The organism is Staphylococcus sp. URHA0057, assembly GCF_000620265.1.
GTDB lineage: Bacteria > Bacillota > Bacilli > Staphylococcales > Staphylococcaceae > Staphylococcus > Staphylococcus pasteuri.
The window spans coordinates 1-57,671 of sequence record NZ_JHVS01000001.1; the positions used below are offsets into that span (position 1 = coordinate 1).

At 31.4% G+C, this 57,671-nt stretch carries 58 protein-coding genes, 2 pseudogenes and 1 riboswitch (1 of these 61 running past the window's edge); of the genes and pseudogenes, 49 read left to right on the forward strand and 11 right to left on the reverse strand.

Annotated elements, in window-relative coordinates:
• Positions 1-437: IS3 family transposase (locus tag N524_RS0100005; protein WP_029055292.1), on the forward strand; the 437-nt coding region annotated here is incomplete at its 5' end.
• Positions 438-585: 148 nt separating this feature from the next.
• On the opposite strand, the gene N524_RS0100010 is transcribed toward N524_RS0100005, so the two are convergent.
• Complete coding sequence (locus N524_RS0100010; protein ID WP_017636957.1) at positions 586-972, reverse strand: rhodanese-like domain-containing protein; 387 nt, start codon at positions 970-972, stop codon at positions 586-588.
• 160 nt (positions 973-1,132) lie between these two features.
• Between N524_RS0100010 and N524_RS0100015 the strand changes: the two genes are divergently transcribed.
• Complete coding sequence (locus tag N524_RS0100015; RefSeq protein WP_029055293.1) at positions 1,133-1,963, forward strand: lipoate--protein ligase family protein; 831 nt, start codon at positions 1,133-1,135, stop codon at positions 1,961-1,963.
• A gap of 69 nt (positions 1,964-2,032) precedes the next feature.
• Here the strand turns inward: N524_RS0100015 and N524_RS0100020 are convergent, their stop codons facing one another.
• Positions 2,033-2,245, reverse strand: coding sequence for an SA1362 family protein (locus N524_RS0100020; RefSeq protein ID WP_029055294.1), 213 nt, complete (start codon positions 2,243-2,245; stop codon positions 2,033-2,035).
• A gap of 16 nt (positions 2,246-2,261) precedes the next feature.
• Complete coding sequence (locus N524_RS0100025) at positions 2,262-2,840, reverse strand: hypothetical protein (protein ID WP_029055295.1); 579 nt, start codon at positions 2,838-2,840, stop codon at positions 2,262-2,264.
• Positions 2,841-2,947: 107 nt separating this feature from the next.
• Here N524_RS0100025 and N524_RS0100030 point away from each other — a divergent pair, with 107 nt between their 5' ends.
• The 21 genes and pseudogenes from N524_RS0100030 (at position 2,948) to N524_RS0100130 (ending at position 23,303) form a co-directional block, all read left to right on the forward strand.
• Positions 2,948-4,009, forward strand: coding sequence for a M24 family metallopeptidase (locus N524_RS0100030; RefSeq protein ID WP_017637911.1), 1,062 nt, complete (start codon positions 2,948-2,950; stop codon positions 4,007-4,009).
• 25 nt (positions 4,010-4,034) lie between these two features.
• Positions 4,035-4,592: an elongation factor P gene (gene efp / locus N524_RS0100035; RefSeq protein WP_017637912.1), complete on the forward strand. Its 558-nt coding sequence runs from the start codon at positions 4,035-4,037 to the stop codon at positions 4,590-4,592.
• Positions 4,593-4,747: 155 nt separating this feature from the next.
• On the forward strand, positions 4,748-5,770 hold the full coding sequence (gene argC / locus N524_RS0100040) for an N-acetyl-gamma-glutamyl-phosphate reductase (RefSeq protein WP_029055296.1): 1,023 nt from the start codon (positions 4,748-4,750) through the stop codon (positions 5,768-5,770).
• 14 nt (positions 5,771-5,784) lie between these two features.
• A complete protein-coding gene (gene argJ, locus N524_RS0100045) occupies positions 5,785-6,978 on the forward strand; it encodes a bifunctional glutamate N-acetyltransferase/amino-acid acetyltransferase ArgJ (RefSeq protein WP_029055297.1) in 1,194 nt (397 codons plus the stop codon).
• A 10-nt stretch (positions 6,979-6,988) separates the two neighbouring features.
• Positions 6,989-7,729: an acetylglutamate kinase gene (argB, locus tag N524_RS0100050; protein ID WP_029055298.1), complete on the forward strand. Its 741-nt coding sequence runs from the start codon at positions 6,989-6,991 to the stop codon at positions 7,727-7,729.
• Positions 7,729-8,868 (forward strand): annotated as a pseudogene (locus tag N524_RS12670) (acetylornithine transaminase). The gene argB and the pseudogene N524_RS12670 overlap by 1 nt, the downstream one beginning before the upstream one ends.
• A 230-nt stretch (positions 8,869-9,098) precedes the next feature.
• On the forward strand, positions 9,099-9,572 hold the full coding sequence (gene accB / locus N524_RS0100060) for an acetyl-CoA carboxylase biotin carboxyl carrier protein (protein ID WP_017637917.1): 474 nt from the start codon (positions 9,099-9,101) through the stop codon (positions 9,570-9,572).
• Positions 9,572-10,930 (forward strand): acetyl-CoA carboxylase biotin carboxylase subunit, encoded by a 1,359-nt coding sequence (gene accC / locus N524_RS0100065; RefSeq protein WP_017637918.1) that lies wholly within the window; start codon positions 9,572-9,574, stop codon positions 10,928-10,930. The genes accB and accC overlap by 1 nt, the downstream gene beginning before the upstream one ends.
• A gap of 12 nt (positions 10,931-10,942) precedes the next feature.
• Positions 10,943-11,305 carry an Asp23/Gls24 family envelope stress response protein gene (locus N524_RS0100070; RefSeq protein ID WP_017637919.1) on the forward strand — a complete coding sequence of 121 codons (363 nt, stop codon included), beginning with the start codon at positions 10,943-10,945 and terminating at the stop codon, positions 11,303-11,305.
• 101 nt (positions 11,306-11,406) lie between these two features.
• Positions 11,407-11,793, forward strand: coding sequence for a transcription antitermination factor NusB (gene nusB, locus N524_RS0100075; protein WP_017637920.1), 387 nt, complete (start codon positions 11,407-11,409; stop codon positions 11,791-11,793).
• An 18-nt stretch (positions 11,794-11,811) separates the two neighbouring features.
• Positions 11,812-13,149, forward strand: a complete 1,338-nt coding sequence (gene xseA / locus N524_RS0100080; protein ID WP_029055299.1) for an exodeoxyribonuclease VII large subunit — start codon at positions 11,812-11,814, stop codon at positions 13,147-13,149.
• Positions 13,142-13,372 (forward strand): exodeoxyribonuclease VII small subunit, encoded by a 231-nt coding sequence (locus N524_RS0100085; protein WP_017637922.1) that lies wholly within the window; start codon positions 13,142-13,144, stop codon positions 13,370-13,372. Before xseA ends, N524_RS0100085 begins: the two co-directional genes overlap by 8 nt.
• Positions 13,350-14,231, forward strand: a complete 882-nt coding sequence (locus N524_RS0100090) for a polyprenyl synthetase family protein (protein WP_029055300.1) — start codon at positions 13,350-13,352, stop codon at positions 14,229-14,231. Before N524_RS0100085 ends, N524_RS0100090 begins: the two co-directional genes overlap by 23 nt.
• Before the next feature lie 300 nt (positions 14,232-14,531).
• Positions 14,532-14,984 carry a transcriptional regulator AhrC/ArgR gene (ahrC, locus tag N524_RS0100095; protein ID WP_017637924.1) on the forward strand — a complete coding sequence of 151 codons (453 nt, stop codon included), beginning with the start codon at positions 14,532-14,534 and terminating at the stop codon, positions 14,982-14,984.
• A 15-nt stretch (positions 14,985-14,999) separates the two neighbouring features.
• Positions 15,000-16,679 carry a DNA repair protein RecN gene (gene recN, locus N524_RS0100100; protein WP_029055301.1) on the forward strand — a complete coding sequence of 560 codons (1,680 nt, stop codon included), beginning with the start codon at positions 15,000-15,002 and terminating at the stop codon, positions 16,677-16,679.
• A gap of 214 nt (positions 16,680-16,893) precedes the next feature.
• Positions 16,894-18,321, forward strand: coding sequence for a dihydrolipoyl dehydrogenase (lpdA, locus tag N524_RS0100105; protein ID WP_029055302.1), 1,428 nt, complete (start codon positions 16,894-16,896; stop codon positions 18,319-18,321).
• Between the two features lie 16 nt (positions 18,322-18,337).
• A complete protein-coding gene (locus tag N524_RS0100110; RefSeq protein ID WP_017637927.1) occupies positions 18,338-19,339 on the forward strand; it encodes a thiamine pyrophosphate-dependent dehydrogenase E1 component subunit alpha in 1,002 nt (333 codons plus the stop codon).
• Entirely contained in the window at positions 19,332-20,315 is a 984-nt protein-coding gene (locus tag N524_RS0100115; RefSeq protein ID WP_029055303.1) for an alpha-ketoacid dehydrogenase subunit beta, read from the forward strand. The genes N524_RS0100110 and N524_RS0100115 overlap by 8 nt, the downstream gene beginning before the upstream one ends.
• Positions 20,316-20,327: 12 nt before the next feature.
• Positions 20,328-21,620, forward strand: coding sequence for a dihydrolipoamide acetyltransferase family protein (locus tag N524_RS0100120; protein ID WP_029055304.1), 1,293 nt, complete (start codon positions 20,328-20,330; stop codon positions 21,618-21,620).
• Positions 21,621-21,861: 241 nt separating this feature from the next.
• Positions 21,862-22,299 (forward strand): bacilliredoxin BrxB, encoded by a 438-nt coding sequence (gene brxB / locus N524_RS0100125; protein WP_029055305.1) that lies wholly within the window; start codon positions 21,862-21,864, stop codon positions 22,297-22,299.
• Between the two features lie 14 nt (positions 22,300-22,313).
• A complete protein-coding gene (locus N524_RS0100130; RefSeq protein ID WP_029055306.1) occupies positions 22,314-23,303 on the forward strand; it encodes an aromatic acid exporter family protein in 990 nt (329 codons plus the stop codon).
• Between the two features lie 82 nt (positions 23,304-23,385).
• Here N524_RS0100130 and N524_RS13625 read toward each other — a convergent pair.
• Positions 23,386-23,496, reverse strand: a pseudogene (locus N524_RS13625) (hypothetical protein); the annotation flags it as partial.
• A gap of 155 nt (positions 23,497-23,651) precedes the next feature.
• Here N524_RS13625 and N524_RS0100140 point away from each other — a divergent pair.
• The 3 genes from N524_RS0100140 (at position 23,652) to N524_RS0100150 (ending at position 28,095) form a co-directional block, all read left to right on the forward strand.
• Positions 23,652-24,773, forward strand: coding sequence for a M20/M25/M40 family metallo-hydrolase (locus tag N524_RS0100140; protein ID WP_017637933.1), 1,122 nt, complete (start codon positions 23,652-23,654; stop codon positions 24,771-24,773).
• 78 nt (positions 24,774-24,851) lie between these two features.
• Positions 24,852-26,261, forward strand: coding sequence for an NADP-dependent phosphogluconate dehydrogenase (gndA, locus tag N524_RS0100145; protein WP_017637934.1), 1,410 nt, complete (start codon positions 24,852-24,854; stop codon positions 26,259-26,261).
• Positions 26,262-26,448: 187 nt separating this feature from the next.
• Positions 26,449-28,095 (forward strand): glycoside hydrolase family 13 protein, encoded by a 1,647-nt coding sequence (locus N524_RS0100150; protein ID WP_029055307.1) that lies wholly within the window; start codon positions 26,449-26,451, stop codon positions 28,093-28,095.
• 73 nt (positions 28,096-28,168) lie between these two features.
• Here N524_RS0100150 and N524_RS0100155 read toward each other — a convergent pair whose 3' ends face one another.
• Positions 28,169-29,038, reverse strand: coding sequence for an AraC family transcriptional regulator (locus tag N524_RS0100155; RefSeq protein ID WP_029055308.1), 870 nt, complete (start codon positions 29,036-29,038; stop codon positions 28,169-28,171).
• 231 nt (positions 29,039-29,269) lie between these two features.
• A complete protein-coding gene (zwf, locus tag N524_RS0100160; protein WP_017637937.1) occupies positions 29,270-30,754 on the reverse strand; it encodes a glucose-6-phosphate dehydrogenase in 1,485 nt (494 codons plus the stop codon).
• A gap of 298 nt (positions 30,755-31,052) precedes the next feature.
• On the opposite strand from zwf, the gene rnz reads away from it, so the two are divergent.
• Positions 31,053-31,973, forward strand: coding sequence for a ribonuclease Z (rnz, locus tag N524_RS0100165; RefSeq protein WP_029055309.1), 921 nt, complete (start codon positions 31,053-31,055; stop codon positions 31,971-31,973).
• Between the two features lie 50 nt (positions 31,974-32,023).
• Here the strand turns inward: rnz and proC are convergent, their stop codons facing one another.
• Positions 32,024-32,836 carry a pyrroline-5-carboxylate reductase gene (proC, locus tag N524_RS0100170; protein WP_029055310.1) on the reverse strand — a complete coding sequence of 271 codons (813 nt, stop codon included), beginning with the start codon at positions 32,834-32,836 and terminating at the stop codon, positions 32,024-32,026.
• Positions 32,837-32,941: 105 nt separating this feature from the next.
• On the opposite strand from proC, the gene N524_RS0100175 reads away from it, so the two are divergent.
• Positions 32,942-33,703: an SDR family NAD(P)-dependent oxidoreductase gene (locus tag N524_RS0100175; protein WP_029055311.1), complete on the forward strand. Its 762-nt coding sequence runs from the start codon at positions 32,942-32,944 to the stop codon at positions 33,701-33,703.
• An 84-nt stretch (positions 33,704-33,787) separates the two neighbouring features.
• On the opposite strand, the gene N524_RS0100180 is transcribed toward N524_RS0100175, so the two are convergent.
• Positions 33,788-34,696 carry an aldo/keto reductase gene (locus N524_RS0100180; protein ID WP_017637941.1) on the reverse strand — a complete coding sequence of 303 codons (909 nt, stop codon included), beginning with the start codon at positions 34,694-34,696 and terminating at the stop codon, positions 33,788-33,790.
• Positions 34,697-34,778: 82 nt separating this feature from the next.
• On the opposite strand from N524_RS0100180, the gene N524_RS0100185 reads away from it, so the two are divergent.
• The 3 genes from N524_RS0100185 to xerD all read left to right on the forward strand — a co-directional run bounded on the left by N524_RS0100185 (position 34,779) and on the right by xerD (position 36,909).
• On the forward strand, positions 34,779-35,321 hold the full coding sequence (locus N524_RS0100185; RefSeq protein WP_017637942.1) for an NUDIX domain-containing protein: 543 nt from the start codon (positions 34,779-34,781) through the stop codon (positions 35,319-35,321).
• Between the two features lie 104 nt (positions 35,322-35,425).
• A complete protein-coding gene (fur, locus tag N524_RS0100190) occupies positions 35,426-35,884 on the forward strand; it encodes a ferric iron uptake transcriptional regulator (RefSeq protein ID WP_017637943.1) in 459 nt (152 codons plus the stop codon).
• 137 nt (positions 35,885-36,021) lie between these two features.
• Entirely contained in the window at positions 36,022-36,909 is an 888-nt protein-coding gene (xerD, locus tag N524_RS0100195; protein WP_029055312.1) for a site-specific tyrosine recombinase XerD, read from the forward strand.
• Positions 36,910-36,956: 47 nt separating this feature from the next.
• On the opposite strand, the gene N524_RS0100200 is transcribed toward xerD, so the two are convergent.
• Complete coding sequence (locus tag N524_RS0100200; RefSeq protein ID WP_029055313.1) at positions 36,957-37,493, reverse strand: DUF309 domain-containing protein; 537 nt, start codon at positions 37,491-37,493, stop codon at positions 36,957-36,959.
• A 92-nt stretch (positions 37,494-37,585) separates the two neighbouring features.
• Here N524_RS0100200 and N524_RS0100205 point away from each other — a divergent pair, with 92 nt between their 5' ends.
• The 6 genes from N524_RS0100205 to N524_RS0100230 all read left to right on the forward strand — a co-directional run bounded on the left by N524_RS0100205 (position 37,586) and on the right by N524_RS0100230 (position 43,179).
• Positions 37,586-38,317 (forward strand): segregation and condensation protein A, encoded by a 732-nt coding sequence (locus tag N524_RS0100205; RefSeq protein WP_017637946.1) that lies wholly within the window; start codon positions 37,586-37,588, stop codon positions 38,315-38,317.
• Positions 38,310-38,852, forward strand: coding sequence for an SMC-Scp complex subunit ScpB (gene scpB / locus N524_RS0100210; protein WP_029055314.1), 543 nt, complete (start codon positions 38,310-38,312; stop codon positions 38,850-38,852). The genes N524_RS0100205 and scpB overlap by 8 nt, the downstream gene beginning before the upstream one ends.
• Positions 38,845-39,585 carry a pseudouridine synthase gene (locus N524_RS0100215; protein ID WP_017637948.1) on the forward strand — a complete coding sequence of 247 codons (741 nt, stop codon included), beginning with the start codon at positions 38,845-38,847 and terminating at the stop codon, positions 39,583-39,585. Before scpB ends, N524_RS0100215 begins: the two co-directional genes overlap by 8 nt.
• Positions 39,586-39,709: 124 nt before the next feature.
• Positions 39,710-40,435, forward strand: coding sequence for a response regulator (locus tag N524_RS0100220; protein WP_029055315.1), 726 nt, complete (start codon positions 39,710-39,712; stop codon positions 40,433-40,435).
• A complete protein-coding gene (locus N524_RS0100225; protein WP_029055316.1) occupies positions 40,419-42,179 on the forward strand; it encodes an ATP-binding protein in 1,761 nt (586 codons plus the stop codon). The genes N524_RS0100220 and N524_RS0100225 overlap by 17 nt, the downstream gene beginning before the upstream one ends.
• 239 nt (positions 42,180-42,418) lie before the next feature.
• Positions 42,419-42,569, forward strand: a riboswitch (FMN riboswitch).
• 61 nt (positions 42,570-42,630) lie between these two features.
• A complete protein-coding gene (locus N524_RS0100230; RefSeq protein ID WP_029055317.1) occupies positions 42,631-43,179 on the forward strand; it encodes an ECF transporter S component in 549 nt (182 codons plus the stop codon).
• Positions 43,180-43,397: 218 nt separating this feature from the next.
• Here the strand turns inward: N524_RS0100230 and N524_RS0100235 are convergent, their stop codons facing one another.
• The gene (locus N524_RS0100235) at positions 43,398-43,646 is read right to left on the reverse strand and encodes a ferredoxin (RefSeq protein ID WP_017637952.1); all 249 of its coding nucleotides are present in this window, start codon (positions 43,644-43,646) and stop codon (positions 43,398-43,400) included.
• Positions 43,647-43,757: 111 nt separating this feature from the next.
• On the opposite strand from N524_RS0100235, the gene N524_RS0100240 reads away from it, so the two are divergent.
• The 4 genes from N524_RS0100240 (at position 43,758) to ypdA (ending at position 49,164) form a co-directional block, all read left to right on the forward strand.
• A complete protein-coding gene (locus N524_RS0100240; protein WP_029055318.1) occupies positions 43,758-44,726 on the forward strand; it encodes a helix-turn-helix domain-containing protein in 969 nt (322 codons plus the stop codon).
• Positions 44,707-46,086 (forward strand): RecQ family ATP-dependent DNA helicase, encoded by a 1,380-nt coding sequence (locus N524_RS0100245; RefSeq protein WP_029055319.1) that lies wholly within the window; start codon positions 44,707-44,709, stop codon positions 46,084-46,086. The genes N524_RS0100240 and N524_RS0100245 overlap by 20 nt, the downstream gene beginning before the upstream one ends.
• A 147-nt stretch (positions 46,087-46,233) precedes the next feature.
• Positions 46,234-47,985: an elastin-binding protein EbpS gene (ebpS, locus tag N524_RS0100250; RefSeq protein ID WP_225880640.1), complete on the forward strand. Its 1,752-nt coding sequence runs from the start codon at positions 46,234-46,236 to the stop codon at positions 47,983-47,985.
• Between the two features lie 192 nt (positions 47,986-48,177).
• Positions 48,178-49,164 carry a bacillithiol disulfide reductase YpdA gene (gene ypdA / locus N524_RS0100255; RefSeq protein WP_029055321.1) on the forward strand — a complete coding sequence of 329 codons (987 nt, stop codon included), beginning with the start codon at positions 48,178-48,180 and terminating at the stop codon, positions 49,162-49,164.
• Positions 49,165-49,218: 54 nt separating this feature from the next.
• Here the strand turns inward: ypdA and N524_RS0100260 are convergent, their stop codons facing one another.
• Positions 49,219-50,193 carry an asparaginase gene (locus N524_RS0100260; protein ID WP_029055322.1) on the reverse strand — a complete coding sequence of 325 codons (975 nt, stop codon included), beginning with the start codon at positions 50,191-50,193 and terminating at the stop codon, positions 49,219-49,221.
• 76 nt (positions 50,194-50,269) lie between these two features.
• On the opposite strand from N524_RS0100260, the gene cmk reads away from it, so the two are divergent.
• The 8 genes from cmk to N524_RS0100300 all read left to right on the forward strand — a co-directional run.
• Positions 50,270-50,929, forward strand: coding sequence for a (d)CMP kinase (cmk, locus tag N524_RS0100265; RefSeq protein WP_029055323.1), 660 nt, complete (start codon positions 50,270-50,272; stop codon positions 50,927-50,929).
• Positions 50,930-51,198: 269 nt separating this feature from the next.
• Positions 51,199-52,377: a 30S ribosomal protein S1 gene (rpsA, locus tag N524_RS0100270; RefSeq protein WP_029055324.1), complete on the forward strand. Its 1,179-nt coding sequence runs from the start codon at positions 51,199-51,201 to the stop codon at positions 52,375-52,377.
• 173 nt (positions 52,378-52,550) lie between these two features.
• Positions 52,551-53,861 carry a ribosome biogenesis GTPase Der gene (der, locus tag N524_RS0100275; RefSeq protein ID WP_029055325.1) on the forward strand — a complete coding sequence of 437 codons (1,311 nt, stop codon included), beginning with the start codon at positions 52,551-52,553 and terminating at the stop codon, positions 53,859-53,861.
• Positions 53,862-53,880: 19 nt separating this feature from the next.
• Entirely contained in the window at positions 53,881-54,879 is a 999-nt protein-coding gene (locus N524_RS0100280) for an NAD(P)H-dependent glycerol-3-phosphate dehydrogenase (protein ID WP_017637961.1), read from the forward strand.
• Between the two features lie 169 nt (positions 54,880-55,048).
• Complete coding sequence (locus N524_RS0100285; RefSeq protein ID WP_001043863.1) at positions 55,049-55,321, forward strand: HU family DNA-binding protein; 273 nt, start codon at positions 55,049-55,051, stop codon at positions 55,319-55,321.
• A gap of 253 nt (positions 55,322-55,574) precedes the next feature.
• A complete protein-coding gene (locus N524_RS0100290; RefSeq protein WP_029055326.1) occupies positions 55,575-56,147 on the forward strand; it encodes a heptaprenyl pyrophosphate synthase subunit A in 573 nt (190 codons plus the stop codon).
• Between the two features lie 2 nt (positions 56,148-56,149).
• Positions 56,150-56,857, forward strand: coding sequence for a demethylmenaquinone methyltransferase (locus tag N524_RS0100295; protein WP_017637963.1), 708 nt, complete (start codon positions 56,150-56,152; stop codon positions 56,855-56,857).
• Positions 56,858-56,877: 20 nt separating this feature from the next.
• Positions 56,878-57,671 carry the 5' portion of a polyprenyl synthetase family protein gene (locus tag N524_RS0100300; RefSeq protein ID WP_037536644.1) on the forward strand. The gene runs 166 nt beyond the window's last position, so only the first 794 of its 960 coding nucleotides appear in the window; it begins with the start codon at positions 56,878-56,880; the stop codon falls past the right edge of the window.

Consider the following 57,671-nt stretch of genomic DNA (forward strand, 5'->3'; position numbering starts at 1 on the left):
ATTTGTCACCTTTTATGGATTTATATAGCTTGGAAATCTTAAGTTATCGTATATCAAAGCGTCCTACTATAGATATTGTGATTGAACCTTTAAATGAATTACTAACTATGAGACCTCAACTTTTTTATCGAATGACAATTCATTCAGATCAAGGATGGCATTATCAAAATAGAAACTATATTGAGTCATTAAAAGAACATGATGTATTTCAAAGTATGTCTAGAAAAGGAAATTGCCTAGATAATGCCTCAATGGAAAACTTCTTTGGGTTATTAAAACAAGAAATGTATTATGGGCAATCATTTGAAACATTCCAAGAATTAGAACAATCTATTCATAAATATATCAGTTTTTATAACAATACAAGAATTAAAGCAAAATTAAAAGGCTTGTCTCCTAAGCAATATAGGAAACAAACCTTTAAAATAGTATACTAAACCAGAGTACAACTTTTGGGGTTCAGTACATTCCAGTACACTAACGGGCTCTTTTTACATAAAAAAGAGTAAAGATAATGCGACTTTATATAAGACACATTATCTTTACTCCGAAATCATTTAATATTTTCATAAAAATATCAAATGACTATTTTTTGGACTTAATTTTACCAGTCCATTTTTTATAGCCGCCTTTAAGCATATAAATATCATTATAGCCATTTTTTCTTAACATACGAGCAGCACGATAGCTTGCTATACCGTTCGCATCACAAAGATATATAGGTTGATCTTTTCTTAAACCTTGGAATCTTTGTTTAAACATAGTAATTGGAATATTTCGAGCACCGTTAATGTGACCATAATCATAATCAACTTTTTCTCTCACATCAACTACTTGTGCTTTACGTAAACCTTTATGAAATTCATTTTGGTCTAATTCTTTAACAGCTCGTTTATTAAGAATTTGTTGAACGACCATATAACCAATTATTATTATTAAAATAATAATTGCAATATACAAAGAGATACTCATGTTGCATCCTCCCTAATTTACCGATATTATAATTATAAGACTGTTAGAACAAATTATCAAAATATTTTTATACATTTACAGATGTTTTAATAATTTATTCGTAATTATAGGGCTATAATCAAATTTGTTACTAAAGCAATTATTAATGGGGGATTTAATCATGACAGAAACATGGAATTTTATTAACACTGGTAGTAAAGATCCATATTACAATATGGCAATGGATGAAGCACTACTTAATTTCGTTTCTAGGGGGGAAATTGATCCGGTCATACGGTTTTATACATGGAATCCTGCGACACTATCAATAGGTTACTTCCAACGATTAAAAAAAGAAATAGATATTGAAAAGGTAAAAGAAAAAGGCTATGGACTAGTGAGACGACAAACTGGAGGAAGAGGTGTGTTACACGACAAAGAACTAACTTACAGTGTTATTGTTCCTGAATCACATCCTAAAATGCCTACAACTGTAACTGAAGCCTATAGAGTTATTTCTCAAGGATTATTAGAAGGATTTAAAAATTTAGGTTTTGAAACTTATTTTGCTGTTCCTCGTTCCAAAGAAGAAAGAGAAAAATTAAAACAACCACGTAGTTCAGTTTGCTTCGATGCACCTAGTTGGTATGAACTCGTTGTTGAAGGTCGTAAAATTGCTGGAAGTGCACAAACACGACAAAAAGGCGTGATTCTACAACATGGATCTATTTTACAAGACATTGATGTAGACGAACTTTTTGACTTATTTATTTTTAAACATGATCGATTAAAAAACAAAATGAAAGAAGCATTTGTAGATAAAGCGGTAGCGATTAACGACATCTCAGAAAAGCACATAACCCTAAATGAAATGGAAGATGCATTTAAAGAAGGTTTTAAAGAAGGTTTACAAATTGAATTTAAACCATTAACACTTACAGATGAACAAATGAACGAAGTTAAAGAACTAGAAGAAAAATTCCGTTCAGATGAATGGACATATAGAAAGTAATATAATCAATAATAAAGCAGTAGTCATCATCAAATTAATGATATCAATGACTACTGCTTATTTTTATTACTATTTATTTCTTTTACGATATTTTCTTGCAGCTCGTTTATACTTTCTTTGATCTTCTGTTAAAAAGAAAAAGTAGTATATTAGATAAATAATTAACACTAAAACTGCGAAACTAATTAACATTTTAACGATTGAAAACAAAAATACGTCTAAATTCATTATCAAACCAAATGCTGCAATCGCTATAACGATATAAAACATTATATTTTTCATTTAAATCCACCTAATTCTAATTAACTTCACTTTGTACACTAGCTAATTTTTTCTGTCCTTTATTAATTTTCTTTTTATTTTTTTCTTGATAACCTTGTTCGATGTCACTAAAGGCTGAAGTTATATTTTTATTTATCTTATTAATACTTTTTTTCGTTGATTTATCTTCACTTGTCATTGAGTCTTCATCTATATCAGATTTATATGTACTATAAGCATCGTTTAAATCAGATGTAATTGTTGATAATTTCTTTTGGATAGAGTTACTTCCTTTATTTTTAGTCACATCCGCATCTATGTCATTATACTTCTCTATAGATTTTGCAACTTTATTATAATAAGAAGAGCTTGCATTTAAATTCTTTTCTTTTTTCTTATTAGTAGCTGTTTGCTTACTATTTTCTTTATCTTTTTGTAATCCTGCAATTTTAGATTTTTGATCGCTAATATCTTGATTTAATTGCTGAATATCTAATTTTAATTGATGATTGTCATCTCTAAGTTTTGTAGTTTTATCTTCTAGTGGTGCAAGATTTTGACTACCACAACCAGCTAATAAGCAAGATGCGCCAATCACGATTATATATTTCTTCATGATTATCTCCCTAAACTAAAAACTATTATATTATTTATTGATTATGCTATCATTTTAATGTATTCAAATAAAATGTACAAACGTTATACTAATTATGGAGGTATTATATGAATAAATTAGAGCAAGTTCAACAATTATTAAAATCTAAAAAACTAGATGCAATTGTCATCCTTTCAGATTACAACAGAAGATATTTATCAGAATTTACTGGTACAAGTGGGGCATTGATTATTTCATCAAACCACAAATATTTAGTTACAGATTTTAGATATACAGAACAAGCTAAAAAACAAGCTACTGAGTTTGAAATTGTAAATAGAAAAAATGATATGATTTCCGAAATCAAATCTATTCTTGAAAAAGAAAAATTAGAAAATGTAGGTTTTGAAGGTCATGAGGTGAGTTATGATACGTACCTCGAATTAAATAAAGGTATGATTACATTAATCAGTATTTCTGATGCAATTGAAAAAATTAGAGAAGTAAAATCAGAAGAAGAAATTGATATAATTAAAAAAGCTGCACAAATCGTTGACGAAACATATGACTATATATTAACAGTTGTAAAAGCTGGTATGTCAGAACGTGAAGTCAAAGCTGCCTTAGAAAGTAAAATGTTACAATTAGGAGCAGATGGTCCTTCTTTTGATACGATTGTAGCATCAGGTTATCGAGGCGCTTTACCTCATGGTGTGGCAAGTGATAAAATTATTGAGCAAGGCGATATGATCACATTGGATTTTGGCGCATATTACAAAGGTTATTGTTCTGATATAACAAGAACATTTGCGATAGGTGAACCAGATCCAAAAATGAAAGAAATTTATGATATAGTATTAAAAGCACAAATAAAAGCTATCGATGAAATTAAACCGGGCTTAACTGTTAAAGAAGCAGATGCATTATCCCGTAATTACATTGAAGCAAAAGGATATGGTGAGCATTTTGGCCATTCATTAGGTCACGGTATTGGTTTAGACATACACGAAGGACCATTGCTTTCACAAAAAGCATCTGGACATCTTCAAGTTAATAATTGCGTTACGATTGAACCAGGTATTTATGTTGATGGATTAGGTGGCGTTAGAATTGAAGATGATATTTTAATTACAGAAAATGGTTGTGAAGTCTTTACTAAATGCACAAAAGACCTTATTATTTTAGAATAAGCGTGTATATTGAGGAGGAAACTGAATGATTTCAGTAAATGATTTTAAAACAGGTTTAACAATATCAGTAGATAATGGTATTTGGAAAGTAATTGATTTCCAACATGTAAAACCAGGAAAAGGATCTGCATTCGTTCGTTCTAAATTACGTAATTTAAGAACTGGTGCTATTCAAGAAAAAACATTTAGAGCAGGCGAAAAAGTTGAACAAGCTATGATTGAAAATCGTCGTATGCAATACCTATATGCAGATGGTGATAATCATGTATTCATGGATAATGAAACATTCGATCAAACAGAATTACCAGGCGATTATCTAAAAGATGAATTAAATTATTTAAAAGCTAATATGGAAGTTCAAATTCAATCTTATGATGGAGAAGTAATTGGACTTGAATTACCAAAAACTGTTGAATTAGAAGTTACTGAAACTGAACCAGGTATTAAAGGTGATACTGCAACTGGTGCTACAAAATCAGCTACAGTTGAAACTGGTTATACATTGAACGTACCTTTATTCGTTAACGAAGGTGACATTCTAGTAATTAATACTGGAGACGGAAGTTACATTTCAAGAGGATAGTCATCAAATTGATGTTCTTCAACACTCATAACTGTCAGAAATGATAGTTGTGAGTGTTTTTTTGCATTTTAATTAACTAAAATATTATATTGTAGGCTTGATAATTTTATAAGTATACAATATAATTGTATAAAAATACGAAAAGAGGTTTAAGTATGCGTATTAGTATTGTGGGGATTACTGGTTATTCTGGATTAGAATTAGTGCGACTTATCCATTCGCATAATCACTTAGAAGTTGTTTCTATACATGCGACTCAATCTACTGGCACTAAACTATCTGAAATCTATCCACATTTAAAAGGTATCTGTGACTTAGTAATTAAACCATTTGATGCTCGTTACATAATGAAACATGCAGATTTAGTAGTATTTGCCACACCTAGCGGAATAGCAAGTCAATTATCTTCATACTTTATTAATTATCAATTTCCAGTCGTTGATATATCCGGAGATCATAGACTGCCTCCTGATGATTACCAATTATGGTACAAGAAAGAAGCAGTTTCATTAGATATACAAACACAATTTACATATAGTCTTCCTGAATTTTCTAATATAAAAAACCAAAAATTCATTTCAAACCCAGGTTGTTACGCAACAGCAGTAGAACTTGCACTTATACCGCTAGTAAAAGATAAATTAATTCAGTTAGATTCAATCATCGTTGATGCAAAGAGTGGGTTATCTGGAGCAGGTAAAAACCCAACCACTACTAGTCATTTTGTAAATATAAACAATAATTATATTACATATAAATTGAATGAACATCAGCATATACCAGAAATTCTACAAATGCTAAAAAAGTACGATAAAAATTTACAGAATATTCAATTTTCTACATCATTAATACCTGTTAATAGAGGAATTATTTCTACTATTTATTGCAAGTTAAATAGTGACATTCATCCAAGTAAAATTAAACTTAGTTATGACTCAGCATATAAAGATAAGTATTTTATACGTATAGTGAATAACATGCCTCAATTGACAGATGTGATTGGTTCAAATTTTGTAAATATTGGTTTTAAATATAATAAATCTATGAATATTTTAACAATTATGGTAGCGTTAGATAATTTAATCAAAGGCGCTTCTGGACAAGCCCTTCAAAATATTAATCTTATGTATGGTTTTGATGAAACAGAAGGCCTTCGCACTTTACCATCAATAGTATAGTAAGGAGTAACAACATGATAGAAATCACAGGAAACATAGCAAGTCCTATTGGTTATACCGCAGATGGTATTCATTCAGGCATAAAAAAGAAAAACTTAGATTTAGGATGGATTGTGTCTGAAATACCCGCAAGTGTTGCATATGTACAAACAACTAATAAAGTTAAAGCCGCTCCCTTAATTTTAAATAATGAAATTATTCAGGAAAATGGTAAAGTACAAGCTATTATTGTTAATTCTGGTATTGCAAATGCATGTACTGGCTCTCAAGGTATGGAAGATGCTGTCTCAATGCAACAACTCACTGCTAATGCACTGAACATTAATCAAAATCTAGTAACTGTCGCATCTACAGGTGTCATTGGTAAACACTTGCCAATGGATATCATCGACAATGGGATTAGACGGTTAAATAAAAATGGTAACGCTCATCACTTTGCAAAAGCTATATTAACTACTGATTTAACTACTAAAACCTGTGTAATCACTGAAACAATTTATCAACAAAAAATAACTATGGCAGGTGTCGCAAAAGGATCAGGTATGATACATCCAAATATGGCTACGATGTTAGCGTTTATCACTTGTGATGCAAATATATCAACTGAAACATTACAGCTAGCATTACAAACTAATGTTAATAAAACGTTCAATCAAATCACAATAGATGGAGATACATCAACTAATGATTTAGTACTTGTATTATCAAATGGCTTAGCACGTAATCAAGAAATTTTACCGAACACGGAGGAATACATAACGTTTTGCAATATGTTAGAGCACGTCATGCGAAACCTTGCTATGAAAATCGCTAAAGATGGAGAAGGTGCAACCAAACTAATAGAAGTCAAAGTAATGGGAATGCCTACAGAAACATCTGCTAGAATGATTGCTAAAACAGTAGTGGGGTCTAGTTTGGTTAAATCAGCAATTTTTGGAGAAGACCCGAATTGGGGACGTATTCTCGCCGCTATAGGCTATACAGAGACAAACTTTGATGTAACAAATATAGACATTGCTATTGAAGATATACTTGTTATGACTCATTCAACTCCTGAACCTTTTGATAAACAACAAATGCAGCATCTATTAAAAAAAGATCATATTAAAATTTCTATCAATATGCATCAAGGAAATCAAAATGGAACTGCCTGGGGATGCGATCTAACTTATGACTATGTAAAAATAAACGCATTATATACAACTTAGAGGTAATAATATGAATAAAATTATAGTAATAAAAATGGGCGGTATTGCAACAAAAAACATTACACCTGAAACAATACAACAGTTAAAAATTTGGATTAAACAACGATATCAAATTATTATCATACATGGTGGAGGAAAAGTGATCGAAGAATTATTAATCAATGCAGGCCATACTACAATAAAAAAGGATGGTCTTAGAATAACATCAAAATCAGATCTTCCTATAATAAAAGAAGCACTTTTCAATCATGTAGGTGCACAATTAACTGCATATTTAAAGAAGCAAAACATAACAGTCAATCACTTAAAAGATAAGCAACTCTCATTTATAAAAGCAGAGTATTTGAATTATAAAATATATGGTTCTGTAGGTACATCTATACAAATTAATCCAAATTATATTAATGCTCTTTTAAATAAAAATAATATCCCAGTATTAGCATCATTAGGTACTCATATAAATGGTGAATTAATCAACATTAATGCGGACCATTTAGCAACTGCCATAGCTATTTCACTAAAAGCACAAAAATTGATTCTAATGACAGATGTAAAAGGTGTCTTAGAAAACGGAAAACTTATCAATCGATTACATATAAGTGAGGTACAAACTAAAATAAAAGAAAACATTATTACTGGTGGAATGATACCTAAGATTGAAAGTGCTGTTGATACAGTAAAATCAGGGGTCAAGAAAGTTATCATAGGTGACAACTTGTTAACAGGGACAGTCATAGAGGGGAACATCTAATGAGTTATTTATTTCAAAATTATAAACGATCAAATATTGAATTCGTAAAAGCACAGGGCAATGAACTAATCGATGAAAATGGTAATAAATATCTCGATTTTTCATCAGGAATTGGTGTTACAAACTTAGGATTTCATCCACAACTTATTGATGCATTATAACAGCAAATTAACCTTATTTGGCACACGCCTAATTTATACATAAATACATTACAAGAAGAAGTTGCAAAATCGTTAGTAGATGATCAAGACTATTGTGTTTACTTTTGTAATAGTGGTGCCGAAGCAAATGAAGCAGCCATTAAATTAGCACAAAAATTCACTAGTAAACAATCTATAATTTGCTTTGAACAATCATTTCACGGTAGGACTTATGGTGCAATGTCAGCGACAGGACAATCTAAAATTAAATATGGATTTGGTGATGGTGTTCCACATTTTTCGTTTGCCAAATTCAATGATATTGAAAGTGTTAAATCATTAATTTCTAGTGATACTGCAGCAATTATGCTCGAATTAATTCAAGGTGAATCAGGTATACATCTGGCGCAATCAACATTTATTAATCAATTAAATCAGTTATGCAAAGACAACAACATATTATTGATAATAGATGAAATTCAAACTGGAATAGGTCGCACTGGAACGCTATTTGCATATGAACAGTATGGTATTCAACCTGATATTATTACATCTGCTAAAGGGCTAGCAAATGGTATACCGTGTGGTGCTATGATAGGACATCGTCGTTTGAGCCATGCCTTTGATTATGGTAGTCATGGATCTACATTTGGCGGAAATAAATTAGCAATGACAGTGGCTAAAGAAACCCTCTCAATAGTAAAAGATAAAGAATTTTTAAATCAAATTAGTTTAAAAGGTAAAACTTTACTTGCTAAATTAAAAAAACAATTAAATGATAATCCAAATATTATAGACATCCGTGGTAAAGGGTTAATGATTGGTATTGAAACAACATTAAATATAGAACAATTAGTTAACGAAGCTCGTCGCCGAGGATTAATTGTTTTACCAGCAGGCCAAAATGTTATTCGATTACTACCTCCACTTACTATTACTTCACAACAAATTGATAAAGCAATAAGCATTTTAAATCAAATTTTCAATAAAAAATATTAAACTAACACAATAACGTGAAAGCAATCAACATACGATCTTTCACGTTTTTTATGTTTTACAAATGACTATATACGATTAATCTATTTATATTACTTATCAATTTAATCGTTGATATATCGCTCTCAATTTAAAATGAAATTAGAGGATATCTTCTCATGCTTGAATTGAGCGGTTTACTCAAGTAAAATAGACGGGTAGATGAAAACAAACTGAAGGAGTCAGTAATAATTATGAACTTTAAAGAAATAAAAGAATTAATTGAGATTCTTGATCAATCAAACTTAACTGAAATTAACATTGAAGATAACAAAGGTAGCGTAGTTAACTTAAAAAAACAAAAAGAAACTGAAATTATAACGCCACAAGTAGCACAAGCGCCAGCGCAATCAATAGCACAACCTCAACATGCTACTCAACCTGTGCAACAACCTAGTGAAGATAATCAAACTCAAGAAACAGCTTCAGACAATTACGAAACAATTAACGCACCAATGGTTGGAACGTTTTATAAATCACCTTCACCAGAAGAGGGTGCATATGTACAAGTTGGAGATAAAGTTTCCAACGATACAACTGTTTGTATCTTAGAAGCAATGAAGTTATTCAATGAAATTCAAGCTGAAATTTCAGGAGAAATAGTAGAAATATTAGTAGAAGACGGACAAATGGTAGAGTATGGCCAACCGTTATTCAAGGTGAAATAATGAAGAAAATACTCATCGCTAATCGTGGTGAAATTGCTGTAAGAATTATAAGAGCATGCCATGAGTTAGGTATTCAAACAGTTGCAGTCTATTCAGAAGGAGACAAAGACGCTTTACATACTCAAATTGCTGATGAAGCATACTGCGTCGGTCCAACCCTGTCTAAAGACTCATATTTAAACATTCCCAATATCCTATCAATTGCAACATCAACTGGTTGTGATGGCGTACATCCTGGCTATGGATTTTTAGCTGAAAATGCTGACTTTGCAGAATTATGTGAAGCATGTCAGCTAAAATTTATCGGACCTAGCTATGAATCAATCCAAAAAATGGGTATCAAAGACGTTGCGAAAGCAGAAATGATAAAAGCTAATGTACCTGTTGTACCTGGTAGTGAAGGCTTAGTTCATAATATCGATGATGCAAAGAAAGTCGCTAAGAAAATTGGTTACCCAGTCATTATTAAAGCTACTGCAGGTGGCGGCGGTAAAGGTATCCGTGTTGCTCGTGATGAGAAAGAACTTGAAACTGGATATAGAATGACACAACAAGAAGCGGAAACTGCATTTGGTAATGGCGGTTTATACTTAGAAAAGTTCATCGAAAACTTCCGTCATATTGAAATCCAAATTATTGGTGATAGTTTCGGAAATGTTATCCATTTAGGTGAAAGAGACTGTACAATTCAACGTCGTATGCAAAAATTAGTTGAAGAAGCACCATCACCTATATTATCTGAAGAAACACGCCAAGAAATGGGTAATGCAGCTATTAGAGCAGCTAAAGCTGTAAACTATGAAAACGCAGGTACAATCGAATTTATATATGACTTAAATGATGATAAATTCTACTTTATGGAAATGAATACACGTATCCAAGTTGAACACCCAGTAACTGAAATGGTAACAGGTGTTGATTTAGTTAAATTACAATTAAAAGTTGCAATGGGTGAAGCATTACCATTCAAACAAAAAGACATCAAAATTAATGGTCATGCTATTGAATTTAGAATAAATGCTGAAAATCCATATAAAGATTTTATGCCTTCTCCAGGTAAAATTACTCAGTATTTAGCACCGGGTGGATTCGGAGTAAGAATCGAGTCTGCATGTTATACTAATTATACAATTCCACCTTATTATGATTCTATGGTAGCGAAATTAATCGTTCATGAATCAACGCGCGATGAAGCTATCATGACAGGTATTAGAGCTTTAAGTGAGTATTTAGTTTTAGGAATAGATACGACAATACCTTTCCACCTAAGATTATTGAATAATGATGTATTCAGAAGTGGTGAATTTAATACGAAATTCCTTGAAAAATATAATATTATGGCTGATGACAAACAATAGGAGGTTAAAACAATGGTCAATGTTGCAGATTATTCTCATACAAATTTAGGCAAAATCGAAATTGCTCCAGAAGTTTTATCTGTTATTGCAAGTATTGCCACATCAGAAGTAGATGGCATTACAGGACATTTTGCAGAACTTAAAAATACTAACTTAGAAAAAATTAGTCGTAAAAATTTAAATAGAGATTTAAAAATAGATGCAAGAGAAGACGGTATTTATATTGATGTTTATTGTGCACTTAAGCATGGTATCAATATCTCCAAAACCGCAAATCAAATTCAAACTGCTATTTTTAATCAAATATCAACAATGGCAGCCATTGAACCACAACAAATTAATGTTCATATTACTCAAATAGTAATAGAAAAATAAATATTAACTTAAGATAGGTACTTGTTCAGAGATTTTAAAATTAAAATAAATATTTCTCAACAGTACCTTGTCTTTTATAAAAACGTTTGAAGGAGTAATTTATGAGTCGTAAAGAATCAAGAGTCCAAGCTTTCCAAACTTTATTTCAATTAGAGATAAAAGATACAGATTTAACAATTAATGAAGCTATAAACTTTATCAAAGATGATTATCCAGATTTAGATTTCGATTTTATTCATTGGCTTGTAACTGGAGTTAAGGATCATGAACCTGTTTTAGATGAAAAAATAAAACCATACCTTAAAGATTGGTCACTTGAAAGATTACTAAAAACAGATCGTATCATCTTACGTATGGCAACATTTGAAATTTTGCATAGTGAAACTCCAGCAAAAGTAGTCATTAACGAAGCCGTAGAACTAGCTAAGCAATTTAGTGATGACGACCATTATAAATTTATCAATGGTGTATTAAGTAATATAAACTAATAAAATTGAGTGATAATTATGACTGATTACTTAACAGTTTCAACATTAACCAAATATATTAAATACAAATTTGATCAAGATCCACATTTACAATCAGTTCTAATCAAAGGCGAGTTATCCAATTTCAAAAAACATTCTAGCGGCCACTTATATTTTAATGTGAAAGATAAAGAAAGTGTCATAAGTGCAATGATGTTTAAAGGTAGTGCGTCAAAACTTAACTTCGAACCTAAAGAAGGCGACGAAGTTTTATTAGAAGCACGAGTCTCTGTTTATGAGCGTAGAGGTAACTATCAAATTTATGTTAATAAGATGCAGTTGGATGGAATAGGCAATTTATATCAAAAATTAGAAGAACTCAAAAAGAAACTTTCAAAAGAAGGTTATTTTGATAATAGTAATAAAAAATCTATTCCTAAATTCCCTAAGAAAATTGCGGTATTAACAGCAAGTACAGGAGCAGCTATTAGAGATATACATTCAACAATCAATAGTAGATATCCTATAGTTGAACAAGTACAAATAAGTACACTCGTACAGGGACAACAAGCAAAAGAAGACATTATAGAGAAAATTAAATATGCTGATAGTCTTGATGTTGATACAATTATAGTTGGTCGTGGCGGTGGTTCCATTGAAGATTTATGGAACTTCAATGAAGAAGAAGTTGTTAAAGCAATCTTCGAATGTGAAACACCTATTATTTCTGCAGTTGGACACGAAACAGATTTTACATTAAGTGATTTTGTAGCGGATGTACGCGCTGCAACGCCAACTCAAGCTGCTGTCATGGCAACGCCAGACCAGTATGAATTATTGCAACAAATCAAACAATATCAATTCACATTAACTAGACACATTAAACAATATGTCGAACAGCAAAAGAAACATCTTGAGCATTTGTCATCATATTATAAATTCAAACAACCATCTTTATTATATGATCAACAAATTCAAAAAAGAGACGATTTAGAAAAGCAATTAAAACAAAAATTAACGATTAAATTAGAACAACAACAACATCAACTCAATTTATTAAAGCAACGATTTAATCCTAAACACTTACAAACATCTATTATTAGAAATCAGCAACAAAATGATCAATTCAAATCTCGTCTGTCACAAAAGATGAATTATGATTTAACTCAATATAAAAAAGAACTTAAATCTAAGCTAGAACAACTTAATCAGTTAAGTCCAACAAATACGATGTTACGTGGTTACGCTATTGTTAATAAAGATGACAATGTTATAACTAGTACTAAAGATATGTCTGAAAATGATGACATAGTATTAACTATGAAAGATGGTCAAGTCGACGCCATTGTTAAGAAAGTAAGGTGTAATGATGAGTAAAGAAAAACAAAGCTTTGAAGAAATGATGCAAGAATTAGAAAGTATCGTACAAAAATTAGATAATGAAACCGTCTCATTAGAGGAATCTTTAGATTTATATCAAAGAGGAATGAAACTATCTACAGCGTGTGACTCAACATTAAAAGATGCCGAGAAAAAGGTAAACAAATTAATGCAAGAGGAAAACGAGGAGCAAGATAATGAAGAATCTACAAATGAATGATTTAATTAATGAGATTAATATCGCTCTAAAAGAAACTATTCCACAGTCGAATTTAAATACTGATTTAGAGGAAAGCATGCTTTATTCACTTAATGCAGGCGGCAAAAGACTCCGTCCAGTTCTCTTACTTCTTACATTAGATATGTTAGAGGTAGATTACCAAAAAGGAATGCAAACTGCTTTAGCATTAGAAATGATTCATACATATTCGCTTATTCATGATGATCTTCCAGCGATGGATAATGATGATTACCGTAGAGGTAAACTAACAAATCATAAAGTATTTGGCGAATGGAAAGCAATTTTAGCAGGTGACGCACTTTTAACAAAAGCTTTTGATCTAGTATCGAATGACACAAATATAAACGATACAACTAAAATCAAAGTCATCCAACGTTTAGCATATGCTAGCGGACATTTAGGCATGGTCGGTGGACAAACTCTTGATATGCAAAGTGAAGACAAAGCAATAGATTTATCAACTTTAGAAGCAATTCACCGAACAAAAACAGGTGCACTATTAACTTTTGCAATTATGAGTGCAGTAGATATTGCTCATACTGACGAACAAACTTCAGAAATGTTAAACGAATTTAGTGATCATTTAGGATTAATGTTCCAAATTAAAGATGATTTATTAGATATCTATGGTGACGAACAAAAATTAGGTAAAAAAGTTGGTAGTGATTTAGAAAATGATAAAAGTACTTATGTATCACTATTAAATAAAGACGGTGCAGAAGAAAAGTTAAATTATCATAAAAATGAAGCACTTAAATCTTTAGAAAATATTAATGATAAATATGATACTTCTAACTTAAAACAAATCGTAGAATTATTTTACAATCGAGATCACTAAACCATTTAGTACTTATAATAATTTTTCAATAAGAGGTTAACAGAAATTACATTCAATTTTTGTTAACCTTATTTTATGTTTTAATTAGAATCTCACTGTCGTTATACAATAAATATTCACTATATTTCTAAAATGCATATAATTAACTATTAATTAATTTATCTTCAGTTGTTATTACATCATTATCATCATGCCTATTGAACTTAATTTATAGTAGTATTTCGAATGGTGATGAGTAGTAGATATGAAATGCATATGTTAAAATAATTGTATAAATATTCGTAACTAGAGGTGTTAATTTTGCCAAAGAAATCTGTAAGACATATAAAGATTAGAGAAATTATTTCGAATGAACAAATTGAAACACAAGATGAATTAGTAAAACGTTTAAATGAATACGAACTTAATGTAACACAAGCAACTGTTTCACGAGATATTAAAGAACTACAATTGATCAAAGTTCCTGCTGCTTCAGGTCAATACGTATATAGTTTACCAAATGATCGTAAATATCATCCTTTAGAAAAATTAGGAAGATATTTAATGGATTCATTTGTAAATATAGAAGGAACTGGTAATCTTCTTGTACTCAAAACATTACCAGGAAACGCTCAATCTATAGGCGCAATTTTAGACCAAATTGATTGGGAAGAAGTATTAGGAACAATTTGTGGTGATGATACTTGCCTTATTATTTGTCGTAATGAAGAAGCAAGTGAAGAAATTAAAACTAGAATTTTCAATTTATTATAAGGATGCGATGAATTTATGTTACAAACCTTATCAATAAAACAATTTGCAATCATCGATGAATTAGAAATTCAATTTTCAGATGGTTTAACTGTTTTAAGTGGTGAAACTGGTGCAGGTAAATCAATCATTATCGATGCAATTGGTCAACTTATTGGTATGCGAGCTTCATCAGATTATGTTAGACACGGTGAAAAGAAAGCTATAATTGAAGGTATTTTTGATATCGATAACAGTAAAGATGCAATTCATGTCCTACAAAATCTAAATATTGATATAGATGAAGATTTTTTATTAGTAAAGAGAGAAATTTTTAGCTCAGGTAAAAGTATTTGTAGAATTAATAATCAGACAATAACTTTACAAGATTTAAGAAAAGTGATGCAAGAATTATTAGATATTCATGGCCAACATGAAACACAATCTCTATTAAAGCAGAAGTATCACTTACAGTTACTCGATAATTATGCTGGTGACCAATATAGTCAGTTACTTTCAGAATATCATAGTGTATTTAATCAATATAAAGCTAAACGTAAAGAGCTAGAGGAATTAGAATCAGCTGACCAAGCGTTATTACACAGATTAGATTTAATGAAATTCCAATTAGAAGAGATATCTGAAGCTTCATTAAAAGAAGGTGAAGTTGAACAGTTAGAAACAGATATTAAAAGAATACAAAACTCAGAAAAATTAAGTCTTGCTTTAAATAATGCACATTTAACACTAACTGATGAAAATGCTATCACTGATCGATTATACGAATTAAGTAATTTTCTAAATGAAATTAATGATATTGTTCCAGATAAATATGTAAAATTAAAAGAAGAAGTGGATCAATTTTACTATACTTTAGAAGATGCAAAACATGAATTATACGATGAAATGACAAATACAGAATTTGATGAGCAAATGTTAAATGAACTAGAATCGCGTATGAATTTACTTAATAATCTAAAAAGAAAATATGGTAAAGATATTTCTGAACTCATCGCATACCAAGGTAAATTAGAAAATGAAATAAGTAAAATTGAAAATTATGAAGAAAGTACTTCTCAATTACGCGAAGAAATTAACGATTTATATAAACAAGTGATTAAAATAGGTAAATCTTTATCAGGAGAAAGACGAAAAGTTGCAAGAGAATTAAGAGACCACATCGTCGCAGAAATTCAAAATCTCCAAATGAAAGACGCAAATCTTGAAATATCTTTCAAACCCTTAGATGAACCTAATATCGAAGGTATAGAATTTGTAGAATTTTTAATCAGTCCTAACAAAGGTGAACCTCTAAAAATCTTAAATAAAATAGCTTCAGGAGGAGAATTATCTAGAATTATGTTAGCGTTAAAAAGTATATTTGTTCAATCTAGAGGACAAACTGCTATTTTATTTGATGAAGTTGATTCTGGAGTATCTGGTCAGGCAGCCCAAAAAATGGCAGAAAAAATGCGTGATATTGCTGAATATATTCAAGTTATATGTATTTCTCACTTACCACAAGTTGCAACAATGAGTGATCATCATTTACTTATTTCTAAACAGACAACAGAAGATCGTACGACGACTCAAGTAAAAGAATTAGAAGATGATGATAGAATTGATGAAGTTGCACGTATGATTTCGGGAGCTAGCGTAACTGATCTTACCCGAGAAAATGCAAAAGAAATGATTGCTCAAAATCAAAGAAAATCATAAACTTTGAAATTTCTTTTAAACAAATAATGTGTTTAGTCACTTTTTATTCAAAAAAATGAACATTTTAGAATTTCTAAAATGTTTTAACTGATGTAAAATATTAAAGTATTGTTTTATATGAGAGAACGTTAGATAGTTAATAACAATTTATATGAGAATATTCAATATCACATGTATATTGAATTTCTCTATACATAGAGTTAGGAGTAAGCAAATGTCTGAAAAACAATATGATTTAGTAGTACTCGGTGGAGGAACTGCTGGTTATGTGGCAGCAATTCGTGCATCACAACTTGGTAAGAAAGTTGCAATTGTAGAAAAGTCTCTTTTAGGTGGTACATGCTTACATAAAGGTTGTATCCCTACAAAATCATTACTAAAATCTGCAGAAGTCTTCCATACAGTGAAACACGCTAAACAATTTGGGATCGAAGTTCCTGAATATAGCCTTAATTATGAACGAATATTAGAAAGAAAAGACGAAATTGTCAATCAAATGTATCAAGGTGTACAACATTTGATGAAACAAAACCATATCGACATTTATAATGGAACTGGACGCATATTAGGTGAGTCTATCTTTTCACCACAAAGTGGAACTATCTCAGTTGAATTTGAAGATGGCGAAAATGAAATGATTCCTAATCAATTTGTATTAATAGCTACCGGTTCAACTCCTTCAGAATTGCCATTTTTACAATTTGATCATCAAGTTATTTTATCTAGCGATGATATCTTAAAAATGGATCAATTACCTAATAGTATAGCTATTATAGGTGGGGGCGTAATTGGATTAGAATTTGCCTCATATTTAACTGATTTAGGTGTTTCAGTTACCGTAATTGAGGCTAATGAGCGTATTTTACCGAATGAAAGTAAACAAATTGCTAAAACAATTAAGAATGAGCTCGAAAATCGAGGAACTAAGTTTTTTGAAAATGTTGCCTTAGATAATCAAAGTGTTTCTATTAATGATGAAACTAATGAAGCAACAATTAAAATTAATGATGAACAAATCACTGTTGAACGTATCCTATTATCAGTTGGTAGAAAGCCTAATACAACTGATATTGGACTTAATAATACTAAAATTAAGACAACAAAATCTGGTCACATTATTACGAACCAATATCAACAAACTGAAGATAAACATATATATGCAGCAGGTGATTGTATTGGTAAAATTCAGCTTGCTCATGTTGGTTCTAAAGAAGGAATAGTGGCAGTTGAACATATGTTTGATAATGCTCCACTTCCCGTTAATTATGATTTAATGCCAAAATGTATCTACACTTATCCTGAAATTGCATCAATTGGTAAAAATTTAGAACAAGCTAAAAATGATAATATTAAAGCCAAGAGTTTTAAAGTATCTTTTAAAGCAATTGGGAAAGCCATGATTGATTCAATTGATAATCAAAATGGTTTTTGTGAAATCATTATTGATCAAGAACAAGATGAAATTATTGGACTAAATATGATAGGTCCACATGTAACTGAGTTAATTAATGAAGTATCATTACTACAATTTATGAATGGGTCTTCATTAGAACTCGGATTAACTACACATGCCCATCCATCACTTTCTGAAGTATTGATGGAACTTGGACTAAAAGTTGAAGACAGAGCAATTCACGTATAATTAGGGAGGAAATGACATGATTGACTATAAGTCAGCAGGCCTTACAGAAGAAGACCTAAAAAATATGTATAAATGGATGGATCTTGGCAGAAAACTGGACGAAAGACTTTGGTTACTCAATAGAGCTGGGAAAATTCCTTTCGTTGTTAGTGGTCAAGGACAAGAAGCAACTCAAATAGGAATGGCTTACGCTATGAAACAAGGTGATATATCTTCTCCTTATTATAGAGATTTAGCTTTCGTAACATATATGGGTATTACACCTTTAGATACGATGTTAGCTTCTTTCGGTAAAAGAGATGATGTTAATTCAGGTGGTAAACAAATGCCATCACACTATAGTCACAGAGAAAAGGGGATTTTATCACAAAGTTCACCCGTGGCTACTCAAATACCACATTCAGTTGGTGCAGCTTTAGCTTTAAAAATGGACAACAAACAAAATATAGCAACTGCAACAGTTGGTGAAGGTAGTTCAAACCAAGGTGATTTTCATGAAGGTTTAAATTTTGCAGGTGTACATAAATTACCTTTTGTTTGTGTCATTATTAATAACAAATATGCTATTTCTGTTCCAGATTCTTTACAATATGCTGCTAAAAATCTATCAGATAGAGCAATAGGTTATGGTATGCATGGAGAACAAGTTGATGGTAATGATCCAATAGCTGTATATAAAGCGATGAAAGAGTCACGTGATCGCGCACTTAACGGAGAAGGTGCTACACTAATCGAAGCCGTAACTTCTCGAATGACTGCTCATTCATCTGATGATGATGATAAATATAGAACACAAGAAGAACGTGATGGATTAAAAGAAGCAGATTGTAATATTCATTTTAAAAACCATTTATTAGATTTAGGAATTATTGATGACGCTTGGTTAGCAGAAATTGAAGAGGAGCATAAACAAATCATTAATCATGCTACTAAAGCTGCTGAAGAAGCACCATATCCTTCTGTAGAAGAAGCTTATGCCTATGTTTATGAAGAAGAAGGGAGTATCAATCATGACTAAGATGACTTATTTAGACGCGATTCGCCAAGCTCAAGATGTAGCTATGGAAAAAGACCAAAATACTTTTATTCTTGGAGAAGATGTTGGTAAAAAAGGTGGCGTATTCGGTGCTACTCTTGGTCTACAAAGTAAATATGGTAAAGAACGCGTCATTGATACACCTTTAGCAGAATCTAATATAGTTGGTACAGCTATTGGTGCTGCAATGTTAGGTAAACGTCCTATTGCAGAGATTCAATTTGCCGACTTTATTTTACCTGCAACAAACCAAATTATTAGTGAAGCTGCAAAAATGCGTTATCGTTCAAATAATGATTGGCAATGTCCAATTACTATAAGAGCGCCTTTTGGTGGTGGCGTGCATGGTGGTTTATACCATTCACAAAGTATTGAAAGTATTTTTGCATCAACACCAGGTTTAACAATCGTTATCCCTTCATCTCCATATGATGCTAAAGGATTATTATTGTCTTCAATTGAATCAAATGATCCAGTACTTTTCTTTGAACATAAAAAGGCATATCGTTTCTTAAAAGAAGAAGTACCAGAAGAATATTATACAGTTCCTTTAGGTAAAGCTGATGTAAAACGTGAAGGTGATGATATCACTGTATTTTGTTATGGTTTAATGGTTAATTATTGCTTACAAGTTGCCGATATTCTTGCAGAAGATGGTATCAATGTAGAAGTTGTTGATTTAAGAACTGTTTATCCATTAGATAAAGAAACAATCATTGATCGTGCTAAGAAAACAGGAAAAGTACTACTAGTAACTGAAGATAACTTGGAAGGTAGCGTAATGTCAGAGGCTTCAGCTATTATTGCTGAAAATTGCTTATTCGAATTAGATGCACCAATCATGCGTTTAGCAGGTTCTGATGTACCATCAATGCCATTCTCTCCAGTATTAGAAAACGAGTTAATGATGAATCCAGAAAAAATACAAGCGAAAATGCGAGAACTCGCAGAATTTTAAGGAGGCTTAATAATGGATATCAAAATGCCAAAACTAGGCGAGAGTGTACATGAAGGTACTATAGAACAATGGCTAGTATCTGTTGGCGATTATGTTGAAGAATATGAACCGTTATGTGAAGTAATTACTGACAAAGTAACTGCTGAAGTGCCTTCTACTGTTGCAGGTACAATTACTGAAATAGTTATTAGCGAAGGTGAAACAGTAGAAATTAATACTGTTATTTGTAAAATCGATTCACCTAATGAAAATAATGTAGAAAATACTTCTAATGATAATCAACAACAAGAGAAAACTGAAAACACTCAAGTAAATCATCAAGATACACAATCTAGTGTCCAACAAAACTCGACATCAAAAGAAAACTCAGACAAATCTAAAAATAATGGTCGATTTTCACCAGTAGTATTTAAATTAGCTTCTGAAAATCAAATCGATTTATCACAGGTTACGGGTACAGGTTTTGAAGGTAGAGTTACGAAAAAAGATGTATTAGCTTATATTAATAATCCAACTGAAAATCAAACTAATAACAATCATGCACAACCACAAAATGAACCAAAATCAACTACTATACCTAATCATTCACAAGATCAAATCGAATCTACTCAAAATGCAATGCCAGTGAATGGTGTGCGTAAAACGATTGCTCAAAATATGGTTACAAGTGCTACTGAAATTCCACACGGTTGGATGATGATCGAAGCTGATGCAACAAATCTAGTGAAAACAAGAAATCACTTTAAAAATAGCTTTAAGAAAAATGAAGGATATAATCTGACATTCTTTGCTTTCTTTGTAAAAGCAGTTGCAGATGCATTAAAAGCTTATCCAATGTTAAACAGTAGTTGGAATGGTAATGAAATTAAAATTCATAAAGATATTAATATTTCTATAGCGGTAGCTCATGAAAATAAATTATTCGTTCCAGTCATTAAACATGCTGACGAAAAATCAATTAAAGGTATAGCTAGAGAAATTAATGAACTTGCTCAAAAAGCTAGAAATAACAAATTAACACAAGAAGATATGCAAGGTGGAACATTTACAGTGAATAACACTGGCTCATTCGGCTCAGTATCTTCTATGGGTATTATTAATCATCCTCAAGCTGCTATATTACAAGTTGAATCAATCGTTAAGAAACCTGTTGTTATCGATGATATGATTGCAATTAGAAGCATGGTTAATTTATGTATTTCTATTGATCATAGAATTTTAGATGGCTTACAAACTGGTCAATTTATGAATCATATTAAGCAACGTGTTGAACAATATACTGTAGAAAATACAAATATTTATTAAATTTACTATATAGTTAAATCTATACAATAACATTACCGTTCATAAGGTCGGAATGATTAAAAGATATTTAGATTTATAAAGTAAGAGAAAATTCAACTATAAGATTAGGCATAAATGCTTTCATATGTTAGAAAGTATTTATGCCTATTATCATATAGGTTAATCAAGCATGTTGAAGTATGTAACTATAATTAGTAAAATAAAGACAGTAAATTTAAAAAATGAAAGGTGATTCTAATTTATGGATTTAAATTTTGATTTATATATGAATGGGGTCGTAGATCAAGCTAGAAATGAAATTGAAGAAGCTGGTTATGAACAATTAACTACAGCAGACGAAGTAGATAAAGTTTTAAAACAAGATGGCACAACATTAGTTATGGTTAATTCTGTATGTGGTTGTGCGGGTGGTATTGCTCGTCCTGCAGCTACACATGCACTTCATTATGATAAATTACCTGATAGACTCGTAACAGTGTTTGCTGGTCAAGATAAAGAAGCAACACAACAAGCAAGAGATTATTTTGAAGGTTATGCACCATCAAGTCCTTCTTTCGCACTTATTAAAGATGGTAAAATCATTGAAATGATTGAACGTCATCAAATCGAAGGACATGATGTAATGAATGTCATTAGTCAATTACAAGGATTATTTGATCAATATTGTGAAGAAAGATAAGAGGTCATAATTAGATGCTCAAGTTAAATCCTTATAAGATTGGATTTAGAACACTCAAGACAGCTGTTGGTATGACTCTAGGCGTTATTATTTGTAAACTACTAGGCCTTGATAATTATGCTTCAAGTGCGATCCTAGTAGTTCTTTGTATAAAACATACAAAAATGCATTCTTTAACTGCTATTATTTCACGTTTAGTATCTTGTTTATTAATATTATTTTTAGGTTCTGCAATATTTTCCATACTTGGACAACACGCAATTGTGTTAGGTTTAATAGTATTGCTATTTATACCGTTAACAGTTGTATTGAATGCACAAGAAGGTGTCATTACAAGTTGTGTTATTTTATTACACGTTTTTAATGCTAAAACAATCGATGGACATCTTATAATAAATGAAATACTATTACTCATTGTTGGGCTAGGTATAGCATTTATTATGAACTTAATGATGCCAAGTTTAGATAAAACATTAAAACGCTATAAAAATGACATTGAACACCAAATTACTGATGTATTTATTGCATTTGACAAAGCTTGCAAACAACAAAACCATGACCTAAATATAACGTTCGAACCACTGGTTTTAAATATTAAAAAAGCAAAATCTTTAGCTTTTAGAGATGTTAAAAACCACTTCGTGAGAAATGAAAACTCATATTATCATTATTTTGATATGCGAGAAGAACAAGTTGAATTATTAAAACGAATGAAATTTTTAATAGAAAATATTCAAACTAAAGATCCTATTTTAGAGCATATTTCACAATTGCTTTGTGAAATTGGTCATAACGTCAATAGTAATGATTATACTGCTTTAAGATTACATTCCTTATATGAAATACGACTATCATTAGATGAATTACCTTTACCAACATCACATCAAGCACTCAATTCACGTGCTAATATCATTCAGTTGTTAAATGAATTAGAAGAATATTTGAATATTAAATCTCACTTTGGTTCATTAAAAATGCATAGTGAAATTAAGAACTTCGCATAAAAAACTAATAAGTATATTAAAAAATAGCCAGTGGCATATATGCCACTGGCTACTTCTATTAAGAACATCTTTTAATATCAGATTAATTCATCATAGGAACTAAACTTGTAAGTAGTAGTGCTAAAACTACAGCAACTAACATAACAATAATAATAATACGTAAAACTTTATTCATCATAAGGTGTTCCTCCAATTGCCTAATACATATTAAATTGCGTCTTAATTTAATACGAAATCTAATTATAAGATAACATTATATGATTTAAATCGAGAATGCAATCAATTTATTTTTGATATATTCAGAATTCAGTTAAACTATAGTTATATGATTAAGGGGGAATATTAAAGATGAATAAAGAACGTCTCTTAAATACATTTTTAGAATTAGTAAAAATTGACTCAGAAACTGGACATGAACAAGTCATCCAACCCATTTTAAAAGAGAAATTTGAATCACTTGGTTTAGAAGTTAAGGAAGATCAAGCAAGTGAAACAGAAGGATTAGGTTCTAACAATCTTGTTTGTACATTAAGAAGCAATTTATCAGATAAAGATGTTCCGAAGTTGTATTTTACAAGCCATATGGACACAGTTGTGCCAGGAATTAAAGTTCAACCTAATGTAGCGGATGATGGCTATGTATACTCAGATGGAACAACAGTTTTGGGGGCTGATGATAAAGCAGGTTTAGCCGCTATCATAGAGGCAATCACTACAATTAACGAACAAAATTTATCACATGGACAAATCCAATTCGTTATTACTGTAGGTGAAGAATCAGGATTACTTGGTGCCCAAGCACTAGATACTTCTTTATTAGATGCTGATTTTGGCTATGCAATTGATGCGAGTGTTGACGTTGGAACTACAGTTGTTGGTGCGCCAACACAAATGAAAATCAACACAACGATAAAAGGGAAAACCGCACATGCTAGTACGCCAACAGAAGGTATAAGCGCTATAAATATTGCAGCTAAAGCGATTAGTAAAATGAAACTTGGTCAAATTGATGACTTAACAACTGCTAATATAGGTAAGTTTCATGGTGGTTCTGCTACTAATATAGTGGCTGATGAAGTTGTTATAGAGGCAGAAGCACGTTCACATAATGAACAAAGTATTGAACAACAAGCTCAACACATGAAAGATACTTTTGAACAAACTGCAAGTGAACTTGGAGGTCAAGCTCAAGTAGAAATCGAGAAAAGTTATCCTGGTTTCAAAATTAGTGATGATGCCGAAGTAACCAAATTTGCTAAAGCAAGTGCAATTAGTTTAGGTCTTAAAGGTGATACTGTTATTTCTGGTGGTGGATCAGATGGTAGTATTATTAATACTTATGGAATACCGTCTGTCATTTTAGGTGTTGGTTATGAAAATATCCATACTACTAGTGAAAGAATAGCAGTAAAAGACCTTAATTTATTAACAAATCAAGTTCTAAAAATAATTGAACTCGTAGCAGAATAGCACGGTCAATTTAGTGAAGTAAATACTTAATTTGTGATACAATACTATTGAAATATTCGAATAAGAGAGGTAAGTAATATGACACAACAAATAGGTGTAGTAGGTTTAGCCGTAATGGGTAAAAACCTTGCATGGAACATCGAATCACGTGGTTACAGTGTATCTGTTTATAACCGTTCAAGACAAAAAACAGATGAAATGGTAGAAGAATCAAAAGGAAAAAGTATCCACCCAACATATTCATTAGAAGAATTTGTTAATTCTTTAGAAAAACCCCGTAAAATTTTATTAATGGTTAAAGCCGGACCTGCTACTGATGCAACAATAGATGGTTTATTACCTTTATTAGATGACGATGATATTCTTATTGATGGCGGTAATACTAATTATCAAGATACAATCCGTCGTAATAAAGCTTTAGCTGAAAGTGGTGTTAACTTTATTGGTATGGGTGTATCTGGTGGAGAAGTTGGTGCCTTAACTGGTCCTTCATTAATGCCAGGTGGACAAGAAGATGCATATAATAAAGTTAGTGATATCCTTGATGCTATTGCAGCGAAAGCTCAAGATGGTGCTTCTTGCGTAACTTATATTGGACCAAATGGTGCTGGACACTATGTAAAAATGGTTCATAATGGTATTGAATATGCAGATATGCAATTAATTGCTGAAAGTTATGCAATGATGAAAGACTTATTAGGTATGAGTCATACAGAAATTTCTCAAACTTTCAAAGATTGGAATGCAGGAGAACTTGAAAGTTACTTAATTGAAATTACTGGTGATATTTTCACTAAATTAGATGAAGATAACGAACCTTTAGTTGAAAAGATTCTAGACACAGCTGGTCAAAAAGGTACTGGTAAATGGACTTCTATTAACGCATTAGAATTAGGAATTCCTTTAACAATTATTACTGAATCAGTATTTGCTCGTTTCATTTCATCTATCAAAGAAGAACGTGTAAATGCATCAAAATCACTAAATGGACCAACTGCTTCATTTGATGGCGATAAACAAGAATTCTTAGAAAAAATTAGAAAAGCTTTATACATGAGTAAGATTTGTTCATACGCACAAGGTTTTGCTCAAATGAGAAAAGCAAGTGAAGATCATGAATGGAATTTAAAATTAGGCGAGCTTGCAATGATTTGGAGAGAAGGTTGCATTATTCGTGCTCAATTCTTACAAAAAATTAAAGATGCCTATGATAACAATCCAAACCTTGAAAACTTATTATTAGATCCTTACTTCAAAAATATCGTAACAGATTATCAAGACGCTTTAAGAGACGTTGTTGCAACAGGAGTTAAAAATGGTGTTCCGACACCAGGTTTCTCTGCAAGTGTAAACTATTACGATAGTTATCGTTCAGAAGATTTACCTGCTAACCTTATCCAAGCACAACGTGACTACTTCGGTGCTCACACTTATGAACGTAAAGATCGTCAAGGTGTATTCCATACACAATGGGTTGAAGAAGAATAAATAAATTATTTTAACGTCTTACATACATATGTAAGGCGTTTTTTATAATCTTTTTATTACTCCCAAAGATATAAGTAACTGATTTACTATATAAAATAAATATTTTGACGACGTTTCATTTTAAAGATAAAATAATTACTAAAGAAACCGGTTTCATTACAAAATATTAATAGAGGTGTGTTTTCAAATGACAAAAAATTGGTGGAAAGAGGCAGTAGCATATCAAGTATATCCAAGAAGTTTCAAAGATAGTAATAATGATGGTATCGGGGATTTACCAGGTGTTATTGAGAAATTAGATTACTTAAAAGACCTAGGCATTGATGTCATTTGGTTAAGCCCAATGTATAAATCTCCTAATGATGATAATGGGTACGATATTAGTAACTATCAAGATATAATGGATGAATTTGGTACAATGGATGATTTTAATCGTTTATTGGAAGGAGTTCATCAAAGAGGTATGAAATTAATACTTGATTTAGTTGTTAATCATACTTCTGATGAGCATCCATGGTTTATCGAATCTAAATCAAGTAAGGACAATCCTAAACGTGATTGGTACATTTGGGAGGACCCGAAAGAAGATGGCTCCGAACCAAATAACTGGGAAAGCATTTTTAACGGGTCAACTTGGGAATATGATGAGCATACTGGGCAATACTATTTCCATCTATTTAGTAAAAAACAACCAGATTTAAATTGGAATAATAAAGAAGTAAGACAAGCTGTATTCGATATGATGAATTGGTGGTTTGAAAAAGGTATCGACGGCTTTAGAGTTGATGCTATTACGCATATTAAGAAAACTTTTGAAGCAGGTGATTTACCAGTACCAGAAGGTAAAACATATGCGCCGGCATTTGATGTAGATATGAACCAACCTGGTATTCAAGATTGGTTACAAGAAATGAAAGATGAATCATTATCTCAATACGATATTATGACTGTTGGAGAAGCAAATGGTGTAACACCAGATAATGCCGATGAATGGGTTGGCGAAACTAATGGTAAATTTAATATGATTTTCCAATTTGAACATCTAGGTTTATGGAGTACAGGAGATTCACAATTTGATGTTACTGCTTATAAAAATGTATTAAATCGTTGGCAAAAGCAACTAGAAGGTAAAGGTTGGAACGCGCTCTTTATTGAAAATCATGACCAACCTCGTCGTGTGTCCACATGGGGTAATGATAGTCAATATTGGTACGAATCTGCCACTAGCCATGCTGTTGTCTATTTCCTTCAACAAGGCACGCCGTTTATTTATCAAGGTCAAGAAATTGGTATGACAAATTATCCATTCGAAAGTATAGAAACCTTTAATGATGTTGCAGTTAAAAACGAATACCAAATCGTTAAAGAAAATGGTGGAGATGTTAATCAATTATTAGATAAGTATAAAATGGAAAACAGAGATAATTCACGTACGCCTATGCAATGGAATAGCAATAATTATGCCGGATTTACCAATGTAGAACCATGGTTCCCAGTCAATCCAAATTATAAAGAAATCAACGTTGCTGACCAATTAGAAGATGAAAATTCTGTTCTAAATTTTTATAAATCATTAATTCAATTAAAAAAATCAGCTGATATTTACACATACGGTCAATTTGATTTAATTGATGCTGATAATCCAAATATATTTGCTTATACTAGAACGCTTGATAACGAAAAAGTATTAATTGTTGGTAACTTAACTGATAAAGAAAGTAAACTTAATTTAGATGACGACATCAAAGCATTCGATATATTACTTCACAATTATGATACTGATATTAATTTTGATAAGATTCAACCTTATGAAGCTTTTGTGCTTAAAATTTAATTATATTTAATGAAAAACATGCCTTTAATACTGACATATAGTCATTATTAAGGGCATGCTTTTTTATACATTTTCAATTATCATAATCATAATTTTCTTGTTCTACAGGTAACCACAGTTGTATTTTTGTAAAAGGATCATCAAATGATATATCTAATGGGTATACCTCCACATATAAACTATCTCTTTGATAAGGTAAAGTTAATTGCAAACTTGTTTCAATATAATACCAAGCTTCATTCACCGTATAATCAATTTCACCTTGTAAATTAAACTTAGCATAATGCCTACCAGGTAGGAATCTACTTTCTAAATGAGCAGGGTATCGTTCACTTGGTACACCTACAAAAATTTCTAAACCAGAATCAAGAGGGCAACTTATGACGAATAATTCAAATGGACTTACATCATTATAACGCTGTAACTCTTTTAATTGACCATCTAACAACAAATCTTCTAAAAAATCAGGAACATTAAAAGGATTTGATAAATCCTTAGCGTCAATATAACGTGCATATCCAACTAACGAAATATCATCAGTCTTTTCATGTCTATATGGATAAGGTGCTCTTTCTGTAGTTGTCAATTTTATATAAATTCGTTCTTGCATTTTGAGTTCATCTTTTTTAGTTGATGCTTGAATTGGTGAAACGCCATGAAAATCACTAAAGTCATTTGCAAAATCATTTGAATTTTCATATCTATACTTTTTAGCAACATCTACCAAGCGACTCGCACTATGTTTAACATCTATAGCAGCTAATGTGAGTTTTCTTGCCCGTGCATACGCCTCTGGTGATAACCCTACAATCATTTTAAAAGATTGTTCAAGGTGAAAGGGGGAGAGACCAACGTAATCACTTAATTCTTGCAAATTAAACGGCTCAAGTAGACGGTCTTCGATATAAACAATTGCCTGTTGTATTTGCTTGATAACGTCCAATATATTCACTCCAATTATTTTCAATCATTAACTTTTATTCTACATTATTTTGACTAAATATACACCTGAAAGCCTATCAATAAATCAAATTAATAAAAAAGTGAACGACTACAGAAACTGAAATGTTGATGAACTCAACTCACTTGATAGGAGATAAGATATCAAACATCACAGTTATACTATAATCATTCACTATTTGATTTATTTAGTCACATTTTCAATTTAACCTTTTTATTGAATATCGTCCCACCAATGATTACCATCTCTACTTAGTAGTAAGTCACTTTCTAATGGACCGTTCGTACCAGATTCATAGTTAGGAAATTCTGGTTCCACCATTGACCATTGTTCTTGAATAGCATCAACAAATTTCCAAGTTGATTTAAGTTCTTCCCAATGAGTAAAGTTAGTTGGATCGCCTTTAAGACAATCGAAAAGTAAATTTTCATATGCATCAACTGTATTCATTTTATCTTGTGCACCCATAGCATAAGAAAGTTGTACAGGTTCTGTATCAATGCCTTGAATGTTTTTCTTAGCATTTAAATGTAGTGATACACCTTCATTTGGTTGAATATTAATAACTAATAAGTTTGAATCTAATAATTTGTCAGTTTGATAATATAAGTTCATTGGAACTTCTTTAAATTCTACAACGACTTGAATCGTTTTAGATTTCATACGTTTACCAGTTCTAATATAAAACGGTACACCTGCCCATCTAAAGTTGTCGATAGTTAATTTACCAGATACAAATGTAGGTGTAATAGAGTCTTCTGCAACACGATCTTCATCGCGATAAGCTTTAACTTGTTTACCATCAATTACTCCTTCGCCATATTGACCACGAACGAAATTCTTTCTAACATCTTGTGGACGTAATTGACGCAATGATTTTAATACTTTAACTTTTTCAGCTCGTATATCCTCACTATTCAAACTAATAGGGGCTTCCATAGCTAATAAAGCAACCATTTGTAACATATGGTTTTGAACCATATCTTTTAAAGCGCCACTAGATTCATAATAGCCGCCACGATCTTCTACACCTAAAATTTCTGAAGATGTTACTTGAATATTAGAAATATATTTATTATTCCAAAGGGGCTCAAACATTGCATTAGCAAAGCGTAATACCTCAATATTTTGAACCATATCTTTACCTAAGTAATGGTCTATACGATAAATTTCTTCTTCTTTAAATGAACGACGAATTTGATTGTTTAGTGATTCTGCTGATTTTAAATCACTACCAAATGGTTTTTCAATAACTAAACGTTTGAAACCACTAGTATTAGTTAATCCAGATGATTTTAAATAATCTGAAATGACTCCGAAAAACTGTGGCGCCATAGCAAGATAAAACAGACGATTACCTTTTAAACTGAATTGAGTATCTAATTGATTACTAAACTCTAGTAATGATTGATAACTTTCTTCATCACTCACATCATGTTTATGATAAAACACATGTTCCATGAATTCATCAATTCGTTGTGTTTCTTTAACGTGATTTTGGATTGACGCTTTAACTTGTTCACGGAATGTATCGTTACTAATATCACGACGTCCAATCCCTATAATAGCTATATGTTCATCTAAGTTGTCTTGTTGGAAAAGATGGAAAATGGAAGGGAATAACTTTCTATGACTTAAATCACCAGTTGCTCCGAAAATTGTAATTAAACAAGGTATGTGTTTTTGTTTTGTACTCAAGAATAAAACCTCAATTCTATAAAAGATATATGATTATTATATTATATGATAAAGAAAACTTATGGTCATATAATATGCTTTATTAAAGTTCATAAGCAATTTATCATTTAAATAAATGATAATCGATATCATACATATTTACCAAATTATACAACTCACAAACATGTGTAAAACTATGATATGAAATTAAAACTAATACGTTGTACTCAAATGGAATATTGATAATTATATTTTATTTCTTATTATAAAAATTGTCATTATATATGATAGAATGAATCGAAGAGAGGGAGGTGTGAGCATGGAAGTCACATTTTTCGGTACTAGTGCCGGACTACCAACTAAAGAGAGAAATACGCAAGCAATTGCTTTAAATCTAGAACCCTATTCCAATTCAATTTGGTTGTTTGATGTAGGAGAAGGTACCCAACATCAAATTCTTCATCATTCAATAAAATTAGGTAAAGTTGATCATATTTTTATTACTCATATGCATGGAGATCACATTTTTGGGCTTCCAGGATTACTAACGAGTAGGTCCTTTCAAGGTGGAGAAAATAAACCTCTTACATTAATTGGACCTAAAGGAATACAACAGTATGTAGAAACAACATTATCGTTGTCAGAATCACATCTCAATTATCCAATTACATACATAGAAATCGATGAACGTTTAGATTATCATCATGACGGTTTTACAGTACATGCTGAAATTTTGAATCATGGGATAACGTCATACGGTTATCGATTAGAAACACCTACAACACCTGGAACAATAGACGTAGAATCACTTAAATCAATAGGTCTTGAGCCTGGCCCTAAATATCAAGAAGTTAAAATGAATGATACTTTTGAATTTAATGGGAAGATATACCAATCTGATCAGTTTAAAGGAAATGCTAAATCTGGACCAATCGTTGCTATTTTTGGAGATACCAAGCCATGTCAAAACGAACATATCATAGCGAAAGATGCTGATGTTATGGTACATGAGGCAACATATATTGAAGGGGAAAAGACGCTCGCAAATAGCTATCATCATAGTCATATAGATGATGTCTTTGAACTGATGCGCCAAGCAAATGTTAAACAAAGTTTGATAACACATATGAGCAATAGATATACAAAAGAATATATTGATGAAGTTTATAATGAGTTGAAAAATACCACAGACACACCTAACTTTACATTCGTTAATGATTTTGACTCATTCAAAATTTAAATTTAAAACGCCACAGAGACAAATTCTGCGGCGTTTTAGTATATAATAAATTAATCTTCAGTTTTAGATAATTCAACACTGCGATTAACAGCTGCACTTAAACAATCCTCAAAAATAGCTACTAAGTCATATTGAGATAAGGCATCTAAACCAGCTTGTGTTGTACCACCTTTAGAAGTAATATTCTTTCTTAATTGTTCCATACTTAAATCTGAACGTTCAATCATCTTACTCGTACCTATAATTAAATTACGTATAGACTCTTCAACTTGATCTTTTTCCAAACCTAATTCAGTACCTGCTTTAACATATTGTTCAAATACATGATATAAAAATGCAGGTCCGCTTCCAGTTATAGCTGTTACCTGATGTAAATGGTTTTCTGAAACTTCAATAACTGAACCAAATGCGTTAACTAATTCATTAACTTCATCTTTAGATTTAGGACCAAAATTGTTAGAGTAACTTATACCTGTTACAGAATGACCTACTTGGGCATTAGTATTAGGCATAATACGTGCTAAAGGATTATTAGTATTCAATTGTTCTCTAATATAATCTATTGATAATCCAGCCATAATAGAAATAAAACGGTTATTTTCTGTAATTGAATCTTTAATTCTCTCAGCTAAAGCTTCAAAATCATGAGGTTTAGTGCCTAAAAATACGTAATCTGCATCTTTAAGTAATGCTTCATCATCATAACTATAATTGACACCTAATTTGTCAGCAAAATCTTTTAAAGCTTTCTCGTTAGACTTATTAGTTAAATAAATGTCATTAGGATCTAAATTACTAGAGTTTATTATACCTGTAAAAATCGCTTGTGCCATATTACCAGCACCATAAAATACAAGTTTCATATACTTCACATCACCTTCATTTTAATTATAAAATAATGATACTTTAAGAATATAAATATATAGTAACATAAATTGTAAACGGTATATACGAAGGAGGGATTAAACATGATAGGACAACATTATATAGTTACAGGAGGAACAAGTGGACTGGGATTAGAAATTGTACATCAACTTATTAAAAGAGGTGCTAAAGTAACAATTCTTGCACGTAATATTGAAAAATTTCAGCAAATCAATTTTGGTTCTCAATCCTATTTGGTTAATGTTTTAAAATGTGATTTACAAAATCAAAATGATATTAGGGCTTTATCAAATAAAATGAAATCTCCAATTCATGGACTAGTGTATAGTTCTGGTTTAGTATACTTTAAATCTTTATCGGATCATACAACCGATGAAATCATAGAAACGTATAATATAAATATCATCAGCTTCAATTTACTTTTTAAAATACTAAAACCTCATCTAGTAGAACACGCACATATTATAGGTATTTCAAGCCAAGCTGCTTTTGTCACACAAGCGCATGCAGCACATTACGGTGCATCTAAAGCTGCTTTTAACCAAATTCTTAATGCTTTACGATTAGAAGAACCACATCTTCATGTGATGACTGTTAACCCAGGTCCAATCGATACACCTTTTCATCAAAAAGCTGATCCGTCATTATCTTATTTTAATCAATATCGCTCAATCATGATTAATTCGAAACAACTAGCTTCTAGAATAGTAGAAGGTATCATTTTAGAGAAAGAAGAAATTAACCAACCATCATGGATGCACAATATGTTAAAACTATATCAATTAGCTCCAAGATTTTTAGAGAAACATTTTTCTTCATTGTTTAAGAATAAAACGAATCACTAAGTAAATAGAATATAATTCATAAAAGAAAAAGAGCCATTAATCAATGTTATATGACATCAATTAATGGCTCAAACTATAATTAATTTATTTTAAATGTTGTGTATACTGTAAGTCTTTCACACGTTCTCTTGCAGCTTTAATTTGATCTAAGCTAACATCTTTATAGTAGTTCTTAACATTTTCTTCTAATTGTTCAACACTACTTGCACCAACAATGATTGAACCTAATGCATCATGAGAAGTTAAGTAATTAAATGAAAGGGCAGTAAGGTTACTTTCAATTTCTTTAATAGATGCAATTGTTTCTCCTAACTCATCATTTGTATAATCGAAAATACCATCAGCAAACTTTTTATCCAATGCATTATTACTATTAGATGTTAGTAATCCTTTAAATACAGGACCTCTAGCTAATACTTTAACTTGCTTTTCGTGAACATCATCTAATAGACTTTCGGGACGATTATCGATTAGATTAAATTGAGACATCAATGTTTCAATTTGACTATGTTTTAAGTAGTAGTCTATAACGTTAGGGCGAATAGAAGATATACCATATGCTCGAATGACACCTTCTTGTTTTAATTCATCAAATGCACTGATTGTCTCATCTAATGGATCGTCTATAGTACCACCATGTAATTGATATAAATCTAAATGATCTAATCCAAGACGTTGTAATGAACCTTTTACGCCTTCTTTAATATGCTTTTTAGATGGGTCCCAAGTGATATTACCATCCTCAGTGAGTCGATTTCCAACTTTTGTACCGATGACAATATCATCTCGATTTTGATATTGTTTCAATGCTTTGCCAACGATTTCCTCATTTATACCTTGATCATACATATCTGCAGTATCAAAATAAGTAATACCGTTTTCGATTGCACTTTCAATAATAGGTTGGGCATTTTTAAAATCAGTACCTAAACTCATACAACCTAAACCTAACTCAGAAATTTCTAAACCACTTTTCAAAATATTCTTTTGCATGTAGTTTCTCCTTTCGATACACTTTAACTAACGCATTAAGTTTATCAATTTATTAAAACATTTAAAAGGACCGTGATTATAAATGGAATTTAACGAAAAAACGATAGATAGAACTGTGATTTATAATGGTAAAATTATAGATTTAGAAATCCACGATGTTGAATTACCCGATGGACAAACATCTAAACGTGAATTGATTTATCATAACGGCGCAGTTGCAATATGTGCAGTTACTCCTGAAAATGAAGTATTACTTGTAAAACAATTTAGAAAACCAGTAGAAAAACCACTACTTGAAATACCTGCGGGTAAATTGGAAAAAGATGAAGAACGTGAAGAAGCAGCAAAAAGAGAACTTGAAGAAGAAACAGGATACATTGCTAAAGATTTACAGTATGTTACTGATATGTATGGTTCTCCTGGCTTTTCAAATGAGAAATTAACGATTTATTTTGCTGATAATTTAGAAGTAGGCGAAATGAATCTAGATGACGATGAATTCGTTGAAGTTCATAAATTCTCAATTGAAGAAGTGAGAAAAGCCTTGCAAAACGCTGAAATTGAAGATGCGAAAACAATTATCGCACTTCAGCATCTATTATTAAATTATAATCATTCTAAATAATAAAGGAATATCCTTGCGTTTTATTGAGAATACTGGTAATTTATATTGTGAATCATACTTTAGATTAAAATGATTATAATTCTTAGTAGAGGAGTGAGGCTTCCGTGGAAGAACGATTAAATCGCGTGAAGCAACAATTACAACAGTCTTCATATAAATTAACTCCACAACGTGAGGCTACTGTAAGAGTTCTAATAGAAAATGAGAAAGACCATTTAAGTGCCGAAGATGTATATTTAAAAGTTAAAGATAAATCTCCAGAAATAGGTTTAGCAACTGTATACCGTACCTTAGAATTATTAGCAGAATTAAAAGTTTTAGATAAAATCAATTTTGGTGATGGGGTTGCTCGTTTTGATTTACGTAAAGAGGGGGCTAAACATTTCCATCACCATTTAGTTTGTATGGAATGCGGTAAAGTAGAAGAAATTGAAGAAGACCTATTACCAGAAGTTGAAAATCGTGTTGAAAAAGAATTTAACTTCAAAATTTTAGATCACCGCTTAACTTTCCACGGTGTATGTTCAGATTGCCAAGCTAAAAAGCAATCCGAACAGAAATAATAAAGATTATTCTCACTATAGTTAATTACACAGCCAATAATACAATCATATTGTATTATTAACTGAGAAAGTCTTTATATCTCTAATGGTGAAGTAATTTAATTAAGAAGCCACCGCTTCAAAAGAGGTGCTTTATGATAGATACAATCATAGAAGAGTATTTAAAATTTATACAAATTGAAAAAGGATTAAGCGTAAATACAATTGGTGCTTATCGAAGAGATTTAAATAAATACAAAGAGTTTTTAGAACTACAAAAAATAACGAATATTGACTTTGTAGACCGACAAATAATTCAAGAATGCTTAGGTTATTTAATTGATCAAGGTCAATCTTCAAAATCTATTGCACGTTTCATCTCAACAATACGAAGTTTTCACCAATTTGCATTACGCGAAAAATATGCTGCAAAAGATCCTACAGTATTAATCGAAACGCCCAAATATGAGAAAAAATTACCAGACGTATTGGAAGTCGACGAAGTTATTCAATTATTAAATGCACCAGATTTAAATAAAAATAATGGCTACCGTGATCGCACAATGTTAGAACTACTTTATGCAACTGGTATGCGGGTATCTGAAGTGATACAAATTGAAATTGAAGACGTTAATTTAATGATGGGCTTTGTAAGAGTATTTGGTAAAGGTGATAAAGAGCGTATTGTTCCTTTAGGTGATACAGTTATAGATTATTTAACGACTTATATCGAAACAGTTAGACCTCAATTATTAAAACAAACTGTAACGAATGTTTTATTTTTAAATATGCATGGGAAACCATTATCAAGACAAGGTATTTGGAAAATGATTAAACAAAATGGTCTTAAAGCTAATATCAACAAAACACTAACACCACATACATTAAGACATTCATTTGCTACTCATTTACTTGAAAATGGTGCTGATTTACGTGCAGTACAAGAGATGCTCGGACATTCAGATATTTCAACAACTCAGTTATATACACATGTTTCAAAATCTCAAGTCAGAAAAATATATAATCAATATCATCCTAGAGCATAGTTATTATATTATAAAAGGCCAGTAATAATAGGGTAAATACACCTATATTACTGGTCTTTCTTATTATTAATATCTTTTATTTTATAATGTCTTTCTTCTAATGCCGCTTGTCTAGCTAATTCTACTTCACTACGGTCTCTCAACAAATGATGATGAACAATGTTTTCATTTTTTACAGGTGTGGACATAAAGTAATAATCTGGAAATGTTAATTCTAATTGATTTAACATTTGAATATTTATTGGTAACTGGATAGGTATAAATGGTAATTGTTGTTCAACTCTATCTATTTGCATTTCAAGCAATTGAATATACATGGCAATGTCTAAATGAAGTGTCATTTGATCTTTTCGTGAATCATAAGTAATCACTTGCTTTGCTTTATTAAAAGATTTTATTGCGCCTTTGAAATTACGTCTTCTATAGTGATAGCATGCTGTCGCACATAAGATTAAACTCACAACAGCATCTTGTTTACTGTAATCATTATTTTCTTTCCACGCTTCTTCCAAAATATCATGGCATAAAAAATAATGTTGATTTTTATGAAACTGATAATAAAACTGAATTAATGCTTGTTCCATCTGATTTTCACCTTAATTTTAAAAGTTATATAAATTCATGCTATAATATTTTAGTGAAATATGCACATAAGTTGCAACATGAGGTAGATACTATGTATGAAGTAAAACTGGACGCATTTAATGGTCCTCTAGATTTGTTATTACATTTAATTCAAAAATTTGAAATAGATATTTATGATATACCTATGAAATCTTTAACAGAACAATACATGCAGTATGTTCACGCTATGAATCAATTAGAAATTAACGTTGCTAGCGAATACTTGGTTATGGCTTCTGAATTATTAATGATAAAAAGTAAATTATTATTACCACAATCAGAAGAAAATTTAGACTTAGATGAAGACCCTCGTGAAGATTTAGTAGGTAGGTTAATTGAATACCAAAATTATAAAGAATACACTGAAATTCTAAATGACATGAAAGCAGAACGTGATTATTATTATACAAAACATCCAACTGATTTATCACATTTGGAAACAGATGAATCATGGGATCCATCTAATACAATTGACTTAACCGAATTAATAGTCGCTTATCAACGTGTTAAAAATCGTGTTGAAATTAATAAACCTCATTCAGTAGAAATCAGAAAAGAAACATTTACAATTCAACAAGCTACACATCAAGTAACTGATAGATTAAAGAACAATGCATCATTTAATTTCTTTAGTCTATTTACATTTACAGAACCAATCGAACAAGTGGTCACACACTTTTTAGCAATTTTAGAAATGTCTAAATCAGGTATAATTAATATTGAACAACACCATAATTTTGATGATATTAACATTTTAAGAGGAGTGAATTACAGCGTTGAATAAGCACGGCATATTAGAAGCTTTGTTATATACCTCTGGTGATGAAGGACTAGAAGTTAAACAGTTGCTCGAAATATTAGAAGTAAATGAAGATGAATTAAAAAAGTTAATCGATACTTATGAGTCAAATGGTCTCATCATTCAACAATTTGGAACAACTTGTGTTCTTACTACTAAGAAAGAAGCGGCAAATTACATCGAAGCACTCATAGAGCAGAAGTCTAAAATGAAATTATCTCAAGCAGCGATGGAAACTTTATCTATCATTGCTTATAATCAACCACTAACTAGAAGCGATATTGAAATGATTAGAGGTATCAATTCTGATGGCGCTGTTAAAACACTTATTGCAAGAGGTCTAGTTGAAGCAAAAGAAGTCCAAAATTCACGTAGTCAACAATTAATTACAACAGATCTATTTTTAAATGTATTTGGTATAGAAAAATTAGAAGATTTACCAACCACTCAAGAAGATGACGAAGAAATGGACGCATTCTTTAGTAACTTGGTAAATCAAAAAGGAGATACAAATGAGTAAAGAATTAGAAAGATTACAAAAAAGAATTGCAAGTAGTGGTTATACGTCACGCCGTAAAGCAGAAACACTAATTACAGACGGCAAAGTTAAAGTAAATGGTCAAGTTGTTACTGAATTAGGAACTAAAGTTTCAAGTTCTGACACTGTAGAAGTTGAAGGGATTAAATTAGAACAAGAAGATAAACTTTATATTTTATTTAATAAACCAGCTCAAGTTATTACGAGTGTATCTGACGATCGTGGTCGTAAAGTTGTTACTGATTACTTTAAAGATATCGAAACACGTATATACCCAGTTGGTAGATTAGATTACGATACATCTGGTGTATTATTGTTAACTAATGATGGTGAATTTACTAATTTAATGACACACCCTAGATACCATATTAAAAAGAAATATGTAGCTAAACTTAAAGGTTATTTGATGCGTGAAGAAGTGAAAGCTTTAGAAAAAGGTATTGAACTTGAAGATGGGTTTACACAACCAGCTCAAGTTAAAGTTAAAAATCAAGATAAAGACAAGAATACTACATTAGTGGAAATAACAATAAGTGAAGGTAGAAATAGACAAGTACGTCGTATGTTTGAACATTTCGGCCATCAAGTTAGTAAATTAACTCGTATCCAGTTTGGACCGTTAGATTTAAAAGGGTTAAATGCTGGTGAAGGGCGAGTACTTACACCACATGAAGTTAAAACTATTAGACATTTAGCTGAAAATGGTAATGTATAAGATAGTAGAGATTAATGTTTGAGATTTTTTTCACAAAGTTATTTTAAATACTAACTTAAATATTATTTCATATGCTATAATAACAAATGAAATGAACAGCATGTGTGGGAGGTAAATTAGTATTATGACGAATGAAATACTTATCGTTGACGACGAAGACAGAATCAGAAGATTACTAAAGCTTTATTTAGAAAGAGAATCTTTTGAAACACATGAAGCAAGTAATGGTAAAGAAGCTTTACAACTTGCAATGGAAAATGATTATACGTGCATTCTTCTAGATTTAATGTTACCGGAATTGGACGGTATCGAAGTAGCCACTCAATTACGTGAGCATAAAGATACTCCTATCATAATGCTTACTGCTAAAGGTGAAGAAACAAATCGTGTTGAAGGATTTGAGTCAGGTGCCGACGACTATATTGTAAAACCATTCTCACCAAGAGAAGTGGTATTAAGAGTCAAAGCGTTATTAAGAAGAACACAATCAACAACACCTGAGAAAAGTGAACCTCATGCAAGAGATGTAATTGAATTTAATCATTTAATTATAGATAACGATGCACATAGAGTATTAGCTGATAATGAACAGGTAAATTTAACGCCAAAAGAATACGAACTTTTAATTTATTTAGCAAAAACACCTAACAAAGTTTTTGAAAGAGAACAATTATTAAAAGAAGTTTGGCACTATGAATTCTATGGCGATTTGCGTACAGTAGATACGCATGTTAAAAGATTGAGAGAAAAACTTAACAAAGTATCAAGTGACGCAGCTCATATGATACAAACGGTTTGGGGAGTCGGCTACAAATTTGAGGTAAATGCTAACGATGAACCGGCTAAATAGTGTAGTAATAAAACTGTGGTTAACTATAATCTTTATAGTAACGACAGTTTTAATTTTATTAAGTGCCGCGCTCATTACGTTTATTCAATATTATTATACTCAAGAAGCTGAAGACTCAATTAAAGAAGACGCCAAACGAATTAGTCATTTAGTAGAAAGCTCTCAAAATCAAAATATAGCCATTAAAAATAGTCAAACGCTAATAGATAATCCAGGTGGTTTAATTATTATGAAAAATAATAACACTGCCTATCAACAAACAACGTCATCATCAAAGCAATCCATGCTTAAAGAAATTAAAAGTAATAAAGAATTTATTAATGTATTTGAACATGGTGAACCATTAACACGTAATGTCACTGTTAATGAAAAGGGTAAATCTCATCCTTATATACTTGTTGGTTATCCAATGAAAGCTCAAGATGGTAGTGATTCAAACTATAGTGGTGTATTCATTTTTAAAGATTTAAAATCCATTGAGGATACAAATAATGCGATTACTATCATTATATTAATAACAGCAATTATATTCTTAGCGGTGAGTACTGTTTTTGCATTTTTCTTATCATCACGAATCACAAAACCTTTACGTCAACTTAGAAATCAAGCTCAAAAAGTATCGCAAGGTGATTATTCACAAATTACATCTGTTACTACAAAAGACGAAATTGGTGAATTGTCTCGTGCATTTAATAACATGAGTTTTGAAATTCAAGAGCATGTTGAAGCATTATCAACATCTAAGAATATACGTGATAGTTTAATTAATTCAATGGTTGAAGGTGTAATAGGTATTAATGAGCAAAAGGAAATCATTATATCTAATAAAATGGCAGACCAAGTCTTCCATAACTTAGATGAATGTGCTGTTGAATCAATAGAACAACAAATTGAACAAACCTTTAATACAAAAGAAACACAATTCCAAGAATTGGAAGCTAATACAAGATACTACGTCGTTATTATGAGCTATATTGATAGAATCCAAAATGATGGAAGAAGCGGTATTGTAGCGATTATTCGTGATATGACAAATGAACATAATTTAGATCAAATGAAAAAAGATTTCATAGCTAATGTATCTCACGAATTACGTACTCCAATAGCGCTATTACAAGGATATACTGAATCTATTGTAGATGGTATAGTGACAGAACCTGACGAGATTCATGAATCCTTAGCTATTGTTCTAGATGAATCTAAACGATTAAATCGATTAGTAAACGAATTATTAAATGTTGCACGTATGGATGCAGAAGGCTTATCAGTAGAAAAAGAAATACAACCTATTTCAGATTTATTAAATAAGATGAATATGAAATACCGCCAACAAGCTACTGATTTAGAATTAAACATGTATTTCGATGTGAACAATGATAATTTATGGAGCTATGATATGGATAGAATGGATCAAGTGTTAACTAACTTGATAGATAATGCGTCAAGATATACTCAACCTGGCGACACTATATCAGTTACTACAGATGAAAATGACACTCAAGATATTTTACGCATTCAAGATACAGGTACTGGTATAGCTCCAGAACATTTACAACAAGTATTTGACCGCTTTTATAAAGTAGACGCCTCAAGAAAAAGAGGTAAACAAGGTACTGGATTAGGACTATTTATATGTAAAATGATCATTGAGGAGCATGGTGGTTCTATAGAAGTAGAAAGCCAACTAGGAGAAGGTACTACATTTATTATTAAATTACCTAAAATTGATCAGTCCAAAATATAATTAACAAGCTAAAAGCACTAAGGTGATTAACATGAAATCATCTTAGTGCTTTTTTGAGTGCGATATTAAAAATGTATAACTTGGATTTCAAACTTAAATTACTAATACAAACTATTAGAAATCCATATCAATTTATTTAGTGTCACTATTAGGAATGATATCAACACTCTAACAAGCAAACGCATTGTGCATTACAGAGTTATCATGTATGATATATTTAAATAAAAAAATAATATTCAATTCATCTTCGGGGTCGGGTGTAATTCCCAACCGGCAGTAAATAAAGCCTGCGACGCAAGAAGAACACTATGTATAAATATAAGCGTTTTTCTTGCTTGATTCAGTGAGATTCTGAAGCCGACAGTATAGTCTGGATGGGAGAAGATGGAGGTTTTTTGTTGTGCAAATTTCCTCCTTTTCTAGCAAGATGAATGAAAGGAGAAAATTTAATATGCAACAAAACCAAAACAGACGTTTAATTACAATAAGTATGTTAAGTGCAGTGGCATTTGTATTAACTTTCATTAAATTTCCATTGCCATTTTTACCACCATACTTAACTTTAGATTTTAGTGATGTACCTACATTGCTAGCTACATTTTTATTAGGGCCAGTAGCTGGTATAATTGTAGCTTTTATTAAGAACTTACTTAACTTTTTCTTTAACATGGGAGATCCAGTTGGGCCAGTTGCCAACTTCCTTGCAATTACAAGTTTCCTATTAACTGCTTACTATATTTATAAAAATAAACGTAGTAATCAATCTTTAACAATGGGACTTATTGTCGGTACAATTGTTATGACAATCGTGTTAAGTATCTTAAATTATTTCGTTTTACTACCACTTTACGGTATGATATTTAACTTAACAGACATTGTCCATAACCTAAAAGTAATTATCGTATCTGGTGTTATTCCTTTCAATATTATTAAAGGAATTGTTATCTCACTGATATTCTTCTTCATATATAACAGGGTTAAAAATAATATACATTTATAATATAAAAATATAGGGCAGTATTAATGTGCTGACTCCCAAAGGAACAGTACTAGTTGAAGACTAAATAAATTCTTACAGATTTATCTGTATAGAATTATAGGCTGAAACTGTACCTTGGAAAAATATGTACATATAAAGCTGCCTGCAAAGTCAATAACTTTGTCGACGATCTAAAAAATCTCCCTTCACAAAATGTGATAGGGAGATTTAAATATTTATTATTCAAATTTAAGCGCGTCACCATCGAACGGCTCTTCTTCAATTTTAATAGAGTCAGTAGGACAACCTTCTAGTGCATCTTCCATATCTTCATATAACTCTTCAGGCACTTCTGCAGTACCTTGGTTATCATCAAGGATTACGTATGCTATACCTTCGTCATCATAATCATAGATATCTGGAGCTGCTGCACCACATGCACCACATGCAATACAAGTATCCATATCAACGATTGTATATTTAGCCAATTTCATTCGCCTCCTTTGAAAAAAATGCTACACTAGTAATTACAATACTACTATTGTAGACATCGATAGTCTAATTTTCAATATATTCGTTTTATAGAGTGAGGGTTCATTTTGTATCAAATTATCAAACATGCTTATCAACATGCATTCAACTACAAAACAAATAAAAGTATATATAATATTTTGATGGGAAAGAAATCTCATCAAACATTTTTCGACGCTTGTAGTCAACAACTTTTGTCATTATATCATAGTTTACCCCGATTAAAATATCCGTCTTTTGAGCGATATTTAAATGAACTAGATAATTATGATGCTTTATACGAAATTAAAATGCATCCTAGATTTACTTATGACAGTCTTATTAAGACATTTAATTGTATACAGTTACTGATTCAAACAGTTTCCCAAAGTCAACATCACGCATATAAATTTGTCCCTGTTGCTCAACAAACATACATACAACAACGTGTTAAAGATATATACAAACTAATCAGAGAACAGCAGCTAGAAACACAAGTTTATAACGAAATTCATCAACTATTTGATAAATTAGCAAGTAAAAATTACCATATTTATTTGCATTATTATTTACAAGGCTATGAAGAGCCTATGTATACTAGACAACAAGTAAGTTTAATAGAATCCATAAGCCAAGAAGAATTATTTGAATTGGAAATGAATCAATTAGTAAACCTGATGTATGAACTAGAAAATAATAACGATTATCCCACACTACATCAGACAATTATTTTACCTACATTACTAAACAAAACAAAAATGACATACAGACAAATACAACAAGGTCAATCACCCCAAGAAATTGCAACTATTCAAAACGTTAAAATTAACACTATAGAAGACCACTTATTAGAATTATTTATAAAAGGATATATGCACGATTATGAAACATTTATTGATTTATATGAAAAAGACATTTTTATAAATTACTATAGCTCAAATATAGGATTGAAACTTCGAGAATATAAACAACAATTCTCTAAACTATCGTACTTTCAAATTAAATTGATGATTGTTGGTATAGAAAGAGGTGACATAGTTGCTACAAGAGAAGCTTAAACAATGGTTTGGATTTGATTCATTTAAACCCGGACAAGAAGAAATAATAACTAGTGTTTTAAATCAACAACATACACTTGGCATATTGCCAACAGGCAGCGGTAAAAGCTTATGTTATCAACTACCTACATATATTTTAGAAAAACCTACACTTGTTATTTCACCTCTAATTTCATTAATGGATGATCAAGTTATGCAAATGATATTAAATGGAGAACATGCCGTTAGTTGTATACACTCAGGTATGGATGAAAATGAAAAACGACAAAATTTTAAAAAGATTAATCAAAGTAAATTTATATACCTTAGTCCGGAATTTATTTTACAACCTCAAAACTTCAAACTGATTGCAAATATTGATTTTGGTTTAATCGTTCTCGATGAAGCCCATTGTTTATCAGAATGGGGCTATGATTTCAGACCACATTATGCTCTAATTGGAAAAATCACTTCTCATTTTAAATCATCAACAATTCTAGCTTTAACAGCCACAGCACCACCACATTTAGAAAATGATTTAAAAGAAATATTACATGTTAATCTTCATACAGTTAAAACAAGTATGAATCGTCTAAACATCTCTTTAAGACATATGAATTTTGCATCTGACGAAGAAAAAATAAATTGGCTTTTACCACAACTTACGTCTACCGGACCCACAATCATATATGTGTCATCTAAAAAAATGTGCTTAACTTTAGCTAATCTAATATATGATTCTGGTTTTTTAACTGGTATTTATCATGGAGATTTAAGTTATCAAGAGAGACATACTGTTCAACAACAATTTTTAAATAATGATATACCCGTTATTGTCGCAACAAGCGCATTTGGCATGGGTATAAATAAAAAAGACATAAGAACAGTGATACATTTCCATTTATCTTCAAGTCCATCTAATTATCTACAAGAAATTGGACGAGCGGGTCGAGATGGTCGTCAAAGCCAAGCTATAAGTCTATATCAACCTGACGATGCATATATATTAGAAACTATTTTATTTGCAGATAGAATTACGCCCGAAGATATTAATCAATTTGAACTAGGTCAATTTATACCTCCGGAGAAAGAAACTATTTTGTCCATATTGTACAATCAATATACTATTGCTAAACTTCATTATATTTTTGATCAATCTTATAAACGAAAGAAATTAGGATATAGTAGAATGTTAGGTTATAAACAATTAGATCAATGTCGTCGTAAATATTTATTAGAATTTTTTAATGAACAACCAGAAATCCCAAATCAATGTTGTGATAATGATACAGAACTATCTGAAATTAAAGTCATTAACCGTAAAAAGGTAAAACGTAAGCTAAATTATAAAGAAAAGCTTCAAAATTTATTAGAGCTATAGATTTCATTTTGCTTAACGAAATATTCAAGCTATAATTAATCTATGAACAATTCTTTAATACCTTTAAAAATTCTTGATTAACATACATAATCATTTATTTTGTGGGTATAGTTTATGTATCAAAACAAAATTAAAATAGAGAGGATGATGAATGTGTCTAATAATAACTTCAAAGATGATTTTGAAAAGAATCGTCAATCTATAGACTCAGAAGATCATAAAGAACAGACATCTTCAAACGAACATCATGAAGACAAACCAACAGACAAAGTAGAAGAAAAAGCGAATCAACAATTCCCACCAAGAAATGCGCAGAGACGTAAACGTCGTAGAGATGTCGCTACAAATAATAATCGTCAATCTGAATCACAAACTAGTTCTAACCAAGATGGCTCATTAGATGATAGATTCGATGATACATCATTACATAACGGAGACAACAAAAACTATGATGCTTCATCTAAGGATGTTTCAAGCAAATCACAAGAGCATCAAACAGTAAATAATGATCACAGACAAGAAACAACACATGACAATACTTCAAACCACGAATCTGACAAAGACTCTCGACAAGACGAAACATTAAAACGTAGTCATAAAGATGAAGACACTCGTCATGAAGATGTTGACCATCAAGATAAAAAAGATAATAAAGGTAAAAAAGCAGCTGCAACAGGCGCTGGGGTTGCTGGCGCTGCAGGTGCTGCCGGACTAGCTAAACATCATCACGATAAAAATGATAAGCATACTGACAAACACGATTCAAAACACGATGATAAGCATCTAAATAGTGATAGCCATGATACAACAAATGATAAACAACATGACGATAACTTAAAAGATCATGACAATGATCAACGTGGTCACAAAGATGAAGATACTCGTCATGAAGATGCTGACCGTCAAGATAAGAAAGATAACAAAGGTAAAAAAGCTGCCGCTACAGGCGCAGGAGTTGCTGGAGCTGCAGGTGCAGCCGGATTAGCTAAACATCATCACGATAAAAATGATAAGCATGCTGACAAACATGATTCAAAACACGATGATAAGCATGATGACAAACACGATCATAAAGATGATAACAACGAACCTAAAAAAGATAACGAAAAATCAGGCAAAGGTAAAAAAGCGGCTGCAGTAGGAGCAGGTGCTGCTGGGGCTGCAGGTGCCGCTGGGTTAGCTAAACATCATCATGATAAAAATGAAGCAAAAGATCATGACCATGATAACAATCATAATGATGATCATGACCATGATGATAATAATCATGGTAAGAAAAAGGGCGGCTTCATGAAGATCATCTTACCAATTATCGCTGCTGTATTAATTTTAGGTGCTATAGCTATTTTTGCTGGTATGGCTTTAAATAACCACAACAATAGTGGAAATAATGATAATAAAGTAGCTAATGAAGACAGCAAAGACGGCATGAAAAATAATGATACAAGCAAAGACAAAGATAGCAAAAAAGATAAAGATAGCTCTAAAGACAAAGATAAATCAAGTGATTCTGATAAAGATAAAGCAACATCAAATGATTCTTCAAATAGTAATTCAGCATCTGATTCAGATTCAGACGACAATGGCTCAAGTAGTAATAGCTCAAATGATGATAGTAATAGTGCTAATTCTCAAGCTACAAATAGTCAAAATAGCAGCAATAACCAAAATGGCCAAAGTCAAAATTCTCAACAAAACGGTCAACAATCAAATAATAGTCAAAGCAGTAATAGCCAACAAGGTAAACAAACACATACTGTTAATGGTAAAGAAAACTTATACAGAATTGCAATTCAATATTATGGCAGTGGTTCACCAGCCAATGTTCAAAAAATTAGACAAGCAAATGGTATAAGTGGTAATGATATCCATGATGGTCAAACATTAGTAATACCATAGGTTTTATTTATAACCATTTATAGACTGTGAGTAATGTTAAATCATTGCTCACAGTTTTTTTATTTATCCAAAATCATTTATTTTCCATTTCTTAAAACGTCACTAAAATTATAAATTTTTCTTAATCAAGGACTTCGCGTAAATAGATCATAACTGATATAATAGTTTGGTGATTAAAGGAGGCCGTATGACATGCAAAAAATAGAAAGTATCATCATTGGTGGTGGACCTTGTGGCTTAAGTGCAGCCATTGAACAAAAGAAAAAAGGTATTGAAACATTAGTTATTGAAAAAGGTAATGTTGTTGAAGCTATTTACAATTATCCAACACATCAAACTTTCTTTTCTTCAAGCGATAAATTATCAATTGGCGATGTACCATTCATCGTTGAACAAAGTAAACCACATAGAAACCAAGCATTAGTATACTATCGTGAAGTAGTTAAACATCATCAATTAAATATCAATCCATTTGAAGAAGTATTAACTGTTAAAAAGATGAATAACCGATTTACAATTACAACTACTAAAGATGTTTACGAATGTAAATTTTTAACTGTAGCGACAGGATATTACGGTCAGCATAATACATTAGAAGTTGAAGGTGCTGATTTACCAAAAGTAAGTCATTATTTTAAAGAAGCACACCCTTATTTCGACCAAAATGTAGTCATTATAGGCGGTAAAAATTCTGCTGTAGATGCAGCCTTAGAATTGGAAAAAGCTGGCGCAAATGTCACTGTAATATATCGAGGAGATCGTTATCCTAAAGCAATTAAACCGTGGATTCTTCCTAATTTTGAATCACTAGTCAATCATGAAAAAATTACAATGGAATTTAATGCCAATGTAACTCAAATTACAGAGGATAAAGTAGTTTACGAAAAAGATGGTAACACTATTGAAATACCTAATGATTATGTATTTGCTATGATAGGTTATCACCCTGACTATGAATTCTTAAAATCTATCGGAATAGATATTAATACGAATGAATTCGGCACTGCACCCGTATATAACCGCGAAACATACGAAACAAATGTTGAAAACTGTTATATTGCCGGAGTAATTGCAGCAGGCAACGATGCCAATACTATCTTTATAGAAAATGGTAAATATCATGGTGGTTTAATAACACAAAGTATTCTTGCTAAAAAGCAAACACCTTTAGAATCATAAATAAATGGCGTAGATTGATAGTATCAAATCAATTCTACGCCATTATTTTTTATTTTACTCTTCAAAATATTGTCTAATATCGTGTCGTTCAAGTTCATTACTTAAACTCACTAATAATTTCAACCGTGCTTTAGGTCCATTCAACCCATTAGAAAATATTAACCCTTTGTCAGCAAGTTGATACCCGCCACCTTCATAGGCATAAACTGGACTTACAATGCCATTAAATGAGCGAGATACCATGACGATAGGAATATTCTTATCTATGCAGGCATTTAGTCCATCTAAACAAGTAGGTGGAAGATTACCTTGTCCCATAGCTTCGATTACTAAACCATCGATTTCTTGTGATGCATAAAATTTAAATATATCACTTGGCATATCCATGTATGATTTAACGAGTGGGACATTTAAGCCAGGATTTATATTATGATAACTTGTATGACTTAAAGGATGATGGTGATATTGTACATTATCTTTTGTTAGTACACCTAATGGGCCATGGTTAGGGCTTTGGAATGTATTTGTATTAGATGTATGTGTCTTAGTCACATTGCGTGCTGTATGTATTTCATCGTTAAATACGACCATAACACTCATACGACGAGATTTTGCAGAAGAGGCCACTCTAATCGCTGAAATAAAATTGTATAGACCATCAGAACCTATTTCATTGGAAGATCTCATAGCACCTGTAATGACAACTGGTTCCTCTATATCTAATAATAAATCTAAAAGGTATGCAGTTTCTTCAAGAGTATCTGTTCCATGAGTAATGACAAATCCGTCATATGAATTGTCTTTATCATGATGAGCTTCTACAATGATATCTCTTAATTGCTTCACATGTTGTATAGACATATGTGGAGATGGTACATTCATAGGATGAATCTCATCTACTTGTGCATATTGTTTAATGATATCTTGATGTTGTGAAATTGGATTTTCTTTATTTGTAATAACTCTATTAGAACTATCCTGTGACATGCTGATTGTGCCACCGGTATGAATAACAAGTAGACGTTTCATACTTTTCCTCCTATTAATAAAATACATATTTATGATAAAATATTATTCATCAAACAACAAGGTAGGTATTTCGATAATGAGTTTAATTAATATTGCTTTAGATGGTCCTGCAGCTGCAGGTAAAAGTACAATTGCTAAACAAGTTGCTAGTAAGCTTTCTATGATTTATGTAGATACTGGTGCTATGTATAGAGCAATTACATACAAATATATACGTACAAACCAAACAGAAGATTTTGAAGCACTGATTAAAAATACAACATTAGAATTAACTTATGACGAAACAAAAGGCCAACGTGTGATGCTTGATAATGAAGATGTAACAGATTATTTAAGAGAAAATGATGTTACTAACAACGTTTCATATGTCGCTTCAAAAGAACCAGTTAGATCATTTGCAGTTAAAAAGCAAAAAGACTTAGCTGCTAAAAAAGGTATTGTTATGGATGGAAGAGATATCGGTACAGTTGTACTTCCCAATGCCGAACTAAAAGTATATATGATTGCTTCTGTTGAGGAACGCGCTGAACGTCGTCAAAAAGAAAATGAATTACGTGGCATCGAATCAAACTTGGAAAAATTAAAAACTGAAATTGAACAACGAGATAACTATGACATGAATAGAGAGATTTCACCACTAAGAAAAGCTGATGATGCCGTTACATTAGATACAACAGGTAAATCTATTGAAACAGTAACTAACGAAATTTTAAAAATGGTGGATCAAATTAAATAATTAACTAAAAGCTATGTAAACGTTATAAGCAGAAACGTTTATATAGCTTTTATTATCCCTTATAATAGAATTAGATTGAATCTTAATATTAATAAACACTATAAATATACATCTTCAACTTTAAATTGAAATTTATTTAAAAAATTCACTTTTTAATTGCATCTACGAAATCAACATAAAGTTTCTTAAAGTGTAAAAGGGGAATTTCTTGACAATTCAGTCAGTTTGTAAGATGTTATACTTATGTAGTGTATAAGGAGGCAGACAAGATGACTGAAGAATTCAACGAATCAATGATTAAAGATATTAAAGAAGGTGACAAAGTCACTGGAGAAGTACAACAGGTTGAAGATAAACAAGTAGTTGTGCATATTAATGGTGGAAAATACAATGGTATAATCCCTATTAGCCAATTATCCACACATCATATTGAAAAACCTAATGAAGTAGTTAAAGAAGGCGATGAAATAGAAGCCTATGTAACGAAAATTGAATTTGATGAAGAAAATGATTCAGGTGCATATATTTTATCTAAAAGACAACTTGAAACTGAAAAATCATATGACTATTTACAAGAAAAACTTGATAACAATGAAATAATTGAAGCTAAAGTAACAGAAGTTGTGAAAGGTGGATTAGTTGTCGATGTAGGACAACGTGGTTTCGTACCTGCTTCATTAATTTCAACAGACTTTATCGAAGATTTCTCTGACTTTGAAGGACAAACAATCAAAATTAAAGTTGAAGAATTAGATCCTGAAAATAACCGTGTAATCTTAAGCCGTAAAGCTGTTGAACAAGCTGAAAATGACGTTAAAAAAGCATCATTATTAGAATCACTTAATGATGGAGACGTGATTGAAGGTACAGTTGCTCGCTTAACAAACTTTGGTGCTTTTGTTGATATTGGTGGTGTAGATGGATTAGTTCACGTTTCTGAATTATCACATCAACATGTTCAATCTCCAGAAGAGGTTGTTTCAGTTGGCGAAAAAGTGAAAGTAAAAGTAAAATCAGTTGATAAAGATACTGAACGTATTTCATTATCAATCAAAGATACTTTACCAACACCATTCGAACAAATTAAAGGTCAATTCCACGAAAATGACGTTATCGAAGGTACAGTTGTAAGATTAGCTAACTTCGGTGCATTCGTTGAAATTGCTCCTGGAGTACAAGGCTTAGTTCATATCTCAGAAATTGATCATAAGCACATTGGTACACCAGGTGAAGTATTAGAACCAGGTCAACAAGTTAGTGTTAAAATCTTAGGTATTGATGAAGACAATGAACGTGTATCATTATCTATCAAAGCTACTTTACCAAACGAAGATGTAGTTGAAAGCGATGCTTCTACAACACAATCTTATTTAAATAAAGATACTGAAGAAGATAACCCTACTTTAGGTGATGTCTTTGGTGATAAGTTTAAAGATCTTAAATTTTAATAAACGATAAATTACATTTACACTCCAATTAGAGTTATCTCTTTAATTGGAGTGTTTTTTTACATCTTCTCAAGTATTATTTAATATATTTAGTCGTTTGTTACAAACGTATTTTGAATCAGTGCTTGCATGTGATAAAATTATAGAGATTAAGAAAGAGAGGAAGTTAACAAATGACTAAACCTATAGTAGCAATTGTAGGCAAGCCTAATGTAGGGAAATCTACAATTTTTAATAGAGTAGTCGGCGAACGTGTTTCTATCGTTGAAGACACGCCTGGTGTAACCAGAGACCGAATCTATTCATCAGGTGAATGGTTAACTCATGAATTCAATATTATAGATACAGGTGGTATTGAAATTGGAGATGCACCATTCCAAACACAAATTAGAGCACAAGCAGAAGTAGCCATCGACGAAGCGGACGTTATCGTATTTATGGTTAATGTTAGAGAAGGATTAACACAAAGCGATGAAATGGTAGCACAAATGCTCTATAAAAGTAAAAAACCTGTCGTTCTCGCAGTAAACAAAGTAGATAACTTAGAAATGCGTAACGACATCTATGATTTTTATTCTTTAGGATTTGGAGAACCTTATCCAATTTCAGGTTCGCACGGTTTAGGTTTAGGTGATCTATTAGATGCCGTCGTTGAAAACTTTGGTGAAGAACAAGAAGACCCATACGATGATGATACAATTCGTTTATCAATTATTGGTCGCCCAAATGTAGGGAAATCTAGTTTAGTCAATGCCATTTTAGGTGAAGAACGTGTCATTGTTTCTAATGTTGCTGGTACTACAAGAGATGCTGTCGATACAGAATATTCATTCGACGGTCAAGATTACGTGTTAATAGATACAGCTGGAATGCGTAAAAAAGGTAAAGTATACGAATCTACAGAAAAGTATTCAGTCTTAAGAGCATTAAAAGCAATTGAACGTTCAAATGTCGTCTTAGTTGTTATCGATGCAGAACAAGGTATTATTGAACAAGATAAACGTGTCGCTGGATATGCGCATGAAGAAGGTAAAGCAATCGTCATTGTTGTTAATAAATGGGATACAGTAGAAAAAGACAGTAAAACGATGAAGAAATTTACAGAAGACGTTAGAAAAGAATTCCAATTCTTAGACTACGCACAAATTGCCTTTGTCTCAGCTAAAGAACAATTAAGATTGAAAACGTTATTCCCTTATATTAAAGAGGCAAGTGAAAATCATAAAAAACGTGTACAAAGTTCAACATTAAACGAAGTAGTGACTGATGCAATTTCAATGAATCCTACTCCAACAGATAAAGGTAGAAGACTAAATGTCTTTTATACAACACAAGTTGCGATTGAACCGCCAACATTTGTTGTATTTGTTAATGACGTTGAATTAATGCATTTTTCTTATAAACGTTATCTTGAAAATCAAATTAGACATGCCTTTGGATTTGAAGGTACACCTGTTCATATCATTCCAAGAAAAAGAAATTAAAACGGAGGGGAATATTAATATGACTAAAATATCAGTATTTGGTATGGGAAGTTTTGGTACAGCATTAGCCAATGTATTAGCACAAAATGGCCATGATGTACTAATGTGGGGTAAAAATGACGAAAACGTCGAAGAATTAAATACACATCATATGAATAAAAATTATTTAAAAGAAGCAAAACTAGATCCATCTATTAAAGCCAGTACAGATTTAAGCAAAGTTGTAGATTTTGCAGATATATATTTAATGGCTTTACCTACTAAAGCAATGAGAGAAGTTGCTAGTAAAATCGATGGATTACTAACTACTAAAAAGACTTTTATTCATGTTGCAAAAGGTATTGAAAATGGTACGTTCAAACGTGTATCTGAAATGTTGGAAGATTCAATCTCTCCTGAACACAATGCAGGTATTGGTGTATTATCAGGACCAAGTCACGCTGAAGAAGTTGTTATCAAACAACCTACAACTGTGGCAGCATCATCAAAAGATGAAGCAGTAAGCCAATTAATTCAAGATTTATTTATGAATGATTATTTAAGAGTATATACAAATAATGATTTAGTCGGAGTTGAGCTAGGTGGCGCGTTGAAAAACATCATTGCAGTAGCAAGTGGTATCGTAGCTGGAATGGGATTTGGTGATAATGCAAAAGCAGCTCTTATGACACGTGGTTTAGCTGAAATTAGTCGCTTAGGAGAAAAATTAGGTGCCGATCCTATGACATTCTTAGGTTTAGGTGGCATAGGTGACTTAATTGTAACTTGTACATCAACTCATTCTCGTAACTTTACATTAGGTTATAAATTAGGCCAAGGTAAAACAACAGATGAAGCACTTGAAGAAATGAAAATGGTAGTTGAAGGAATTTATACAACTAAATCTGTTTATTATTTAGCACAAGAAGTTAATGTTGATATGCCAATCACTACAGCATTATACAAAGTGTTATTCGAGGATGTTCCTGTTAAAGAAAGTATTAAAGAATTAATGGGTAGAGACAAAAAATCAGAATAATAAAGTGTCATTTTACACTTTATTGATGTGTTTTCCAAAAAAATTAATTCTAATCGTATTATTTTAAGGTTTTTAATATAAATCGTTGCGGTGACAGTAATCAGTGTGTTAAAGTCTAACCATAATGATATAATGATATCATTATCAAACCTCAGGAGGTGAATTCATAATGAATAAAACTGATTTAATCAATGCAGTTGCAGAACAAGCTGATTTAACTAAAAAAGAAGCTGGTTCAGCAGTAGACGCTGTTTTTGAATCTATCCAAAACTCACTTGCTAAAGGTGAAAAGGTACAATTAATCGGTTTCGGTAATTTTGAAGTACGTGAGCGTGCTGCTCGTAAAGGCCGTAACCCTCAAACAGGTAAAGAAATCGACATTCCTGCAAGTAAAGTTCCAGCATTCAAAGCTGGTAAAGCATTAAAAGATGCAGTAAAATAATTTTACTTAAAAAAGCCCTTCGAGGGCTTTTTTCTTTTTGTATAAAATAAAAATTTAGTTCTCTATCAAAAAGAGAAAAATTAATTAACTATTTAACATAACTCCAAATACATAATCATATAATACATAAAAAGCGTTACTTTTTACATAAGTATAAATTCTGTAATCTAATAAAGATGAGAAGGGACTCTAATATTTAATTTTTTGATATATAATGTTAGTATAAATAGTGATAATATCGTGAGGTGTGAACATGGAAACTACTGTAAGCAAATTAAATATAGATATTAAGCAAAGGCTTAAGGGTATAGTTGATTATGAAACCATACAAATCAATGAAAAGTTGGGTCAATTTTTAGACACATGCTCACTACCTGAAAAAGCAAAGTTAGCTTGCCTCACAATCGACACTTCGATGAAACATCTAGATGACATATCTAACAATCGTTTATCAAAGCATTCTATTCTAGTTGGAGATTTATTAAGTGCACATTTCTATACTATACTAGCTGAAATAAATGATCCTGAATATCAACTAGCAATGAGTAAAGCTATTGTTGAAGTGAGCGAGCTTAAATCTTCACTACATCAACATGTATTAACTGATGAAGAAGCGAGTGACGCAATTTTTAAAATTGAAACATTATTCCCATATATTACGTTAACTCATTTTAATAATGAAGGAAATGCAACTCAGATATATGACTTTTTATATGACGATGTACATGACTACTATCCATCATATTTAAAAAATTATAATAAAGAACGTGTTAATCTAATTATGAAAGACATCAAACAAACGCTAGATAAAAGAAGAGGTAATTAAAGATGGCTGAAAATAACGCAAAAAAAGAACAAGTTCATACAGTATTCCAAAATATTTCAAAAAAATACGATAGACTTAATAACATTATTAGTTTCGAACAACACAAAGTGTGGAGAAAACATGTTATGAAAGAAATGTCAGTCAAAAAAGGGAGTAAAGCCCTTGATGTATGTTGTGGTACTGCTGATTGGACAATCGCTTTAAGTAAAGCTGTAGGTCCTGAAGGAGAAGTAACTGGTATTGATTTCAGTGAAAACATGTTAGAAGTAGGAAAAGAAAAAACATCAAATATGGACAATATTAATTTAGTCCATGGAGATGCCATGAACTTACCATTTGATGATAATTCATTCGATTATGTCACAATCGGATTCGGCTTACGAAATGTACCAGACTATTTAGGCGCATTAAAAGAAATGAATCGTGTACTTAAACCAGGCGGTATGGTTGTATGCTTAGAAACGAGTCAACCAACATTACCTGTATTCAAACAAGTATATCGTTTATATTTTAAATTTGTGATGCCAATCTTTGGTAAATTATTCGCTAAATCAAAAGAAGAATATGAATGGTTACAACAATCTACTTTTGATTTTCCAGGTAAAGAAAAATTAAAACGATTATTTCAACAAGCAGGATTTAATAACATAAAAGTACGTAGCTTCACAGGTGGCGTTGCTGCAATGCACCTTGGCTATAAACAAAAATGATACGACCAAAGGTGATTAACGTGGCAAAGTTAAACATGAACAATGAAATAAAAAAAGTTGAAAAGCGTCTAGAACAATCAATTCATAGTAATGATAAAGTACTTGAAGAAGCCGCTTTTCATTTACTTTCTTCAGGTGGAAAACGTGTTAGACCAGCTTTCGTCATTCTTAGTAGCCAGTTCGGTAAAGAAGAAGGCGTTTCAGAAGATACGTATAAAGTGGCTGTAGCATTAGAACTCATTCATATGGCAACATTAGTCCATGATGATGTTATCGATAAAAGTGATAAACGACGTGGAAGACTTACAATTTCTAAGAAATGGGACCAAACAACAGCGATTATTACAGGGAACTTCTTACTTGCGTTAGGTTTACAACATTTATCAGAAATTAAAGACCAACGTGTTCATGAAATTTTATCTGAATCTATCGTGGACGTATGTCGTGGTGAATTATTCCAATTCCAAGATCAATTCAATAGCGAACAAACGATTACTAACTATTTAAGAAGAATTAACCGTAAAACTGCTTTACTAATTCAGTTAGCTACAGAAGTAGGTGCTATTACGTCTCAATCTGACAAAGAAACAATTAGAAAGTTAAAAATGATTGGTCATTACATCGGAATGAGTTTTCAAATTGTCGACGATATACTCGATTTTACTAGCACTGAAAAGAAATTAGGTAAGCCTGTAGGTAGCGATTTGATGAATGGTCACATCACATTGCCAGTTTTGCTTGAAATGAGAGATAATGCATCTTTCAAAGATATGATTGCTCACTTAGATAGAGACAGTAATAAAGAAGAATTTGA

Excerpts from the sequence above, each read along its gene's own strand:
- N524_RS0100010 (WP_017636957.1), bottom strand. The coding sequence starts at position 972 with ATGAGTATCTCTTTGTATATTGCAATTATTATTTTAATAATAATAATT.
- N524_RS0100015 (WP_029055293.1), top strand. The coding sequence starts at position 1,133 with ATGACAGAAACATGGAATTTTATTAACACTGGTAGTAAAGATCCATAT.
- N524_RS0100020 (WP_029055294.1), bottom strand. The coding sequence starts at position 2,245 with ATGAAAAATATAATGTTTTATATCGTTATAGCGATTGCAGCATTTGGT.
- N524_RS0100025 (WP_029055295.1), bottom strand. The coding sequence starts at position 2,840 with ATGAAGAAATATATAATCGTGATTGGCGCATCTTGCTTATTAGCTGGT.
- N524_RS0100030 (WP_017637911.1), top strand. The coding sequence starts at position 2,948 with ATGAATAAATTAGAGCAAGTTCAACAATTATTAAAATCTAAAAAACTA.
- efp (WP_017637912.1), top strand. The coding sequence starts at position 4,035 with ATGATTTCAGTAAATGATTTTAAAACAGGTTTAACAATATCAGTAGAT.
- argC (WP_029055296.1), top strand. The coding sequence starts at position 4,748 with ATGCGTATTAGTATTGTGGGGATTACTGGTTATTCTGGATTAGAATTA.
- argJ (WP_029055297.1), top strand. The coding sequence starts at position 5,785 with ATGATAGAAATCACAGGAAACATAGCAAGTCCTATTGGTTATACCGCA.
- argB (WP_029055298.1), top strand. The coding sequence starts at position 6,989 with ATGAATAAAATTATAGTAATAAAAATGGGCGGTATTGCAACAAAAAAC.
- accB (WP_017637917.1), top strand. The coding sequence starts at position 9,099 with ATGAACTTTAAAGAAATAAAAGAATTAATTGAGATTCTTGATCAATCA.
- accC (WP_017637918.1), top strand. The coding sequence starts at position 9,572 with ATGAAGAAAATACTCATCGCTAATCGTGGTGAAATTGCTGTAAGAATT.
- N524_RS0100070 (WP_017637919.1), top strand. The coding sequence starts at position 10,943 with ATGGTCAATGTTGCAGATTATTCTCATACAAATTTAGGCAAAATCGAA.
- nusB (WP_017637920.1), top strand. The coding sequence starts at position 11,407 with ATGAGTCGTAAAGAATCAAGAGTCCAAGCTTTCCAAACTTTATTTCAA.
- xseA (WP_029055299.1), top strand. The coding sequence starts at position 11,812 with ATGACTGATTACTTAACAGTTTCAACATTAACCAAATATATTAAATAC.
- N524_RS0100085 (WP_017637922.1), top strand. The coding sequence starts at position 13,142 with ATGAGTAAAGAAAAACAAAGCTTTGAAGAAATGATGCAAGAATTAGAA.
- N524_RS0100090 (WP_029055300.1), top strand. The coding sequence starts at position 13,350 with ATGAAGAATCTACAAATGAATGATTTAATTAATGAGATTAATATCGCT.
- recN (WP_029055301.1), top strand. The coding sequence starts at position 15,000 with ATGTTACAAACCTTATCAATAAAACAATTTGCAATCATCGATGAATTA.
- lpdA (WP_029055302.1), top strand. The coding sequence starts at position 16,894 with ATGTCTGAAAAACAATATGATTTAGTAGTACTCGGTGGAGGAACTGCT.
- N524_RS0100110 (WP_017637927.1), top strand. The coding sequence starts at position 18,338 with ATGATTGACTATAAGTCAGCAGGCCTTACAGAAGAAGACCTAAAAAAT.
- N524_RS0100115 (WP_029055303.1), top strand. The coding sequence starts at position 19,332 with ATGACTAAGATGACTTATTTAGACGCGATTCGCCAAGCTCAAGATGTA.
- N524_RS0100120 (WP_029055304.1), top strand. The coding sequence starts at position 20,328 with ATGGATATCAAAATGCCAAAACTAGGCGAGAGTGTACATGAAGGTACT.
- brxB (WP_029055305.1), top strand. The coding sequence starts at position 21,862 with ATGGATTTAAATTTTGATTTATATATGAATGGGGTCGTAGATCAAGCT.
- N524_RS0100130 (WP_029055306.1), top strand. The coding sequence starts at position 22,314 with ATGCTCAAGTTAAATCCTTATAAGATTGGATTTAGAACACTCAAGACA.
- N524_RS0100140 (WP_017637933.1), top strand. The coding sequence starts at position 23,652 with ATGAATAAAGAACGTCTCTTAAATACATTTTTAGAATTAGTAAAAATT.
- gndA (WP_017637934.1), top strand. The coding sequence starts at position 24,852 with ATGACACAACAAATAGGTGTAGTAGGTTTAGCCGTAATGGGTAAAAAC.
- N524_RS0100150 (WP_029055307.1), top strand. The coding sequence starts at position 26,449 with ATGACAAAAAATTGGTGGAAAGAGGCAGTAGCATATCAAGTATATCCA.
- rnz (WP_029055309.1), top strand. The coding sequence starts at position 31,053 with ATGGAAGTCACATTTTTCGGTACTAGTGCCGGACTACCAACTAAAGAG.
- proC (WP_029055310.1), bottom strand. The coding sequence starts at position 32,836 with ATGAAACTTGTATTTTATGGTGCTGGTAATATGGCACAAGCGATTTTT.
- N524_RS0100175 (WP_029055311.1), top strand. The coding sequence starts at position 32,942 with ATGATAGGACAACATTATATAGTTACAGGAGGAACAAGTGGACTGGGA.
- N524_RS0100180 (WP_017637941.1), bottom strand. The coding sequence starts at position 34,696 with ATGCAAAAGAATATTTTGAAAAGTGGTTTAGAAATTTCTGAGTTAGGT.
- N524_RS0100185 (WP_017637942.1), top strand. The coding sequence starts at position 34,779 with ATGGAATTTAACGAAAAAACGATAGATAGAACTGTGATTTATAATGGT.
- N524_RS0100200 (WP_029055313.1), bottom strand. The coding sequence starts at position 37,493 with ATGGAACAAGCATTAATTCAGTTTTATTATCAGTTTCATAAAAATCAA.
- N524_RS0100205 (WP_017637946.1), top strand. The coding sequence starts at position 37,586 with ATGTATGAAGTAAAACTGGACGCATTTAATGGTCCTCTAGATTTGTTA.
- N524_RS0100215 (WP_017637948.1), top strand. The coding sequence starts at position 38,845 with ATGAGTAAAGAATTAGAAAGATTACAAAAAAGAATTGCAAGTAGTGGT.
- N524_RS0100220 (WP_029055315.1), top strand. The coding sequence starts at position 39,710 with ATGACGAATGAAATACTTATCGTTGACGACGAAGACAGAATCAGAAGA.
- N524_RS0100225 (WP_029055316.1), top strand. The coding sequence starts at position 40,419 with ATGAACCGGCTAAATAGTGTAGTAATAAAACTGTGGTTAACTATAATC.
- N524_RS0100230 (WP_029055317.1), top strand. The coding sequence starts at position 42,631 with ATGCAACAAAACCAAAACAGACGTTTAATTACAATAAGTATGTTAAGT.
- ebpS (WP_225880640.1), top strand. The coding sequence starts at position 46,234 with ATGAATGTGTCTAATAATAACTTCAAAGATGATTTTGAAAAGAATCGT.
- ypdA (WP_029055321.1), top strand. The coding sequence starts at position 48,178 with ATGCAAAAAATAGAAAGTATCATCATTGGTGGTGGACCTTGTGGCTTA.
- N524_RS0100260 (WP_029055322.1), bottom strand. The coding sequence starts at position 50,193 with ATGAAACGTCTACTTGTTATTCATACCGGTGGCACAATCAGCATGTCA.
- cmk (WP_029055323.1), top strand. The coding sequence starts at position 50,270 with ATGAGTTTAATTAATATTGCTTTAGATGGTCCTGCAGCTGCAGGTAAA.
- rpsA (WP_029055324.1), top strand. The coding sequence starts at position 51,199 with ATGACTGAAGAATTCAACGAATCAATGATTAAAGATATTAAAGAAGGT.
- der (WP_029055325.1), top strand. The coding sequence starts at position 52,551 with ATGACTAAACCTATAGTAGCAATTGTAGGCAAGCCTAATGTAGGGAAA.
- N524_RS0100280 (WP_017637961.1), top strand. The coding sequence starts at position 53,881 with ATGACTAAAATATCAGTATTTGGTATGGGAAGTTTTGGTACAGCATTA.
- N524_RS0100285 (WP_001043863.1), top strand. The coding sequence starts at position 55,049 with ATGAATAAAACTGATTTAATCAATGCAGTTGCAGAACAAGCTGATTTA.
- N524_RS0100290 (WP_029055326.1), top strand. The coding sequence starts at position 55,575 with ATGGAAACTACTGTAAGCAAATTAAATATAGATATTAAGCAAAGGCTT.
- N524_RS0100295 (WP_017637963.1), top strand. The coding sequence starts at position 56,150 with ATGGCTGAAAATAACGCAAAAAAAGAACAAGTTCATACAGTATTCCAA.